This window comes from Foliimonas ilicis, from assembly GCF_039939195.1.
GTDB lineage: Bacteria > Pseudomonadota > Alphaproteobacteria > Rhizobiales > Rhizobiaceae > Foliimonas > Foliimonas ilicis.
Map to the genome: position 1 here is coordinate 994924 of NZ_JBDUUH010000001.1, position 57406 is coordinate 1052329.

Annotated in this window: 55 protein-coding genes (2 of these 55 running past the window's edge); 32 read left to right on the forward strand and 23 right to left on the reverse strand. The window is 58.7% G+C overall.

What is annotated here, in order from left to right; genetic code table 11:
- From ABFT80_RS05015 to copM, 5 genes are all read left to right on the forward strand, one after another.
- Positions 1-614, forward strand: partial view of a TenA family protein gene (locus ABFT80_RS05015; protein WP_347970723.1) — the 3' portion only. It extends 37 nt beyond the left edge of the window; only the last 614 of its 651 coding nucleotides appear in the window; the start codon falls outside the window, past its left edge; it ends in the stop codon at positions 612-614.
- A gap of 3 nt (positions 615-617) precedes the next feature.
- Positions 618-1277: a TenA family protein gene (locus ABFT80_RS05020; RefSeq protein WP_347970724.1), complete on the forward strand. Its 660-nt coding sequence runs from the start codon at positions 618-620 to the stop codon at positions 1275-1277.
- Between the two features lie 129 nt (positions 1278-1406).
- The gene (locus ABFT80_RS05025; RefSeq protein WP_347970725.1) at positions 1407-3908 is read left to right on the forward strand and encodes a heavy metal translocating P-type ATPase; all 2502 of its coding nucleotides are present in this window, start codon (positions 1407-1409) and stop codon (positions 3906-3908) included.
- A gap of 10 nt (positions 3909-3918) precedes the next feature.
- Positions 3919-4338 (forward strand): Cu(I)-responsive transcriptional regulator, encoded by a 420-nt coding sequence (gene cueR / locus ABFT80_RS05030; protein WP_347970726.1) that lies wholly within the window; start codon positions 3919-3921, stop codon positions 4336-4338.
- Complete coding sequence (gene copM / locus ABFT80_RS05035; RefSeq protein WP_455189880.1) at positions 4259-4729, forward strand: CopM family metallochaperone; 471 nt, start codon at positions 4259-4261, stop codon at positions 4727-4729. Before cueR ends, copM begins: the two co-directional genes overlap by 80 nt.
- A 2-nt stretch (positions 4730-4731) precedes the next feature.
- On the opposite strand, the gene ABFT80_RS05040 is transcribed toward copM, so the two are convergent.
- Together ABFT80_RS05040 and ABFT80_RS05045 are read right to left on the reverse strand one after the other, a co-directional pair.
- A complete protein-coding gene (locus tag ABFT80_RS05040; RefSeq protein WP_347970728.1) occupies positions 4732-5898 on the reverse strand; it encodes a diphosphate--fructose-6-phosphate 1-phosphotransferase in 1167 nt (388 codons plus the stop codon).
- Positions 5899-5995: 97 nt separating this feature from the next.
- Positions 5996-6736: a L,D-transpeptidase gene (locus ABFT80_RS05045; RefSeq protein WP_347970729.1), complete on the reverse strand. Its 741-nt coding sequence runs from the start codon at positions 6734-6736 to the stop codon at positions 5996-5998.
- 255 nt (positions 6737-6991) lie between these two features.
- On the opposite strand from ABFT80_RS05045, the gene ABFT80_RS05050 reads away from it, so the two are divergent.
- From ABFT80_RS05050 to ABFT80_RS05080, 7 genes are all read left to right on the forward strand, one after another.
- On the forward strand, positions 6992-7114 hold the full coding sequence (locus ABFT80_RS05050) for a hypothetical protein (protein WP_347970730.1): 123 nt from the start codon (positions 6992-6994) through the stop codon (positions 7112-7114).
- Positions 7115-7195: 81 nt separating this feature from the next.
- A complete protein-coding gene (locus ABFT80_RS05055; protein WP_347970731.1) occupies positions 7196-7819 on the forward strand; it encodes a LysE family translocator in 624 nt (207 codons plus the stop codon).
- A gap of 211 nt (positions 7820-8030) precedes the next feature.
- Entirely contained in the window at positions 8031-9485 is a 1455-nt protein-coding gene (gene xylB, locus ABFT80_RS05060; RefSeq protein WP_347970732.1) for a xylulokinase, read from the forward strand.
- The gene (xylA, locus tag ABFT80_RS05065) at positions 9482-10807 is read left to right on the forward strand and encodes a xylose isomerase (protein WP_347970733.1); all 1326 of its coding nucleotides are present in this window, start codon (positions 9482-9484) and stop codon (positions 10805-10807) included. Before xylB ends, xylA begins: the two co-directional genes overlap by 4 nt.
- A gap of 171 nt (positions 10808-10978) precedes the next feature.
- Positions 10979-11188: a hypothetical protein gene (locus ABFT80_RS05070; RefSeq protein WP_347970734.1), complete on the forward strand. Its 210-nt coding sequence runs from the start codon at positions 10979-10981 to the stop codon at positions 11186-11188.
- Between the two features lie 118 nt (positions 11189-11306).
- Complete coding sequence (locus ABFT80_RS05075) at positions 11307-11780, forward strand: GNAT family N-acetyltransferase (protein WP_347970735.1); 474 nt, start codon at positions 11307-11309, stop codon at positions 11778-11780.
- Between the two features lie 153 nt (positions 11781-11933).
- Positions 11934-12143 (forward strand): hypothetical protein, encoded by a 210-nt coding sequence (locus ABFT80_RS05080; protein ID WP_347970736.1) that lies wholly within the window; start codon positions 11934-11936, stop codon positions 12141-12143.
- A 7-nt stretch (positions 12144-12150) separates the two neighbouring features.
- Here ABFT80_RS05080 and ABFT80_RS05085 read toward each other — a convergent pair whose 3' ends face one another.
- Entirely contained in the window at positions 12151-13131 is a 981-nt protein-coding gene (locus ABFT80_RS05085; RefSeq protein WP_347970737.1) for a GlxA family transcriptional regulator, read from the reverse strand.
- A gap of 115 nt (positions 13132-13246) precedes the next feature.
- Between ABFT80_RS05085 and ABFT80_RS05090 the strand changes: the two genes are divergently transcribed.
- From ABFT80_RS05090 to ABFT80_RS05115, 6 genes are all read left to right on the forward strand, one after another.
- The gene (locus tag ABFT80_RS05090) at positions 13247-14152 is read left to right on the forward strand and encodes a BKACE family enzyme (RefSeq protein WP_347970738.1); all 906 of its coding nucleotides are present in this window, start codon (positions 13247-13249) and stop codon (positions 14150-14152) included.
- A 1-nt stretch (position 14153) separates the two neighbouring features.
- Positions 14154-15164 carry a 3-hydroxyacyl-CoA dehydrogenase NAD-binding domain-containing protein gene (locus ABFT80_RS05095; protein WP_347970848.1) on the forward strand — a complete coding sequence of 337 codons (1011 nt, stop codon included), beginning with the start codon at positions 14154-14156 and terminating at the stop codon, positions 15162-15164.
- A gap of 161 nt (positions 15165-15325) precedes the next feature.
- Positions 15326-16489 (forward strand): acyl-CoA dehydrogenase family protein, encoded by a 1164-nt coding sequence (locus ABFT80_RS05100; protein ID WP_347970739.1) that lies wholly within the window; start codon positions 15326-15328, stop codon positions 16487-16489.
- Between the two features lie 169 nt (positions 16490-16658).
- Positions 16659-18782, forward strand: a complete 2124-nt coding sequence (locus ABFT80_RS05105) for an acetate--CoA ligase family protein (RefSeq protein WP_347970740.1) — start codon at positions 16659-16661, stop codon at positions 18780-18782.
- A complete protein-coding gene (locus ABFT80_RS05110) occupies positions 18783-19565 on the forward strand; it encodes a carnitinyl-CoA dehydratase (protein ID WP_347970741.1) in 783 nt (260 codons plus the stop codon).
- Between the two features lie 9 nt (positions 19566-19574).
- Positions 19575-20516, forward strand: coding sequence for an alpha/beta hydrolase (locus tag ABFT80_RS05115; RefSeq protein WP_347970742.1), 942 nt, complete (start codon positions 19575-19577; stop codon positions 20514-20516).
- Between the two features lie 12 nt (positions 20517-20528).
- Here ABFT80_RS05115 and ABFT80_RS05120 read toward each other — a convergent pair whose 3' ends face one another.
- From ABFT80_RS05120 to puuE, 10 genes are all read right to left on the reverse strand, one after another.
- On the reverse strand, positions 20529-21371 hold the full coding sequence (locus ABFT80_RS05120) for an alkaline phosphatase family protein (protein WP_347970743.1): 843 nt from the start codon (positions 21369-21371) through the stop codon (positions 20529-20531).
- 65 nt (positions 21372-21436) lie between these two features.
- Positions 21437-23029, reverse strand: coding sequence for an ABC transporter substrate-binding protein (locus tag ABFT80_RS05125; protein ID WP_347970744.1), 1593 nt, complete (start codon positions 23027-23029; stop codon positions 21437-21439).
- A gap of 32 nt (positions 23030-23061) precedes the next feature.
- Positions 23062-24726 (reverse strand): ABC transporter ATP-binding protein, encoded by a 1665-nt coding sequence (locus tag ABFT80_RS05130; RefSeq protein WP_347970745.1) that lies wholly within the window; start codon positions 24724-24726, stop codon positions 23062-23064.
- On the reverse strand, positions 24719-25549 hold the full coding sequence (locus tag ABFT80_RS05135) for an ABC transporter permease (RefSeq protein ID WP_347970746.1): 831 nt from the start codon (positions 25547-25549) through the stop codon (positions 24719-24721). The genes ABFT80_RS05130 and ABFT80_RS05135 overlap by 8 nt, the downstream gene beginning before the upstream one ends.
- Positions 25550-25558: 9 nt before the next feature.
- Positions 25559-26515 carry an ABC transporter permease gene (locus ABFT80_RS05140; protein WP_347970747.1) on the reverse strand — a complete coding sequence of 319 codons (957 nt, stop codon included), beginning with the start codon at positions 26513-26515 and terminating at the stop codon, positions 25559-25561.
- Between the two features lie 10 nt (positions 26516-26525).
- Entirely contained in the window at positions 26526-28109 is a 1584-nt protein-coding gene (locus tag ABFT80_RS05145; protein ID WP_347970748.1) for an ABC transporter substrate-binding protein, read from the reverse strand.
- 428 nt (positions 28110-28537) lie between these two features.
- Positions 28538-29131: a nucleoside deaminase gene (locus tag ABFT80_RS05150; RefSeq protein WP_347970749.1), complete on the reverse strand. Its 594-nt coding sequence runs from the start codon at positions 29129-29131 to the stop codon at positions 28538-28540.
- Positions 29128-29637 carry an ureidoglycolate lyase gene (locus ABFT80_RS05155; RefSeq protein WP_347970750.1) on the reverse strand — a complete coding sequence of 170 codons (510 nt, stop codon included), beginning with the start codon at positions 29635-29637 and terminating at the stop codon, positions 29128-29130. Before ABFT80_RS05155 ends, ABFT80_RS05150 begins: the two co-directional genes overlap by 4 nt.
- A gap of 193 nt (positions 29638-29830) precedes the next feature.
- Positions 29831-30661 (reverse strand): bifunctional allantoicase/(S)-ureidoglycine aminohydrolase, encoded by an 831-nt coding sequence (locus tag ABFT80_RS05160; protein ID WP_347970751.1) that lies wholly within the window; start codon positions 30659-30661, stop codon positions 29831-29833.
- A gap of 10 nt (positions 30662-30671) precedes the next feature.
- Positions 30672-32105, reverse strand: a complete 1434-nt coding sequence (puuE, locus tag ABFT80_RS05165) for an allantoinase PuuE (protein ID WP_347970849.1) — start codon at positions 32103-32105, stop codon at positions 30672-30674.
- Between the two features lie 183 nt (positions 32106-32288).
- On the opposite strand from puuE, the gene uraH reads away from it, so the two are divergent.
- The 4 genes from uraH to xdhC all read left to right on the forward strand — a co-directional run bounded on the left by uraH (position 32289) and on the right by xdhC (position 37533).
- Positions 32289-32654 (forward strand): hydroxyisourate hydrolase, encoded by a 366-nt coding sequence (gene uraH / locus ABFT80_RS05170; protein WP_347970752.1) that lies wholly within the window; start codon positions 32289-32291, stop codon positions 32652-32654.
- Entirely contained in the window at positions 32654-34135 is a 1482-nt protein-coding gene (gene xdhA, locus ABFT80_RS05175) for a xanthine dehydrogenase small subunit (RefSeq protein WP_347970753.1), read from the forward strand. Before uraH ends, xdhA begins: the two co-directional genes overlap by 1 nt.
- A gap of 222 nt (positions 34136-34357) precedes the next feature.
- The gene (xdhB, locus tag ABFT80_RS05180) at positions 34358-36706 is read left to right on the forward strand and encodes a xanthine dehydrogenase molybdopterin binding subunit (RefSeq protein WP_347970754.1); all 2349 of its coding nucleotides are present in this window, start codon (positions 34358-34360) and stop codon (positions 36704-36706) included.
- Positions 36703-37533, forward strand: coding sequence for a xanthine dehydrogenase accessory protein XdhC (gene xdhC / locus ABFT80_RS05185; protein ID WP_347970755.1), 831 nt, complete (start codon positions 36703-36705; stop codon positions 37531-37533). The genes xdhB and xdhC overlap by 4 nt, the downstream gene beginning before the upstream one ends.
- 3 nt (positions 37534-37536) lie before the next feature.
- On the opposite strand, the gene dps is transcribed toward xdhC, so the two are convergent.
- Both dps and ABFT80_RS05195 read right to left on the reverse strand, forming a co-directional pair.
- Positions 37537-38025 carry a DNA starvation/stationary phase protection protein Dps gene (dps, locus tag ABFT80_RS05190; RefSeq protein WP_455189869.1) on the reverse strand — a complete coding sequence of 163 codons (489 nt, stop codon included), beginning with the start codon at positions 38023-38025 and terminating at the stop codon, positions 37537-37539.
- 76 nt (positions 38026-38101) lie between these two features.
- Positions 38102-39022, reverse strand: coding sequence for a LysR family transcriptional regulator (locus ABFT80_RS05195; protein WP_347970756.1), 921 nt, complete (start codon positions 39020-39022; stop codon positions 38102-38104).
- A gap of 142 nt (positions 39023-39164) precedes the next feature.
- Here ABFT80_RS05195 and ABFT80_RS05200 point away from each other — a divergent pair, with 142 nt between their 5' ends.
- The 4 genes from ABFT80_RS05200 (at position 39165) to ABFT80_RS05215 (ending at position 43577) form a co-directional block, all read left to right on the forward strand.
- Positions 39165-40382 (forward strand): urate hydroxylase PuuD, encoded by a 1218-nt coding sequence (locus ABFT80_RS05200; protein WP_347970757.1) that lies wholly within the window; start codon positions 39165-39167, stop codon positions 40380-40382.
- A gap of 2 nt (positions 40383-40384) precedes the next feature.
- Complete coding sequence (gene guaD / locus ABFT80_RS05205) at positions 40385-41707, forward strand: guanine deaminase (protein WP_347970758.1); 1323 nt, start codon at positions 40385-40387, stop codon at positions 41705-41707.
- 89 nt (positions 41708-41796) lie between these two features.
- Positions 41797-42306: a heme-degrading domain-containing protein gene (locus ABFT80_RS05210; RefSeq protein WP_347970759.1), complete on the forward strand. Its 510-nt coding sequence runs from the start codon at positions 41797-41799 to the stop codon at positions 42304-42306.
- Positions 42303-43577, forward strand: a complete 1275-nt coding sequence (locus tag ABFT80_RS05215) for a glycerate kinase type-2 family protein (RefSeq protein ID WP_347970760.1) — start codon at positions 42303-42305, stop codon at positions 43575-43577. Before ABFT80_RS05210 ends, ABFT80_RS05215 begins: the two co-directional genes overlap by 4 nt.
- Before the next feature lie 5 nt (positions 43578-43582).
- On the opposite strand, the gene ABFT80_RS05220 is transcribed toward ABFT80_RS05215, so the two are convergent.
- From ABFT80_RS05220 to ABFT80_RS05230, 3 genes are read right to left on the reverse strand one after another with little or no spacing between them, the layout of a single operon-like run.
- Entirely contained in the window at positions 43583-45052 is a 1470-nt protein-coding gene (locus tag ABFT80_RS05220) for a UdgX family uracil-DNA binding protein (protein WP_347970761.1), read from the reverse strand.
- A complete protein-coding gene (locus ABFT80_RS05225) occupies positions 45052-46287 on the reverse strand; it encodes a putative DNA modification/repair radical SAM protein (RefSeq protein ID WP_347970762.1) in 1236 nt (411 codons plus the stop codon). Before ABFT80_RS05225 ends, ABFT80_RS05220 begins: the two co-directional genes overlap by 1 nt.
- A gap of 59 nt (positions 46288-46346) precedes the next feature.
- Entirely contained in the window at positions 46347-47735 is a 1389-nt protein-coding gene (locus ABFT80_RS05230; protein ID WP_347970763.1) for a glutamine synthetase family protein, read from the reverse strand.
- A 120-nt stretch (positions 47736-47855) separates the two neighbouring features.
- Between ABFT80_RS05230 and ABFT80_RS05235 the strand changes: the two genes are divergently transcribed.
- Entirely contained in the window at positions 47856-48308 is a 453-nt protein-coding gene (locus ABFT80_RS05235) for a hypothetical protein (RefSeq protein ID WP_347970764.1), read from the forward strand.
- A 232-nt stretch (positions 48309-48540) separates the two neighbouring features.
- On the opposite strand, the gene ABFT80_RS05240 is transcribed toward ABFT80_RS05235, so the two are convergent.
- Positions 48541-49515 carry a WD40 repeat domain-containing protein gene (locus ABFT80_RS05240; protein ID WP_347970765.1) on the reverse strand — a complete coding sequence of 325 codons (975 nt, stop codon included), beginning with the start codon at positions 49513-49515 and terminating at the stop codon, positions 48541-48543.
- A 124-nt stretch (positions 49516-49639) separates the two neighbouring features.
- Positions 49640-50716 (reverse strand): CobW family GTP-binding protein, encoded by a 1077-nt coding sequence (locus tag ABFT80_RS05245; RefSeq protein WP_347970766.1) that lies wholly within the window; start codon positions 50714-50716, stop codon positions 49640-49642.
- A 286-nt stretch (positions 50717-51002) separates the two neighbouring features.
- Between ABFT80_RS05245 and ABFT80_RS05250 the strand changes: the two genes are divergently transcribed.
- The 4 genes from ABFT80_RS05250 (at position 51003) to ABFT80_RS05265 (ending at position 54124) form a co-directional block, all read left to right on the forward strand.
- Positions 51003-51473: a MarR family winged helix-turn-helix transcriptional regulator gene (locus tag ABFT80_RS05250; RefSeq protein WP_347970767.1), complete on the forward strand. Its 471-nt coding sequence runs from the start codon at positions 51003-51005 to the stop codon at positions 51471-51473.
- A gap of 116 nt (positions 51474-51589) precedes the next feature.
- Complete coding sequence (locus ABFT80_RS05255; RefSeq protein ID WP_347970768.1) at positions 51590-52522, forward strand: DMT family transporter; 933 nt, start codon at positions 51590-51592, stop codon at positions 52520-52522.
- Positions 52523-52590: 68 nt separating this feature from the next.
- Entirely contained in the window at positions 52591-53613 is a 1023-nt protein-coding gene (locus ABFT80_RS05260; RefSeq protein ID WP_347970851.1) for a LacI family DNA-binding transcriptional regulator, read from the forward strand.
- Between the two features lie 112 nt (positions 53614-53725).
- Complete coding sequence (locus ABFT80_RS05265) at positions 53726-54124, forward strand: hypothetical protein (RefSeq protein WP_347970769.1); 399 nt, start codon at positions 53726-53728, stop codon at positions 54122-54124.
- On the opposite strand, the gene ABFT80_RS05270 is transcribed toward ABFT80_RS05265, so the two are convergent.
- Positions 54125-54898, reverse strand: coding sequence for a gamma-glutamyl-gamma-aminobutyrate hydrolase family protein (locus ABFT80_RS05270; RefSeq protein WP_347970770.1), 774 nt, complete (start codon positions 54896-54898; stop codon positions 54125-54127).
- A 267-nt stretch (positions 54899-55165) separates the two neighbouring features.
- Here ABFT80_RS05270 and ABFT80_RS05275 point away from each other — a divergent pair, with 267 nt between their 5' ends.
- Entirely contained in the window at positions 55166-56272 is a 1107-nt protein-coding gene (locus tag ABFT80_RS05275) for a TRAP transporter substrate-binding protein (RefSeq protein ID WP_347970771.1), read from the forward strand.
- Positions 56273-56323: 51 nt separating this feature from the next.
- Here the strand turns inward: ABFT80_RS05275 and ABFT80_RS05280 are convergent, their stop codons facing one another.
- The gene (locus ABFT80_RS05280; protein ID WP_347970772.1) at positions 56324-56938 is read right to left on the reverse strand and encodes a carboxymuconolactone decarboxylase family protein; all 615 of its coding nucleotides are present in this window, start codon (positions 56936-56938) and stop codon (positions 56324-56326) included.
- 105 nt (positions 56939-57043) lie between these two features.
- Positions 57044-57406 carry the end of a TRAP transporter large permease gene (locus ABFT80_RS05285; protein WP_347970852.1) on the reverse strand. It continues 1362 nt past the right edge of the window, so the window shows 363 of its 1725 coding nt (coding positions 1363-1725); its start codon lies beyond the right edge, outside the window; it ends in the stop codon at positions 57044-57046.

Consider the following 57406-nt stretch of genomic DNA (forward strand, 5'->3'; position numbering starts at 1 on the left):
AAAGCGAACCGAGCTGGACGCAAGCCGTCAACCATCGCTTTGTTACCGAGTTGTTTGATGGGATGATCGAAGACCAAGTCATGGCCGCCTATCTGATCCAGGATCACCGTTTCCTGGATAGTTTCCTGACATTGCTGGGTGCAGCGATCGCTACGACCGACAGTTTTGAGGCGAGGATACGGTTTGGACGCTTCATCGGCATGGTGTCTGGCGAAGAAAATACTTATTTTCTGCGCGCTTTCGAGGCTCTCGGTGTAACGGAAAGACAGCGCTCCACGACGCCTGACAGCATTCCCACGGCCGGCTTCAAAGCGCTCATGTATGAGGCCGCGAATACGCGCTCCTATGCTGCTGTGCTTTCCGTGCTCAATGTTGCCGAGTGGCTCTATCTCGATTGGGCCATGAAGGCACCGAAACCTCTGCCGGAGAATTTCGTCCACGCGGAATGGATCACCCTGCACGACAATCTCGATTTCCGGGACTTTGTCTCTTTCTTGCGCGAAGAATTGGACCGTGTCGGGCCGGCCGAGCCGGAGGTCAGTGAGGATTTTTTCCTGCGCGCCGTTGCATTGGAAAAGGCGTTCTTCGATGCCGCCTACGAAATCGGGGGCTGAAGCGTGGATATCTTCGATCGATTGAAGACCGCAGCCGCACCTGATTGGCAAAGCTACGTCAATCATGATTTCGTTCGCCAACTCGGTAAGGGCACATTGCCCGAGAAAGCTTTCCGCACCTATCTGGTTCAGGATTATCTGTTTTTGATCCAGTTTGCGCGCGCATGGGCGCTCGCCGCTTATAAAAGCCGCACGCTTTCCGACATCCGTGCCGCGCAGGCGGGATTGGCCTCCATTCTGGACGAGACGGAGTTGCATGTCCGTTTGTGCGGCCGGTGGGGTCTGTCCCGGAGCGCGATTGAAAAAGCGCCGGAACTGCAAGCGACTGTCGCCTATACACGCTTTGTACTCGATTGCGGCGCAGCAGGAGATCTGCTCGATCTGCATGTCGCGCTGGCACCCTGCGTGATCGGCTATGCCGAGATTGGCCGCAACCTTGCGCCAAACGGCGTCGATGCGCTTGGCAATCATCCATATCGCGAGTGGATCGGTGAATATGCCAGTGAAACTTATCAAGGCGTGGCATCGGCTGCCCGCCTCCATCTCGATGAATTGGCCGCGCGCTCGATGACCGAACAGCGATTCACTGAGCTTGCCGAATTTTTTGCGAAAGCGTCGCGGCTGGAGGCGGATTTCTGGCAGATGGGGCTGAATGGTTCGTAACTGAGCCTATACCGACCATTGATCGTGGCCGCTCCAGTCTTAATTCGTCAATTTCATTCGATGGCGCTTGACCTTCCAGTCACTGGAAGCCCTACCTATCTGTCAGAAATAGTTTTGAACGGATAGATCATGGATAAATCGCATAACCACGCCGGTCACGGACAATGCTGCAGCCGCGGCAGCGATAAGGCGCTGGAGGATGCCGTGACGCGCGATCCGGTCTGCGGCATGCTTGTCGATCCATCGGCAGGAAAGCCGACGATCATCCATGAAGGGCACGAATATTTCTTTTGCTGCAATTCGTGCCGCGACAAGTTTGTAAAATCTCCCGAGAGTTACATCGACGCGGTCGATCCTGTCTGTGGAATGAAGGTCGCGCGTGCGAGTGCCAAGCATTTTCATCGGCATGAGGGCGTCGGGTATTACTTCTGCTCCGAGAGCTGCCTCAAGAAATTCGAGGCGAAGCCGGATCACTATCTGGGCGACCGGCCCGCGCCGGAACCCATGCCGAAAGGCACGCAATATACGTGTCCGATGCACCCTGAAGTTCTTCGCGACAAGCCGGGTTCATGCCCGAAATGCGGAATGGCGTTGGAGCCTATGGGCGTGCCGACGGGCGACGAGGGGCCGAACCCCGAACTGGTCGATTTCACGCGCCGCTTTTGGGTGAGTGCTGCACTGTCCATTCCGCTTCTGGTGATTACCATGGGGCCGATGCTCGGCCTGCCGATCCGCGACTGGATGGGAGAGCGAACGGCGATTTGGGTCGAACTTGTGCTGGCGACGCCTGTGGTGCTTTGGGCCGCTATCCCGTTTTTTCACAGAGGCTGGGAATCAATCGTCAACCGCAGCCCCAATATGTGGACGCTGATCTCGATCGGAGTGGGCGTTGCCTATATCTACAGCGTCGTCGCAACGTTATTCCCCGATATTTTCCCGCATCAGTTCCGCGGGCATGTCGATACGGTTCCGGTCTATTTCGAGGCTGCCGCCGTTATCGTCTCGCTTGTCTTCCTTGGCCAGCTTCTGGAACTGAAAGCGCGCGAACGCACAGGCTCTGCCATCCGCGCGCTGCTTGATCTTGCACCGAAATCCGCCCGGCGGATTGACGCTGACGGTTCGGAAAAAGACGTGCCGCTTGAAGAGGTGAAGAGTGGTGATCGTCTGCGTATCCGCCCCGGCGAGAGCGTGCCGGTGGATGGCGTTGTCGAAGAGGGACGTTCTTCGATCGACGAATCCATGATTACCGGCGAGGCCGTGCCTGTTGAAAAGACCCAAGGTGACACCGTTACCGGCGGAACGCTGAACAAGAACGGTTCGCTGGTCATGCGCGCCGAGAAGGTCGGTGCCGATACTGTGCTGTCGCAGATCGTCGAACTGGTCGCCAAGGCGCAGCGTTCGCGGGCGCCGATTCAGGGGCTTGCCGACCGCGTCGCCTATTATTTCGTGCCGGCCGTGGTGCTGGTCGCGATTGCGGCTTTCATCGTCTGGGCGTTGTACGGCCCTGAGCCGAGCATGATCTTCGCGATTGTTTCGGCCGTGTCCGTTCTAATCATCGCATGCCCCTGTGCGCTTGGTCTTGCAACTCCGATGTCCATTATGACGGCGACCGGACGCGGCGCTCAGGCCGGTGCGCTGATCAAGGACGCGGAGGCTTTGGAGCGCTTTGCGAAGGTCGATACGCTGATCGTGGATAAGACAGGTACGCTGACTGAGGGTAGGCCATCGCTTACCGATGTGATCGCGGCCGGAGGGTTCAGCGAAGACGATGTGCTCTCGTTTGCCGTAGCGCTCGAAAGAGGGTCTGAGCATCCTTTGGCCGAGGCCATTATCGAAGGCGCAAAATCGCGCAATGTTCAGAGCGAAACCGCCACCGATTTCGAGGCTATAACCGGCAAGGGTGTGAAAGGGATCGTCGCGGGTCGCGACGTCGCGCTCGGCAACGCGGCGCTGATGAGCGATCTTCGGGTCGATATGGCTGGGTTTGCGGACCAAGCCGACTTGCTGCGCGGCGATGGCAAGACGGCAATGTTCGTCTCGGTCGATCAAAAGCTGGCAGGCATCGTTGCCGTCGCGGACCCGATCAAAGCAACGACGGCGGAGGCGATAAAAGCGCTTCACGCTACCGGTCTGAAAATCATCATGGCGACGGGCGACAACGAACTTACAGCGCGGGCAGTTGCGTCGAGGCTCGGCATAGACGAGGTCCGCGCCGATATCTTGCCTGAAGGCAAGAAAGCGCTGGTCGATGAGCTTCGCAAAGCGGGCGCGGTCATTGCGATGGCGGGTGACGGTGTGAACGACGCCCCGGCGTTGGCAGCCGCGGATGTCGGCATCGCCATGGGCACCGGTGCCGATGTTGCTGTCGAAAGTGCTGGCATTACCTTGGTGAAGGGCGATCTCAACGGCATCGTTCGTGCACGAACGCTTGCGCAGGCGACCATCCGCAACATCAAGCAGAATTTGTTTTTTGCGTTTGTTTACAATGCGCTGGGTGTGCCGGTCGCGGCTGGCGTCTTGTACCCGGTGTTCGGCATGCTGCTTTCGCCGATGCTGGCCGCCGCTGCGATGAGCCTTTCATCTGTGTCGGTCATCGGCAACGCCTTGCGGCTCCGAACTGTCAAACTCTAAGGAGGCTCGAATGAATATAGGCGATGCATCCAGCCGGTCCGGCCTGCCCGCGAAGACGATCCGGTATTATGAGGATATCGGCCTGTTGAAACCGGGCCGTGCCGAAAACAGCTATCGTGATTATTCGGATGCCGACATTCATCGGCTGAAATTCCTGCAACGATCGCGCAGCCTCGGCTTTTCGGTGGAGGAATGCCGGCAGCTTCTGTCGCTTTACGGCGATACGCATCGCGAGAGTGCCGATGTGAAAGCGATCGCCAGCCTGAAACTGAGCGAGATCGACCGCAAGATTGCCGAACTCATGGAGTTGCGCGGCACGCTGCAGCATTTGATCCACAATTGCCATGGCGATGCGCATCCCGAATGCCCGATCCTCGATCAACTCGCGGGCGAGACCGCGCATTCAACGCAATCAAAAATCAGACATTGAGGAGCTCCGTATGAAAACGCTTATGAAACGCATCATCGCGGCATCGGTATTTGCCATTATCGCAGGCACCGCAATCGCCCAGACGGACCATAGCGGCCACGACATGGGAAGCACCTCAAAGGCAAGCGAAGCGCCTGCCACGCAGGCTTACATGAAGGCGATGGACGACATGCATGAGACCATGGCGAAGATCGAATATACCGGCGATGCGGATATCGATTTCGCGCTCGGCATGATCCCGCACCACCAGGCGGCGATCGATATGGCCAAGGCGCAACTCGAAAGCGGAAAGGATCCCGAAATCCGCAAGCTTTCGGAAGAGATCATCAAGGCGCAGGAAAGCGAAATCGCACAGCTAGAAGCCTGGCTGAAAGCGCACCAGGCGCATTAAGCTCACACAAACGGCTTGCCGACTTCGAACTTTGCCGGAACCAGGCGGTTGAAATAGGCGAGGCCTTTTGCGGATAGCTTGTTTTCGTCCGCCAGCATGAAGTCGTCGGGCATGTGTTGCGTCTTGCCCGCGACGCTCGATAGCTCCACGCGGCGGATGACTGTTTTCCCGCCATCATATTGAAGCGCGACCGAACCGCCGCCTTGCGCGGCGACTTCGACCGCGAAAGCACCTGCATCGAATGCTTCCTGCGCATCGGTGGCGTTGATGGTGCCGATGTTGCCGCGCGGCATGTAGCCCAGCGTATCGACGCGCGCGCGTTTGCCGGGAAGGCCGTCGCGCAGCATGTTTTCAAAAGCGAGGCCGAGATCGCCGCCGGAGAGTTTCACATTGCCGTGGGCGTCGCGCTCGAGCTTTTCTTCCGGCACGATATGCTCGACCAGCGAGCGGCCATCTTCTCCGCTGACGCCTTCGGACACCGCCACGATGCAGCGCTTGTGGCGATCGAGCGTCGCCTTCACGTCATCGATGAAGCGTGGAACCGAAAAGGCGCGTTCAGGCACGTAGATCAGATGCGGGCCGCTGTCCTCATCGATGCGCCATGAGGCGGCGGCGGCGGTCAAAAAGCCTGCGTGACGGCCCATGACGATGCCGACATAGATGCCGGGCAGGGCGCGGAAATCGAGATCGACGCTCAGGAACGCTCCGGCCACAAAATCGGCTGCGGAAATGAAGCCCGGCGTGTGGTCGTTTTCGACCAGATCATTGTCGATCGTCTTTGGCGCATGCACGAAGGCCATTCCGCCGCCTGCGGCTTCCGTCAGGATTTGCTGCGTGCCTGATGTGTCATTGCCGCCAATATAGATGAAGGCGTCTGCGCCGACTTTTTTGAGGCCCGAAAGTACGACTTCGCAATAGGCTACATCGGGCTTGTCGCGCGTGCTGCCCAGTGCTGCGCTCGGCGTGTTTGCGATCCGCATGAGCTGGTCTTCGGGAACGGCGCTGAGGTCAACAAAGTCGCCGTCGCGAATGCCGCGAACGCCGTGCCGTGCACCCAGAACCTTGGCTCCGGGATGATCCTTACGGATTTTGAGAACAGCGCCAGCAAGCGTCTGGTTTATGACGGCTGTCGGTCCGCCACCCTGGGCAATCACAAAGGTTCCAGCCACGCTGCGCTCCTGTCATCAAGCAATCCGCGCATACATTCGCGCGGCTGCCCGACATGTGCAACGGGGTGGCGTGAGACGCAAGCGCCGAGGCGTCAGATTATACGACGACGATGGGAGTCTTGCCGGAAACGCGGCTATAAAGATCAATCACGTCCTGATTGATCATGCGAACGCAGCCTGACGACATGGCTTGGCCGATCGTCCACCATTCGGGCGATCCGTGAACGCGGAACAGCGTGTCGCGGCCATCTTTGAAGATGTAGAGCGCGCGTGCGCCAAGCGGGTTTTCGAGGCCGCCCGGCATGCCGCCGCGAAACTTTTCGAGTTCCGGCTTGCGTACGATCATTTCGGCTGGCGGCGTCCAGACAGGCCACTTCTTGCCGTACTGGATGTTTGCACGGCCATTCCAGACGAATCCGTCCTTGCCGATGCCGACGCCGTAGCGAATTGCATCACCGCCGGGCTGCACCAGATAGAGATGCCGCTCCTGCAAATGCACGACGATCGTGCCGGGTGCCTCGCCTGTCGGATCGACGACGATCTGGCGGCGGAATTTCGGATTGACCTTGGCGAAGGGAATTTCCGGAAGCGTGTTTCCCTCATCGTTGAACGAGGCATACATCAGTTCCGGGTTGGTGACCTGTTTGTCGACGCTGATGCGCGGACGAATCGCGCCGGTCGACATCGTGTCCAGTTGCGGCATCTGGATCTGCAATGCGGACATGTCGACACTGCGCGAGCAGGCCGTTCCCATCAAGGCAGCGGAGCCTATGCCAAGCAATGCGGCGCGGCGTGTGAGCTGGGGGGATGGACGTTCTTCCGACCGGGATTTGGACACAGCACGATTCCACTCATTGAACAAAACGCGCCGACGGGAATGTCCTCCACAATCGGTTCTCCAGCATCTTCAACAATTATGGTTGATAAAGCGTGAATGATTAAAATCGTTTTTTATCAATGATTTGTTTGCCGTGGGAAAACGTCTCATGTCTTCGTCACGACAAATGAAAAGATCGACACAGCATTACCCAGCTTCGGTCACAATCTGGGCATGACGCCCGCTTACCCATGTCGTCACTTGATGAGGGATAAGATGCAGCATTCACTGAAAACCGACTTTGCTCTTTTCACGGCAGCCTTTCTGGCGGTCGCGTTGGTTCTTGGTGCGAATGCCGATTTTGCCGAGATTGTCGGCTTCTTCGTCAATCTGCGTTGATCCCGGCAGGTTGAATTTCAAACTTTACAAGGGCTGAAAGTCAGCGCTTAGCTTGGCGGAATAATCGCTGAGGAAGCTCGCATGTCTTTCGAAACCTGGGCCGCTTTTGCCGCCGCATCCGCCGTGCTGCTCGTCATTCCGGGGCCGACGATCCTGCTCGTTGTTTCCTATGCACTCGGCCAGGGCTGGCGAACCGCCTTGCCGATGGCCGTTGGCGTGGCGCTCGGCGATTTCACGGCAATGACCCTGTCGATGCTCGGCATCGGCGCGCTTCTCGCAACATCGGCGACTGTCTTCACCATCGTCAAATGGGCGGGTGCTGCCTATCTGATCTATCTTGGAATAAAGCTGTTTCGCGCAGGCGGTACGCTGAATGCGGAACCCAGAACCAAGGCCGTCTCGGCAGTAAAGATGGCGGCGCATGCGTGGCTCGTCACGGCGCTCAATCCGAAAAGCATCACCTTCTTCGTGGCCTTCTTGCCGCAATTCATCAACAGGCATGGCGATTTCCTGACCCAGATGATCGTGTTCCAGGCGACGTTCCTTTTCCTCGCCTTCGCCAATGCCTTCGGCTACGCGCTGGTCGCATCGCGGGCACGCAGGCTGGTGAACAGCCCTCGTGCGCTTGGGCTCTTCAACAAGGCAGGCGGAACGCTGCTCGTAGGAGCCGGGATCGCGACTGCGACGGTTCGCTCCGGGAATTGACCTCAAAACACCTCAGGCCGAATGATTTTTTACGAGATTCGAAAAAAATCTGCCTGAAGGTCCGATTCAGGCATTTTCATGTGCGCTTTTTTTGATATGAATCTCGCGGTTCGGGAGGAGGCGCTGTCGAAAACACACGTTTTCGCAGCGTAAAAATGCAATATTTCGGTCGAAACGGGTCAGAATTCCCGCTCTTCCGGGGAGGAATGCGATGTATCTTGGCCTAGATCTCGGCACATCGGGCGTCAAAGCCCTGCTTATCGACCAGTCGCAAACCGTCATCGCGTCGGCAAACGCCTCGCTCGACGTTTCGCGACCGCATCATGGTTGGTCGGAGCAAGACCCGGCGAGCTGGATCAAAGCGACCGAAGACGCGATTGCGGCGCTGAAGCTTTCGCATCCCAAAGAATTGGCAGCCGTGAAAGGCATCGGGCTTTCCGGTCAGATGCATGGCGCGACGCTTCTGGGGCCTTCCGATGAGGTGCTGCGTCCCTGCATTCTCTGGAACGATACGCGCAGCTATGCCGAGGCAGCGAAACTCGATGCCGATCCGCGCTTTCGCAAGATCACTGGCAATATCGTGTTTCCCGGTTTCACCGCGCCAAAGCTCGCATGGGTCAAAAACAACGAACCGAAGATTTTTGCGCAAGTCGAGAAAGTGCTTCTGCCGAAGGACTATCTGCGGCTCTGGCTGACGGGCGAACATTTCTCGGAAATGTCGGATGCAGCCGGAACGGCTTGGCTGGACGTCGAGAAAAGGCGCTGGTCGCCGGAGCTTCTCGAAGCGACCTTTCTCGATGAAAGCCACATGCCTGCACTCGTGGAAGGCAGCGAAAAGGCAGGCACTTTGCGCGGTGCGCTCTCGGCGCGCTGGGGCATGGCCTCGAATGTCGTAATTGCCGGTGGTGCTGGTGATAACGCTGCTTCGGCCTGTGGCATGGGCACGGTGCAGCCGGGTCATGCCTTTGTTTCGCTTGGCACATCGGGCGTTATCTTTGCCGCGAACGGTTCTTATCTTCCGAACCCCGAAAGTGCGGTTCATACATTCTGCCACGCTTTGCCGAACACATGGCATCAGATGGGCGTTATCCTGTCGGCAACGGATTCACTCAACTGGATTGCGTCGATCACTGGCAAGAAGGCGGGCGAACTGACGGCGGCTCTCGGCGATACGCTGAAAGAGCCGACCGCCGTAACCTTCCTGCCCTATCTTTCGGGCGAACGCACACCGCACAACGACGCGGTCATTCGCGGATCGTTTACCGGGCTGGCGCATGAAACGGATCAGGCAGCCCTGACACAAGCCGTGCTGGAAGGCGTGTCCTTCGCCTTCCGCGATTGCCTCGAAGCGCTTCATGCAGCAGGAACCGAGGTTCCGCGCGTGACCGCAATCGGTGGTGGTTCGCGCTCGCGCTACTGGCTGAAATCCATCGCCACGGCGCTCGATTTAGCCGTCGATGTGCCGGCGGAAGGCGATTTCGGCGCCGCATTCGGTGCTGCGCGCCTCGGCCTGATCGCGGCGGAAGGTGCCGACCCGTTCGCCATCTGCACGCCGCCCCAAATTGCAGAAACAATCGAGCCCGAGCGGGCTCTAACCTCGGCCTATGCCGACGCATATGCGCGCTACCGCGCCACCTATCCCGCCATAAAAGGAGTTTCATCGTGAGCACAGGTTTCTTCGGCGATATCAAGAAGATCAAATATGAAGGCCCGGATTCGACCAATCCGCTGGCTTATCGTCATTACAATCCAGACGAAGTGGTTGCGGGCAAGCGGATGGAAGATCATCTGCGCTTTGCGGTCGCCTATTGGCACACCTTCACCTGGCCGGGCGGCGATCCGTTCGGCGGCCAGACGTTCGAGCGTCCATGGTTCGCCAATCCGGGCGAACTGGATACGATGAAGCTCGCCAAGGTGAAGGCGGACGTCGCGTTCGAACTTTTCTCCATTCTCGGCGCACCCTATTTCTGCTTCCACGATGCAGATGTGCGTCCCGAAGGCGCGACTTTCTCCGAAAGTGCGGCAAATCTCGACGAAATCGCGGATTATTTCGCGAAGAAAATGGATGAAACCGGCGTCAAGCTGCTCTGGGGCACGGCAAATCTGTTCTCCAACCGCCGCTTCATGTCGGGCGGCGCGACCAACCCGGATCCGGATGTCTTTGCTTATGCCGCCGCAACGGTGAAGCATTGCATCGACGTGACAAAGCGTCTTGGCGGCGAGAACTACGTTCTTTGGGGTGGCCGCGAAGGCTACGAGACGCTTCTCAACACCGATCTCGGCAGCGAACTCGACCAGCTTGGCCGCTTCCTCAATCTCGTCGTCGAGTACAAGCACAAGATCGGTTACAAGGGCACGATCCTGATCGAGCCGAAGCCGCAGGAGCCGACCAAGCATCAGTATGATTATGATGTTGCGACGGTCTATGGCTTCCTGAAGAAGTACGGCCTCGAAAACGAAGTGAAGCTCAATATCGAGCAGGGCCATGCGATCCTCGCCGGTCACTCCTTCGAGCACGAGCTGGCGCTGGCAAATGCGCTGGGCATTTTCGGTTCGATCGATATGAACCGCAACGACTACCAGTCCGGCTGGGATACCGACCAGTTCCCGAACAATGTGCCGGAAATGGCGCTGGCCTATTATCAGGTTCTGCAGGCCGGTGGCTTCACGACCGGCGGCACCAATTTCGACGCCAAGCTGCGTCGTCAATCGCTCGATGCGGAAGATCTGCTGATCGGCCATGTCGGCGGCATGGATGCCTGCGCGCGTGGCCTGAAGGCGGCTGCGAAAATGGTCGAAGACAAGGCGCTTTCGAAGCCGCTCGCGGACCGCTACGCAGGCTGGAAGTCTGCAGAGGCGCAGGCCATGCTTTCGGGGAAGCGTTCGCTGGAAGAAATCGCGGCGCGCGTGGTCAAGGACAAGATCGAGCCGCAGCCAAAATCCGGCAAGCAGGAACTGCTAGAGAACGTAGTGAACCGCTACGTCTAAAAATGCCGTGTGTCTAAGTCATTGATTTGACGACCACGAAAAAATCACGAATGGCGGCCGCGAAGGCAAAAAATTTCGCGCGCCGCCATTTTTGCGACTCGGCTGTACCTTCAATTTGCCTCCGTCACTCGTGATTATAGGGGCATGAACAGGACAGCGAGGACAACGCCCATGACCAATACGTTGGACCGTGAAGTCGAGATACTTCTGGGGGAAAAATCCTCCGCCTCGATCGTCGATACATTGCTGGGAAATTTTGGTCTTCCGGCTGAAAATGCTCGCGACGATTCCTGGAGCAGGGTCGTAAGCGGAAGGCTGGAATCCATGCTTGCCTCCCAGATGCGGCAGAAAATCGAGTTGGCATCGAAACGCGCTGCCTGAGGCACAGACAGAGAAATAGCCCGCTTTTTCCGAAGCCTGTTAAAGTGCTAGATGGACTTTGCGTCGATTGGGGCGCTTGGCGATCTAGAGACCGCCAAGGCAGAGGCTTTGGGAACGAATGGGCGAAATAGTCGTGCGCCGCGCGAGGCCGGATGATCAGCCGGCTCTCAAAGATTTGTTGCAGAACACATTCGAGAAAACGTGGCTGCCGCAGATAACGCCGGCAGCGGCGCAGCGCTATGTCCAGTCGGACATTGGTGGCCGCTATGTGGATGAGCACGGCCAGGATTTTGTCGTCGCCGAAATAGACGGAAACATTGCCGGGCTTATTCATTGGCGGCAAGATTTCGTCGAAGCCGTGCATGTCTCGACGAAATATCAAGGGTGCGGCATTGGCCGCCGCCTGCTCGACCACGCGGAAACGATGATCCGCGATGCCGGTTTTCGCCAAATGCGGCTGGAGACGGATACGTTCAACGAACAGGCGCAAGCCGTCTACAAATCGCTCGGATATGAAGAGAAAGACCGCTATCCCGACGATGAATGGGACAGCGGTTTTACCACCGTGCTTTTTGTCAAGCGGCTTGCCTGAATCCCGATTCAAAAACGCGCATCTACGACACGGTCAATGCAACAAAGAGTGACCGATTCCGCCTCATCAAGACCTCGTACCGGCCTTCAAGAAGCCGTCACGTGCTTCCTATATATGGCTTCCAGAACAGGTCAGGATAGGAGGACGGACGACATGAACTCCGAGTCCGAGAAGGAAATCGAAGTGCTGCTTTCGCGTCGCGAAGGCGCTTCTTTTGTGGACAGCCTGCTGGCTCTGCCGGGTCAGGTATCGGCGGACAAAAGTTCGAATGAATGGGACCGTGCGATCAGCAGCAGGCTGGAAGCTGCGCTGGCGAAACAATTGCGTTCGCTCATCGACAAGGACGCGCGCAACGCGGCCTGATCACGCTTTAACGGCGGCGCAAATCCGCCGCCGTTTGGCCGAATGCGCGTGAAAACGCTCTGGAAAAAACGCTGCCGCTTGAAAAGCCCGTACGCTCTGCGATGTCTGCCATCGCAAGACGCGTATCCAGAACGAGCCGCCGTGCCGCATTGAGGCGCAGGCGTAGGAAATAAGCTCCCGGCGTCTCCCCTATCGATGTACCGAAAATCGCTTCCAGCGTTCTGGGAGTCACGCCGACATTTTTCGCGATATTTGCAGTCCTCATTGGCCGGTCGATATGGGCCTCCATGAGGCGGATCGCCTGCGCGATGCGCGCATCGTAGCCGTCGAGCCGACCGAGAGAGACGAGCGGCTGCGCGTCCGTTGCCGCTCGCGCCTGATCGTAAATGAAGACGCTGGCGACATCGAGCGCGACCGCCATGCCGAGGCGCGAGCGTACCAGATGCAGCATGAGATCGAAGGTGGGCGATGCGCCGCCCGCCGTGAAGATCGGCCCGTCGATGACGTACCGGTCCGGCCGCACGTCCGCCTCCGGGAATGCCGTGCTGAAATCCTCCATGTCTTCCCAGTGGGTGGTGGCTGCGCGGCCCGACAGCAGGCCCGCGCGACCGAGCAGCCATGTTCCAGCCTCGATGCCGCCGACAGCGCGCGCCTGACGCGCCGTGCGGCGCAAACCGGCGAGCAATGCAGGGGTGGCCTGCGTGCGCGTTCCGAACCCGCCGATGATTGCCAGAACATCGGTTTTCTCGTCGGGATCGAAGCGACTGGCAGCGGCAATCGGCAGGCCGGATGTTGTGGAAATTGATTGCCCGTCTACCGAAACGATCTTCCAGTCGAACAGGACCTCGCCAGCGATGCGGTTTGCCGCGCGAAGCGGGTCGACGGTTGACGCGACGCACATGATCGAGCAGCCGGAATAGACGAGAAGCGTCAGTTTCAGCGGCGTGCGCTCTGGAAAAAAGATTGATGAAGCTTCGCTTTTTGCCATTACTATTTCGTAAAACGCAAAACATATCTTTGCAACTGCGGCATGATCCATCGAAACGGCGTCGCGGCATCGGATTTGTTTCCGGCAGCCGCGCCAAATCACAGGAGGAGTTTCGATGGGTCTCAATCCCAGCCGCGATGTTTTCATCACTTGTGCCGTGACCGGGTCGGGCGACACGGCAGGCCGCTCCGACAAAGTCCCGGTCACGCCGCGTCAGATCGCCGATGCCTCGATCGAGGCCGCACGCGCCGGTGCCGCGATCGCGCATATCCATGTGCGAAACCCGGAAACCGGCAAAGGCTCGCGCGATGTCGCGCTCTATGAGGAGGTGATGAACCTCATCAAGCAATCCGGTGTCGATGTGATCATCAATTTCACCGCAGGCATGGGCGGCGACCTGACGCTCGGCAGCGTCGAGCAGCCGCTGCCGCTTTCCGCGAACGGAACGGACATGGTTGGCGCGACCGAGCGGCTGGCGCATGTCGCCAAGCTGCTGCCGGAAATCTGCACGCTCGATTGCGGCACGATGAATTTCGGCGAGCAGGATTATGTGATGACCAACACGCCGCCGATGCTGCGCGAGATGGCCAAGCAAATCCAGGCGCTGGGCGTGAAGCCTGAGGTCGAGATTTTCGACACTGGCCATCTGCTGCTTGCAAAATGGCTTTATGGACAGGGTCTGCTTGACGATCCGGTGATGGTGCAGCTTTGCATGGGCATTCCATGGGGCGCGCCGGACGATATCGCGACGCTGACCGCGCTGACGGCCAACCTTCCTTCGGACTGGGTTTTCTCGGCCTTTTCGATTGGCCGCAACCAGCTTCCTTATACGGCGGTAGCGCTTGCCGCAGGCGGCAATATCCGCGTCGGTCTGGAAGACAATCTCTGGCTCGAAAAGGGCGTTTTCGCCACCAATGGCCAACTGGTCGAACGGGCGGTGAAGGTGGCTGAGAATATGGGCTCGCGCATCATGAGCCCTGACGAAGTTCGTGCGAAGCTGAAACTTCAGAAGCGTTGGTGAGATCATGACCATCACAAAAGCAGCATGCATCGGCGGCGGCGTCATTGGCGCCGGATGGGTGGCGCGTCTGGTGCTGAACGGCATCGACGTTTCGATTTTCGATCCCGATCCCGAAGCCTCCCGCAAGGTTGGTGAGGTGATGGAGGGCGCTCGGCGCGCATATGAAAAGATGCTGCCGGACGGACTGCCTGCCGAGGGCAAGATTGCCTATGTGAAGACGATCGCAGAGGCGGTCGCGGGCGCCGATTTCATTCAGGAAAGCGTGCCGGAACGGCTCGACCTCAAGCACAAGGTGCTGGCCGAGATCGATGCTCATGCGCCGAAGGATGCGCTGATCGGCTCGTCCACTTCCGGCATCAAGCCGACGGATATGCAGCCTGCGCTGCGAAACCCGGAGCGATTTGTTGTCGGCCATCCTTACAATCCGGTCTATCTTCTGCCGCTGGTCGAAATCGTCGGTGGCGAGAAAACGACCAAGAAATTCATCGACAAGGCGCGCGAACTCTACGCTTCCATCGGCATGAAGCCGGTGGTCATTCGCAAGGAGATCGAAGCGTTTGTCGGCGACCGTCTGCTGGAGGCTGTCTGGCGCGAGGCGCTTTGGCTCATCAAGGACGACATTACGACGGTCGAGGAACTCGACGATATCATGCGCTATTCGTTCGGCATTCGCTGGGCGCAGATGGGTATGTTCCAGGTCTATCGCATCGCTGGCGGCGAAGCAGGCATGCGTCATTTCATTGCGCAGTTCGGGCCATGCCTTTCCTGGCCGTGGACCAAGCTGATGGACGTGCCGGACCTCGACGAGGCGCTTACCAACAAGATTGCCGACCAGTCCGACGAACAGGCCAAGGGGCTTTCAATCCGCGATCTGGAGAAAATCCGCGACGACAATCTCGTGGCGATCATGGCGGCACTCGGCCAGCAGCAGGACGGCAAGGGCTGGGGCGCGGGTGAGCTCTATAATGACTACACGGCAAAGCTCTCTGGGCTGGCGAAGAAAGAGGGCTGATTGGTGTTTGGGTGCGTCCCTCGCTGCGCTCGCACCTCAGGATGAGGGAAGTCGTGCATCGAACCCGCAACGCAGCGGGTTCGAGTAAAAAACCTCCTTCATCCTGAGGTGCGAGTGAAACGAGCCTCGAAGGACGCACGACCAACCTTACAGGTGTAACCATGGATTTCGGTTTGAACGAAGAACAGAGGCTGATCGTCGATACGACGCGGGCTTTTGTTGAAAACGAGCTTTATCCGTATGAGGCCGAGGTCGAGCGCACCGGGCATTTGCGGCTGGAACTCATCAAGGAGTTGCAGGCCAAGGCGATCGCTGCCGGGCTTTATGCCGCCAATATGCCGGAGGATGTCGGTGGTGCGGGGCTCGATACGGTCACGTGGCTGCTCTACGAAAAGGAGCTTGGCCGGGCAAATTATGCGCTGCATTGGACTTGCGTCGCGCGGCCTTCGAACATCCTGCTGGCCGGGACGCCGGAACAGCGCGACAAATACCTTTTCCCCTGCATTCGCGGCGAGAAATGGGATTGCCTTGCGATGACAGAGCCGGGTGCAGGCTCCGACCTGCGCGGTATGAAGGCGACCGTCGTTCAGGACGGCGACGATTGGGTGCTGAATGGTACCAAGCATTTCATCAGCCACGCCGATCTAGCCGATTTCGCCATCGTTTTCATGTCGTCGGGCGAAGAAGAAACGCCGCGCGGCAAAAAGAAGAAGATCACGGCGTTCTTTGTCGATAAGGGTACGCCGGGCTTCACCGTTCGCGACGGCTATCGCAACGTTTCGCATCGCGGCTACACCAATTCGATCCTCGAATTCGACGATTGCCGCCTGCCGAAGGAAGCTGTGCTTGGTGAGGCGCATAAGGGCTTCGAGGTCGCGAATTCATGGCTTGGCGCAACGCGGCTGCAAGTCGGCGCGACCTGTCTTGGGCGGGCCGAGCGCGCGCTTCAGCATGCGATTGAATATTCGGCGGATCGCCAGCAATTCGGTCAGCAGATCGGCAAGTTTCAGGGAGTGTCGTTCAAACTGGCCGATATGGCGACCGAATTGAAGGCTGCCGATTTGATGGTTTTCGAGGCTGGCTGGAAATACGATCAGGGCACCGTTACCGAGCAGGATATGGCGATGGCGAAGCTCAAGGCGACTGAGATGCTGGCATTCGTCGCCGACGAAGCAATCCAGATTCACGGCGGCATGGGACTGATGGAAGATCTGCCGCTGGAGCGTATCTGGCGCGACGCGCGCGTCGAGCGCATCTGGGAAGGCACGTCGGAAATTCAGCGCCACATCATCTCGCGCTCGCTGCTTCGGGCGGTGGGGGGATGATGGCAACGCCGATCTTTCCTTCTCCCCTTGTGGGAGAAGGTGGCCGAGCGGAGCGAGGTCGGATGAGGGGTGTTCCAGTCTTGGGCTCCGTCCAACACCCCTCATCCGTCTTGGCGCTAACGCGCCAATCCACCTTCTCCCGCAAGGGGAGAAGGGAAGGAGCGCGCACATGACCCGCCTTGAACGCCTTTTACGTCCTAAGTCGATTGCGATTGTCGGCGGAGGCTCGTTCGCGCCGAACGTCGTCAAGCAATCACTGAAAATGGGGTTTTCCGGCGCCGTTTGGCCGGTTCATCCAACCAAAGACACAGTCGCGGGCGTAAAGGCTTATCGCTCGATCGCCGATTTGCCGGGCGCGCCGGATGCCGTGTTTATAGGCGTCAATCGTTTTGCAACCGTCGACATCGTGCGCGAGCTTGCCGAACGTGGCGCGGGCGGGGCTATCTGCTTTGCCGCGGGTTTTCTTGAAGCCGGAAATGATGACGCAGACGGCGAACGGCTGCAGCGCGAACTGGTTGAAGCGGCAGGCGCAATGCCGATCATTGGGCCGAATTGCTATGGCCTGATAAATTATGCCGATGGCGCGCTGCTTTGGCCGGATCAGCATGGCGGGCAGCGGCTGGAGGCTGGCGCGCGGGGCGTTGGCATCATCACGCAATCGTCCAACATTGCCTGCAATCTGACCATGCAGAAGCGCGGACTGCCTATCGCTTTTCTGATGACGGCAGGCAATCAGGCGCAGACCGGCCTTTCCGAAATGGCGCTTGGCCTGATCGAGGATGAGCGCGTCTCGGCGCTCGGTCTGCATATCGAAGGTTTCGACAGTGTCGAAGGGTTCGAGCGGTTGGCCGCGCGGGCGCGGGAGCTGAAAAAGCCGATCATTGCGATGAAAGTCGGCCGCTCGGAGCAGGCGCGCGCTGCGACCATATCGCATACGGCCTCATTGGCGGGTTCCGACGCGGCGTCTGACGCTTTCCTCAAGAGGCTCGGCATTGCGCGCGTCAATTCTATCCAGTCTTTTCTGGAGACGCTGAAGCTGCTGCATGCTGTCGGGCCGTTGCGTGGGCGTCGGCTTTCGTCGATGAGTTGTTCGGGCGGTGAGGCCTCCGTGATGGCTGACACGGCTGAAGGCCGCAGCATTAGCTTTCCGGCGTTGGTTGAGGCGCATCGCGCACGGGTGAAATCGACGCTTGGACCGCTGGTCGCGGTCGCGAATCCGCTCGACTACCACACCTTCATCTGGAACAACCAGCCCGCCATGACCGAGACGTTCACGGCCATGGTGTCGGGTGGTTTCGATCTCAACATGCTGGTGCTGGATTTTCCGCGCAACGACCGTTGCTCGGACGAGGATTGGTGGCCGACCGTCAATGCGTTCGAAAGCGCGTTGAAAACGAATGGTGCGATCGGCGCGATTGTCGGGTCGATGGGCGAGAATATCCCAGAAGAACACGCGGAGGCATTGCTTCGGCGCGGCATCGTGCCGTTGCAGGGCATCGAGGAAGCGTTCGATGCGGCGGAGGCGGCGTCGTTTATTGGGGAAGCATGGTCTCGGCCGGTAACACCCCCACTCCGATTTGCTTCGCAAATCACCTCTCCCCCTGAAAAGGGGAGAGGAAAGGCGGTGCATTTTCCAAGCGGATGCAAGGTGGAAAGGGGGCGATCCACCGTTTCCGAATCCACCGCCAAATCCCTGCTGCGCGACGCGGGCTTGCCGGTGCCTTCCGGCATGGAAATATCTTCCGTCGAAGAAGCCGCGCGTGCCGCAAGAACGCTCGGTTTCCCCGTCGTGCTCAAGGCGCTCGGCATGCCGCATAAGAGCGAGCACAACGCTGTGCAGCTCAATCTGCGCAACGAGGCTGAAGTGCTCTCGGCAGCGAACGATCTGATCGGTCTTGGCTCCGCGCTCTATGTCGAGCGCATGGTGCAGGGTGGTGTCGCGGAGCTGATTGTAGGCATCACTGCCGATCCGTTTTTCGGTCCAGTTATGACAATTGGCACCGGCGGCGTACTTGTGGAGCTGCTAAAAGATAGCGCGACGATCCTGCTGCCGACCTCTAAAGACGAGATCGAGGCGGCGTTGCGCGGGCTCAAAATGTTTCCGCTGCTCGACGGTTATCGCGGACGGCCAAAAGCCGATGTCGCTTCCGCGATTGAGGCGATTGCGGGCATCGCGGAATTTGCCGTTTCACGCGGCGATATAATCGAGCTCGACATCAACCCATTGATCGTATGTGCAACCGGGCAGGGTGCCCACATCGCGGATGCGCTGCTCGTCATCGAGGAGAAGTAAATGTCTGACATCGTCAAAACACGCCGCGAGGGTGCCGTCTTCGAAATCACGCTCGACCGCCCAAAGGCCAATGCGATCGACCTGAAAACGTCGCGGCTGCTTGGCGAGACCTTTCAGGCATTCCGCGACGATGATGCGTTGCGCGTGGCGATCGTAAAAACGGCTGGCGACAAGTTTTTTTCTGCTGGGTGGGATTTGAAGGCGGCTGCCGATGGCGATGCTGTGGACGGCGATTACGGCGTCGGCGGCTTTGCGGGCTTGCAGGAACTGCGTGATATGAACAAGCCGGTTATCGCCTGCGTCAACGGCATGGCGGTGGGCGGCGGCTTCGAATTGGCGCTTTCCTGCGATCTTATCTACGCTTCCGACCATTCGTCCTTCGCGCTGCCGGAAATCAAGGCCGGAACGCTGGCAGATGCTGCGACGATCAAGCTGCCGAAGCGCATTCCCTATCATGTCGCGATGGACATGCTTTTGACCGGTCGTTGGATGGACGTTGCGGAGGCGCATCGCTGGGGGCTGGTGAACGAGGTTCTCCCGGCAGACAAGCTCGATGAACGCGTGTGGGAAATCGCGGGACGTCTGGCCGATGGCCCGCCGCTGGTCTTTGCTGCGATCAAGGAAGTGGCGCGCCGCGCCGAAGCGATGGAGTTTCAGGATGCGATGAACTGGATCACCAAGCGCAAGTTCCGCACGGTGGACGAACTCTATGCTTCGGAGGATAATATGGAAGGCTTCAAGGCTTTCGCCGAGAAGCGCGATCCGGTGTGGAAGGGACGCTGAGCGTCTGAAATGACCGATTATCGTAAACTGATAGATGCCGAGACATGGGCCTTCATAGACAGGACCAACTCGTTCTATGCGCCCGATACGATAGATGAAACGATCGAGGACCAGCGCCGGGTCTATGATCGCATGTGCGAAGCCTTCTTTGCTGGCTACCCGGAGAATGTGAGCGCTGAAACGACCTTTGTCGATGCGGGCAATCACCAGATTCCGATCCGGATATACCGCAAGGAAGAAGCAAACCCGGCGGCGATGGTGCTCTATTTTCATGGCGGCGGCTTCGTGCTCGGCGGGCTGGATAGCCATGACGACATCTGCGCGGAAATCTGCTCGCGAACCGGCTATGAGGTCGTTTCCGTCGATTACCGGCTGGCGCCGGAGCATGTGCATCCAGCCGCGTTCGACGATGCGATGGCCGCCTATGAATGGGCAATGAAACGCTATGCGTGCAACATAGTGCTGAGCGGCGACAGTGCGGGCGGCAATCTTGCTGCGGCCGTCGCTCACGCATCGCGCGGTCACGCAAAACGGCCCGCAGGACAGGTTCTGATCTATCCCGGACTTGGCGGTGATCACAGCAAGGGTTCTTATGTGAACCACGCAGAAGCGCCGATGCTTACGGTTCGCGACATAGATTTCGCGATGAAAATGCGCGCGGGAGGTACAAAAATCACCGGCGACATAACTTATGCGCCGCTGGCCGACGCGAATTTCTCGAATTTGCCGCCCACCGTCATCATAACCGCAGAATGTGATCCGCTATCGTCTGATGGCGAGGCCTATTGCAGCCACGTTGCGAATGCCGGTGGCCGCGCATTCTGGCATGAGGAACGTGGCCTCGTTCACGGCTATCTGCGGGCGCGCCACAGCGTTTCGCGCGCACGCTCCAGTTTCACACGCATAGTCGATGCGCTGGAAGCGCTCGGCAAAAACGAGTGGCCTTACTGAGTTTCGAAACCTCTATCGGCTCAGGAACGATTTGGCTTTCATCGTCGCAGGGATTTTCACGCCCAGACGCGTGAGAATGCTCGGCGCGAGCTGTAACTGGTCGAGCAGCGTATCGGTTTTCGGGCCTTTGCCCTTGCCGAAATAATAGAGCGCGAAATCCTGCATCTCGTCGTCATGGCCGCCATGATGGCCGCGGTCGGTCTGGCCATGGTCGGCGGTGACGATGACCTCGTAACCGTCCGCCAGCCATTTCGGCAGGAAGGCGGCGAGTTGCGCGTCGATCGAGAAAAGTGCGTGGTCCATCTCGCCGCAATCATGGCCGAAGCGATGGCCCATCGAATCCAGCGTGCAAGTGTGCAGGATGCCGTAGTCGATGCCGTGGCGGCGCGTCAGCATGGTCAGTGTCGCGAACAGATCGACGTCGCTCGGCGTCGTCTGGTTGATGAGATTGTAGCCGGTCATGGTGTGGAAGCGGCCATGCGTGATCGGGCCGCCGGGGTTGTCATATTCCATGTCTTCCACCAGATCGAACGGATAGCGGTGGAAGAATTCCGACCAGTAGGAATGGGTGACGGCGCCCGTCTTGCCGCCCGCTTTCGACACTTCGGAAAAGATGTCCGGTTGAGAAACGCGGGCGCGAATGTCGTTGGATAGAACGCCATGCACCTGCGGGGATACGCCGGTGTGGATCGAGGCGTAGCAGCAGGCGGAGGTCGATGGAAGTACCGAGCGCATGCGCCACATCTGCGCATCGCCGGATTGCACCCAGCCTTCGAGATTTCCCATGAATTTGCGCCAGTTGCGCCACGGAAGACCGTCGAGAATGATGAGCAGGAGTTTGGTTTTGAGAGCCATGATCGTTCCGGTAGTTAAAAAAGCGACCCGACCGCTGGTGCGACCGGGTCCGTCGATTTTCAACCTCAGGCGTTGAGCCAGCACTCGGCCAGCGCATAGCCGTCCATCTGCTCGCCTATCGGGGTCTTGACGTAGCCGCCAACCTTGTCGGTTGCGACGGCGTCGATATGCTCGTTGAAGAAGGGCACTATCAGGCCGCCTTCGTCGCGCATCATCACTGCCATGTCGCGATAGATCGATTTGCGCTTCGCTTCATCGAGTTCCGAGCGCGCGGTAAGCAGCATCGCGTCGAATTCGGGACGCTTGAAGCGCGTGTCGTTCCAGTCGGCGTTTGAGGCGTAGCCGGTAGAATACATCTGGTCCTGCGTTGCCCGGCCGCCCCAATAGGAAAGCGCGAAGGGCTGCTTGTTCCAGACTTCCGACCAGTAGCCATCGCCGGGCTCGCGCTTGATCTCGATGGTGATACCAGCCTTGGCAGCGCTCTGCTGATAAAGCTGCGCGGCATCGACGGCACCAGGAAAGGCGACATCCGAGGTGCGCAGCAGGATAGACCCGCTGTGACCGGACTTCTTGTAGAATTCGGCGGCTTTTTCGGGATTGTAGACGCGCTGCTCGACATCTTCGGCGAACAATGGGTAGGCCCCATTGATCGGGGAATCATTACCCACCGAGCCGTAGCCGAACAGAACCGTTTGCAACAATTGCTCGCGATCCATGGCGAGTTTCAACGCCATGCGAAGATCATTGTTGTCGAAGGGGGCAGTGTCGCAGAACATGTTGAACGGGTAGAAACCCTTGCCCGCCGCGTTCTCGATGCTGACGCCCGGCACACGCTTTACCAGATCCACCACTTTCGGCTCGACGCGGTTGATCATATGCACCTGCCCGCCCTGCAGCGCGGAAAGGCGCGCAGTCGCGTCGTTGATGACGATTATCTCGACCTGATCGGCATGTCCGGCCTTGTCGCCGCGCCAGTAATTGGCGAAGCGCTCGCCGCCATGGCGCACGCCCGGCTGATTGACGGACACTTTGTAAGGACCGGCGCTGATGCCGGCATTAGGGTCGTCCTTGCCGCCATTCGGCTGGATCGGCAAGTGGTAGTCGGCCATCAGATAGGGGAAGTCTGCATCCGGGTCCTTGAGGGTGAAGATGACTTCCTTGCCCTCGGCCTTGATGCCCGTGATGTTTCCGAGAATGCCATAGGCACCCGATTTCGAATTCTCGTCGGCGTGGCGCTCGATGGTTGCAGCAACGTCTTCGGCGGTGACCGTCTTGCCATTGTGGAACTCGATGCCGTCACGCACTTTCAGCGTCCAGGTCTTGCCATCGCTGGATGGATTGATCTCCTCGGCGATGAGATATTCCAGATCGTTCGTCGGCGTCAGGCGAACAAGGAACTCACCCCAAAGCTTGCCGAAGTTGAACGTGACCTGGCTGAGATTGAGCGCCGGGTCGAGGCTGTTGGTTGATTCGCCACCCTGCAATCCAGCCTTCAAGAAGCCGCCGCGAACCGGCGTCTGTGCTTGTGCAGCACTAGCCAGCAAGCTGTTGGCGAAAGCGGCCGAGACGCCGAGTGCGGCGGCGCGACCGAGAAAATCGCGGCGGGACAAGCGGCCTGCAAGGAGGCGGCCGCTCAGATAGTCGAGTTCTTTGGACATTCAATTTCCATTTTAGTTCTGTTTCACCAAGGTCAGTTTCCGGCACTTGCCATGCGCCGTCCACCGATTGCCTTCTCGAGCCACCCGATTTCCATCTCCGGAACGGAAGACAGGAGAAGATCGGTATAGTCGTCGAAAGGCGGTGAGAGAACCTGTGATTTCGGTCCGTAGCGCACAAGTTCGCCACGATACATGACCGCAATGGAATCCGCGATGGATCTGACCGTCGCAAGATCATGGGTGATGAAGAGATAGGCGACGTCCTCTTCCGCCTGCAGATCGAGCAGAAGGCGCAGAATGCCGTGCGCGACAAGCGGATCGAGCGCGCTCGTCACCTCGTCGCAAATGATGAGGCTCGGTTTGGCGGCAAGTGCGCGCGCGATGCAGACGCGTTGTTTCTGGCCGCCCGAAAGTTCCGCCGGGTAGCGATCGATGAAGCCTTTGCCCATCTCGATCTTTTCGAGAAGCTCGGCAACGCGCGCATCGCGCTCGCGGCCGCGCATTCCGAAATAGAACTCCAGCGGCCTGCCGATGATCGTGCCGACCGTTTGACGAGGGTTCATCGCGACATCGGCCATCTGGTAGATCATCTGCAATTCCCGCAGATCATCCTTCGTGCGTTCCGCAAGGCGCTTCGAAAGCGTGCGTCCCGCAAAGGTGACGCTGCCCTGCTCGGGCGGCAGAAGCCCGGTTATGGCGCGTGCTAGCGTCGATTTTCCGGAGCCGGATTCGCCGACCACCGCCAATGTCTGTCCCGCGAAAATATCGACGGAGACGTCCTTCAGAACCTTCACCTTGCCGCCGCCATAAGAGGCGGTGATGTTCTTGGCAGACAGGACAGGCTTTTCGCCGGGGGCTTTTTCCTGATGCTCGATCTCGTGCACGGAAACCAGCGCGTTGGTGTATTCCTGACGCGGATGCTTGATGATCTGCTGTGTGCCGCCCCATTCGACCAGCTTGCCGTGGCGCAGAACCATGATTTCGTCGGACACCTGCGCAACGACCGCGAGATCGTGCGTGATGTAGAGCGCGGCGACGCCGGTATCGCGGATCGCATCCTTGATGGCAGCGAGCACGTCGATCTGCGTGGTTACGTCGAGAGCGGTTGTCGGCTCGTCGAAGACGATGATGTCCGGTTCCGAGCAGAGCGCCATGGCAGTCATAGCACGTTGCAACTGGCCGCCGGAAACCTGATGGGGGAACCGCTCGCCGAAGTTTTCAGGGTCCGGCAGTCCGAGTTTTTTGAAAAGCGCTATGGCGCGTTTTTCTGCTGCCGCGCGCTTTGACGTGCCATGCAAGAGCGATGCCTCGATCACCTGATCCATCAGCCGGTGAGCAGGATTGAAGGCTGCCGCTGCCGACTGTGCGACATAGCAGACTTCCTTTCCGCGCAATTTGCGAACGCCGCGCGGGCCGCCTTTCAGAATGTCGCGCCCATTGACGATGATCTCGCCGCCGGTGATGCGCACGCCGCCACGGCCATAAGCCATGGAAGCAAGCCCGATGGTCGATTTTCCGGCGCCCGATTCACCGATCAGGCCCAACACCTTGCCGCGCTTCAATTGCAGCGAAACGTCGTGAACAAGCGTGATGTTTCGAGGCGCTTCGCCGGGCGGGTAGACCTTCGCTTCGATACGAAGGTTCTTGATGTCGAGCACCATTTCGGGCTTCTCGACTGGCGTTTTTGCCTTAGCCATTGCCGCGTCCTCCTTTGAGGTCGGTGGTGCGGTTCAAAACCCAATCGGCGACGAGATTGACCGAAATTGCCAATACCGCGATTGCGGCTGCCGGGATGAGTGCTGCCGGAATGCCGAACACGATGCCGTCCTTGTTTTCCTTCACCATGCCGCCCCAGTCAGCCGCCGGTGGCTGAACGCCGAGGCCGAGGAAGGACAGAGCCGAGAGGAACAGCACGGCGTAGATGAAGCGCAGGCCGAGCTCAGACACGAGCGGTGAGAGTGCATTCGGCAGGATTTCGCGGAAGATGATCCACATTCTGCCTTCGCCGCGCAGCTTTGCCGCCTCCACGAAGTCCATCACATTGATGTCGACGGCGACCGCGCGGGTGAGGCGATAGACGCGTGTGGAATCGAGGATGCCCATGACGAGGATCAGAGTGAGGATCGTCGAGGGCAGGACGGAAAGAACGACGAGGCCGAAGATGAGCGTCGGGATCGACATCAACAGGTCGACGAAGCGCGACATGATCGTGTCGAACCAGCCGCCGACCACCGCGGCCGTCAGGCCGAGAATCGCACCGAGCGTGAACGACAGGGCGGTCGCTAGAACCGCGATGAAGATCGTGGTGCGTGCGCCGAAGATCATGCGCGAAAGCAGGTCGCGTCCAAGATTGTCGGTGCCAAGCAGGAACTGGCTGGACATCGGTTCCCAGACGGAGCCGACGATCTGTCCCATGCCGTAAGGCGCGATCAGCGGAGCGAAAATCGCCGTCAGCAGGAACAGGCTTGTGAGTATGAGGCCGATCAAGGCCCCGATCGGGATGGTTTTCAAATCAAGCATGCCGCGCCCTCACTTCGGATGCCTGAGTCGCGGATTGGCGACGATTGCAACGATGTCTGCGATGATGTTCAGGCTGATATAAACGGCCGCGAAAATCAGGCCGACTGCCTGCACAACGGGTACATCTCGTTTGGCAACGTGGTCCACCAGATATTGTCCCATGCCCGGATAGACGAAGATCACCTCGACCACGACCACACCGACGATCAAAAAGGCGAGGTTGAGCATGATGACGTTGACGATGGGTGCAATCGCGTTCGGGAAGGCGTGCTTGCGGATCACATCGAGCGCGCGAAGGCCTTTCAGTTCCGCAGTCTCGACATAGGCCGACTGCATGACATTGAGGATCGCGGCGCGTGTCATGCGCATCATATGTGCGAGAACGACGAGCGTGAGCGCCGTTGCCGGAAGTGCAATCGCCTTCATGCGTTCGAGAAACGGCATGCCCTCGTAAACGGTCGAAATTCCCGGAAACCATTGCAGCTTCACGGCGAAGAAGAAGACCAGAAGATAGCCGATGAAGAATTCAGGCAAAGACGTGGAAGCAAGCGCCAGGCCGGAGATGGTCTTGTCGACGACGCCATTGCGATAGCGCACGGCGATCAGGCCAAGAATGACTGCCAGCGGCACCGAGACGACTGCCGCCCAGAATGCTAGAAACAGCGTGTTCCACAGGCGTCCGCCTATCGATGTCGCAATGTCTTGCCGGCTGGACAGAGCGGTGCCGAGATCACCCGTCAAAATACCGCCAAGCCATTTGAAATAGCGCACGATGGCGGGGTCGTTCAGGCCGAGTTCTTCGCGCAGATTTGCAAGCGCCTGCGGTGTGGCCGATTGACCGAGGATGGATTGTGCGACATCGCCGGGAAGGATTTGAGTGCCGGCGAAGATCAGGACCGAAACGGCCAGAAGTAAGAGTATGCCCAGCGCGATGCGCTGGGCTACCAGTTTCAGGATTGGGGACATATCGCCGGGCTCAGGCCTGAACCCAGCATTTGGACAGCGCGTAGCCGCCCATCATTTCCTGGTTGCCGTCAGGCACCCAGCCGCCGACTTTCGGGCCGGTCGCGTCGATGAAATCGTTGAACATCGGTGTGATGACGCCGCCTTCGTCGCGCACCATTTCGCCCATCGATTTGTAGATGGCGGTGCGCTTTTCCTGGTCGAGTTCTGAGCGGGCCTGCACCAGCAACTTGTCGAAATCCTCGCGCTGGAAGCGAGTGTCGTTCCAGTCGGCCTTCGAATAATAGGCGGTCTGGTACATCTGATCCTGCGTCGGACGCCCGCCCCAATAGGATGAGGAGAAGGGCTGCTTGTTCCAGACTTCGGACCAGTAGCCATCGCCCGGTTCGCGCTTGACCTCGATGGTGATGCCAGCCTTGGCAGCGCTCTGCTGGTAAAGCTGTGCGGCATCGACAGCGCCGGGGAAGGCAACATCCGACGTGCGTAGCAGAACCGTGCCCGAATGGCCGGATTTTTTGTAATGGAACGCGGCCTTTTCCGGATCGAACGGGCGCTGCTCGATTTCGGTGAACAGCGGGTAGGCCTTGTTGATCGGCGTATCATTGCCGACCGAACCGAAGCCCATCAGGATTTTCTGCAGCATCTCTTCACGGTCGAGCGCGAATTTCAGTGCGAGGCGCAAATCGTTGTTGTCGAAAGGCGCGGTGTTGCAATGTGCGATGAAGACGTAGTGTCCCTTGCCCGCGACGTTCTGGATGGTGACGCCCGGAACACGCTTGATGAGTTCGACGATCTTCGGCTCGACGCGGTTGACCATATCGACCTGACCACCCTGAAGCGCGGAGGTGCGGGCCGTTGCGTCGTTGATGACGATAATTTCGATCGAATCCGCAAATCCGCGATCGTCACGCCAGTAATTGGCGAATTTCTCGCCGACATGACGCACGCCGGGCTCGTTCACGGCGACCTTGTAGGGGCCAGTGCCGATGCCTGCGGTCGGGTCGTCCTTGCCGCCATTCGGCTGGATCATCAAATGGTAGTCGTCGAGCAGATAGGGAAGGTCGGCATTGGCCTCTTTCAAGTTGAAGACGACGCTGTCGCCGTCGACCTTGATCGTGTCGATGCCACCCATGATGCCGAGCGCGCCGGATTTTGAGGATTCGTCGGAATGGCGTTCCATCGTCGCCAGAACGTCATCCGGCGTCATTTCCTTACCATTGTGGAATTCGACGCCTTTGCGGATCTTGAAAGTCCAGACCTTGGCATCGTCGGACGCGCCCCACTCTTCGGCGAGAGCCGGCATCACTTCGCCTTCCGGCGACATCTGGACGAGCTGCTCGCCCCATTGGCGACCGAATTTGTAAGGAACCTGGCTCTGCCATGAGGCAGGGTCGAGGCTGTTGGTGGATTCACCACCCTGCATGCCTGCCTTCAGCGTGCCGCCCTTTTGCGGACCCTGCGCCAAGGCGGCGCTCGAAAGGAGAGAATTTGCGAAGGTGGCCGAGACGCCAATGGCGGCTGCGCGACCAAGAAAATCCCGGCGGTTCATCTTACCGAGTACAACGCGGTGGCTAAGAAAATCGAGTTCATCTGACATGAAATTTGCTCCTGCCTCTGTTGGTCATGGCCAAGACCATGCTTGTTGTTTCTTGTTGGGAGAATATTGACGCCAACGAGGATCGTGGCGCAAGGCCGATTGCGACATGACATGGCGTAAATGAATGTCGCTTTTAAGCCAACCCCTCGAAACCCGATTTTTAAAATAGGGCAAAAACTTTCCGTTGGAATGCGTTTGAGAGATTAAAACGCGGAGTTTTTCAAAAGGGCGACATTCTGTGAGAAGATATTTGCAAAAAATGGAGTGATTTTTACCCGGCTTGCTTCTGCTGAAACCATTCCATTCGCGACATTACGATTTTAGCCGGTGGTCGATAGTTGTGCAGCCGCAGCGTGCGCGCGCAGTTGCGCACACGTTTAAAGCCGGGCTTTTGTGGCGAAGGAGGTCGGCTCTTTAAGCCTGACTCATCAATTAAGCGGAATGTCGTTGTCCGACTTGCTGTCTTGATAAGTCTCCGACAAACGGTCGTAGCGCGTGGAGATTTCCGCAGCGCGCTTTTCCAGTCTGCGTTTTTCGGTTTCGGGCAAAGTGCCGGCGAGTTTCCGAAGGGAATGGCTTTTCCAATAATCGTTTTCGGCATTGTAGCCGCCGGGATCGAGCGTGAAGACTTGCTTCAGGATTTTCAGATCATGCGGGATTTCGAAGCTGTCGCGCGAATCCTCATGGCTGAACAAATAGTAGAAATTGTCGAAGCCGGTCCATGTGATCGCCGAGAGACACAGCGAGCAAGGCTCATGAGTGGCGAGGAAAATGCAATCCTTCGTGTCGGGACGGTCAGCCTTGGGCAGTTCATAGAACCGTTTCAACGCATGCATTTCGCCGTGCCAGAGCGGATTTTCCATCTCGTTATTGGTCTCGGAAATCACCACCGACATGTCGGATTTGCGCAGGATCGCAGCGCCAAAAAGCTTGTTGCCTTTCGCCACGCCCTCTTCGGTCTTCGGCACGATGTCGTATTCGATGACGTCGAAAAGGCGTTCGATGATTTCCTTGGTCGTCATATGCCGAACCCTTCGGGAAGGCGGATTTCATATGGCGTCTCGAAGAAAAATTCCTCGAGATTGACGCCGTCACCGGCGCGGTCGACCACGAGGAAATCCTGCGGTTCGCCGATCGGCGTCAGCACGCCATGCCATAGATTGCGCTTGTAATTCACGCCCTGTCCCGGTGCCGTGAGGAAAGCTTTCGGTGTGCCGGGGCGGCCATTTTGATCGGGGCAGACCACGACGAGAAACGGCCTTGGCGACAAGGGCACGAATGCCTGGCTGCCGAACGGGTGGCGCTCGACCATGGTGAGCTTCAGCGGGAAATCGTAAGGCGTGGCCTTGAACAGATTGAGCACGACGCGGGAGTTGTCGCCTGTCGCCTCGGCTGTCGCCAGCGCGTGATGGCGCACGCATTTGCCGCCGTTGATTTCGAAATGCTCGCTGCCATCAGTATCGATGACATCGCCGAAGGGTGCGAAGGCTGCGCGGGTGAGGGGCTGTGGGGTAATTATTTTGTTCATAGGGTAAGAGCCTTTGTGTGGCAGTGCCTTACGTTGCCCCCCTCTGTCCTGCCGGACATCTCCCCCACAGGTGGGGAGATCAGCAGTTGTTGTTTTGGGAGCCAACATTGAGACAGCCAATCTCCCCCCTTGTGGGGGAGATGTCCGGCAGGACAGAGGGGGGCGTGAAGGAGCAAATTCATCAAATATCTTCCTAAACGCGTCCGCCCAATTTCATATGCCGGTTCACATCCTTGTAAAGCAGATACCGGAAATTTCCCGGTCCGCCCGCATAACAGGCCTGCGGACAGAAGGCACGGAGCCACATGTAGTCGCCGGCCTCGACTTCCACCCAATCCTGATTGAGCCGGTAGACCGCTTTGCCCTCGAGCACATAAAGCCCGTGCTCCATCACATGGGTTTCGGCAAAGGGGATGACAGCGCCCGGCTCCAGCGTGACGATCGTCACATGCATGTCGTGGCGAATATCGGCTGGATCGACGAAGCGCGTCGTGGCCCATTTGCCATCCGTGTGGGCCATGGGTGAGGGCGCGATATCGGCTTCGTCTGCAAAGAAAGCTTCAGGCGCTTCGATGCCGTCGACGAATTCATAGGCTTTGCGAATCCAATGAAAGCGCGCATGCGAACCCGCTTCGTTGCGCAGGCTCCATTTTGCGCCGGGCGGAATGAAGGCAAAGCCGCCGGGCTTCATCGTCTGCTTTTTGCCGTTCAGCGTGACGCTGATCTCGCCTTCAACCACAAAGAGAACGCCTTCGGCATTCGGGTCGAGTTCGGGCCGGTCGCTGCCACCGCCGGGCGCCACTTCCATGATGTATTGCGAGAAGGTCTCGGCAAAGCCCGACAGAGGGCGCGACAGGACCCAGACGCGCGTGCCTTCCCAGAAAGGCAGAAAGCTGGTCACGATGTCCTGCATCACGCCTTTCGGAATGACCGCATAGGCATTGGTGAAGACCGCACGATCGGTCAGAAGCTGCGTCTGCTGCGGCAGACCGCCATGGGGTGCGTAGTAGGTCCGGCCTGTCATCGTCTTCCCATCAAAGTGGTAAAATTTCCTTCAGGCGCAGCAAAGCGATCCGCTCCACCTGCCTGCATGCGGTTTCGAATTCAACAGCGCGCGTATTGCCGATACGTTTTTCGAAGGCGGCCAGTATCTCGTCTTTCGTCAATCCCTTCACGGCGATGATGAATGGGAAGCCGAAATTGGTCACATAGGCGGCGTTCAGCTTGGTGAAGAGCTCGCGCTCCTTGTCTGTCAGGGCGTCGAGACCGGCAGATGCCTGTTCCCTGGTGGATTCGGCCGTCAGCCTTTTCGCGGCGGCAAGTTTTCCGGCAAGGTCGGGGTGGGCGTTGAGCACGCCGAGCCGTTCCTTGTCGCTGGCCGCGCGGAACGCCCTGCACAATGCGTTGTGCAGTCCGCCTGCGCTGTCATGAGCGGCCCCAAGTTCCAACTCATAGGCGCGCTCGGCGATCCATGGTGAATGCTCGAATATGCCGCCGAAACTTTGCACGAAGCCGTCGCGATCCATACGTGAAGGGCGCAATGCCGCCGGTGCGTATGGATGATGTTCGCGCCAGTGATCCGCGATGTCGATGCGGCGCGGCAGCCATACATCGTCATAGCTTTTCACATAGTCGATGAACCGTTTGAGCGCTGCAGCGCGTCCGGGCCTTCCTATCAGACGGCAATGAAGGCCGATCGACATCATGCCGCCGCGACCGGCCTTGCCTTCCGCATAGAGCGTGTCGAAACTGTCCTTCAGATAGGCATAGAACTGGTCACCGGAATTGAAGCCCTGCGGCGTCGCGAACCGCATATCGTTCGCGTCGAGCGTGTAGGGAATGACCAATTGCGGCGATATCGCATTGCCGTGGCCGTCATGGTCGAGCCAATACGGCAGATCGTCGTCATAAGTGTCCGAAATATAGTCGAAACCGCCTTCCTCGCAGGCAAGCCGCACCGAGTTGATCGAAGTGCGGCCGAGATAGAGGCCCTTCGGGCGCTCGCCGGTAACTTCTTCATGGAGACGAACCGCCGCTGCCAGATCGCCGCGCTCGTCTTCGGCATCATAGGCGCGGTAGTCGATCCATTTCAGGCCATGCGAGGCGATTTCCCAGCCTGCATCCTGCATGGCCGCGACCTGATCGGGCGAACGCGCCAGCGCGGATGCCACGCCATAGACGGTGACCGGAACATCGGCCTCGGTGAACATGCGGTGCAGCCGCCAGAAACCGGCCCGCGCGCCATACTCATAGATGGATTCCATGTTCCAGTGGCGCATGCCCTCCCAAGGCTGCGCACCGACGATCTCGGACAGGAACGCTTCCGAGGCTCGGTCGCCATGCAGAATGCAATTTTCCCCGCCTTCCTCGTAATTGACGACGAACTGGATGGCGACACGAGCGCCGCCCGGCCATTTCGGATCGGGCGGGTTGGCCCCATATCCACGCATGTCTCTTTGGTAGCGCATCATCCCTCATAGCCGGATTGCCGGTCATTGTTCGATCAAGATTATCAAAGGAGTTGACGGACATTCCCCTCAAAATTTTTGAAAGTCTTTTTGTCGCCTTCTCCTTCCCTGGGCCTTATGCATGTCCTTTAATTGCTGCACAATTGTCCGATTGCGTTCGAACGTACCGGTAAGGGAGGCCGAATGTCGAAATCATCTGGTGGACGTCTGACGACCCATGTGCTCGATACAGCATCCGGGCTTCCGGCATCCGGGCTTTCCATTTCGCTTTATCATATCGAGGGCGAAGCCCGCACCCTTCTCAAAACCGTGACGACGAATGACGACGGCCGCTGCGATGCGCCGCTGCTGGATGGCGATGCATTTCGCACCGGCGAGTATGAGCTGGTTTTCTCCGCTGGCGATTATCTGCGCAAGCATGGTGCGAAGCTGCCCGATCCGGCATTTCTCGATCTTGTACCGATCCGTTTCGGCATGGCGGAAGACCGCCACTATCATGTGCCGCTGCTGATCTCGCCGTACGGCTACTCGACCTACAGGGGAAGCTGATGGGTGCGCTGACGATCCGCAACGAAATCCGTTTTCTGCTCAACGGCCAGACGGTCGCGCTGAAAGACATCGCGCCCGACGATACGTTGCTCGACTGGCTGCGCCTCGAGCGCGCCCTGCGCGGCACCAAGGAAGGCTGCGCCGAGGGCGATTGCGGGGCCTGTACGGTGCTGGTCGGCAGACTTCTGCATGGCGAGCTCGTTTATGAAAGCGTGAATGCCTGCATCCGTTTTGTCGGTTCGCTCGATGGATGCCATGTCGTTACCGTGGAGCATTTGCGTGGTGCGTCCGGCGGGCTGCATCCGGTGCAGCAGGCAATGGTCGATTTTCACGGCTCGCAATGCGGCTTCTGCACGCCGGGCTTCGTCATGTCGCTCTATGGGTTGTGGATGCGCAGCGCCGACCCCTCGATGGCGGAAATCGAGAAAGCTCTACAGGGCAATCTATGCCGCTGCACCGGCTATGAAGCGATCGTTCGGGCAGCGCGTGCGATTTCGACCTACGGTCAGTCGGCCAAGGACCCGCTGCTGGTCGAACGCAAGGAAACCATCAAAAAACTCTGCGCATTGAACGATGGCGCGCGCGTCGAGATCGAAAAGGGCGGCAAGCGGCTGGTCGTTCCGGCAAATGTCGATGATTTCGCTGCCGTTCTGGAGAGCGAGCCGAAGGCAACGATCATTGCGGGCTCGACGGATGTCGGCCTGTGGGTGACGAAGTTCATGCGCGAGATTTCGCCGGTGGTTTTCATCGGAAATCTCGTCGGTTTGCAGGAAATCTCGGAAGAAAGCGGCACGATCAACATCGGCGCTGGCGTGACCTACACGCAGGCAATGAAGACGCTGTCGCAGCGCATTCCGGTGCTTGGACCGCTGTTCGATCGCATCGGCGGCGAGCAGGTCCGCAATATGGGCACGATCGGCGGCAACATCGCCAACGGTTCGCCCATCGGCGATACGCCCCCGCCATTGATCGCGCTGGGTGCCAGTCTGACGCTGCGCAAAGGCGATGTGCGCCGCACGATCCTGCTGGAAAAATTCTTCATCGATTACGGCAAACAGGACCGCGTGGCCGGTGAGTTCGTCGAGGCCGTGCATGTGCCGGTGCCCGCATCGGATGCGCATTTCGCCGTCCACAAAATCACCAAGCGGCGCGACGAGGACATTACCGCTGCGCTCGGCGCTTTTTATGTGGAGCTTGGCGCGGACAATTCGGTTTCGGTTGTGCGCATCGCCTATGGCGGCATGGCTGCAACGCCGAAGCGGGCGGCTTCTGTCGAGGCGGCATTGCTCGGCAAACCGTGGACGGAAGAGACGATCGATGCCGCTTTGCCTGCCTATGAAGCCGATTTCAAACCGCTGACCGATATGCGCGCAAGTGCCGAATATCGCATGATGGTGGCGAAGAACTTGCTGAAGCGGTTTTATCTTGAGACGACGGGTGCCGAGGCGTTGGTTCAGGTTAACCGGCATGAGGCGGCGTGAGATGAATATGCCGTCAAATGTCGAGTTTTCTCGCGCCCCCCTCTGTCCTGCCGGACATCTCCCCCACAGGTGGGGAGATCAGATTTCAATTCTGCTTTCGCCAATCTCGAGCGTAGCAAGCTTTGCGGAGACGTCTAAACTGCCAATCTCCCCACCTGTGGGGGAGATGTCCGGCAGGACAGAGGGGGGCAACGTAGAGCTCTGCCTCCCAGGAGTTCAGCAATGAACAAGCACTCCATCCCCGACCTCAAAGCCGCGAAAATCCAGGGCGGCGTTGCGACTGACCAGCGTCATGATTCCGCGCATAAGCATGTGTCGGGGCAGGCGATCTATATCGATGATATGCCCGAACCCGCTGGCACGCTGCATGGCTGTCTTGGCCTTTCGAGCGTCGCGCATGGCAATATTCGCTCTGTCGATCTCTCAGAAGTGCGAAAAGCCGCTGGTGTCGTGGCTGTGCTGACCGCCGAAGACGTGCCCGGCGAGAACGATATTTCACCGACCGGGCGTCATGATGAGCCGGTGCTTGCCGAGGGCAAGGTCGAGTTTCATGGGCAGCCGATTTTCGCGGTGATTGCCGAGACCCGCGAGCAGGCGCGGCGCGCGTGTCGCCTGGCGAAGATCGACTATGAGGAATTGCCTGCGATCATCGACATCGGCGGGCTCGATTCCGTCAATGACAAGCTCGTAACGCCGCCGCTGACGTTGAAACGGGGCGATGCGGCCGCTGCCATCAGCAATGCACCGCGCAAGCTCTCCGGGCAGATGCGCATCGGCGGGCAGGACCATTTCTACCTCGAAGGCCATATCGCGATGGCGGTGCCGGGCGAGGATCAGGACGTAACCGTCTATTCCTCGACGCAGCATCCGAGCGAAGTGCAGCACATGGTCAGCCATGCGCTCGGCGTGCCATCCCATGCGGTGACTGTCGAAATCCGGCGTATGGGCGGTGGTTTCGGCGGCAAGGAAACGCAGTCGAACCAGTTTGCGGCCATTGCCGCAATCGCCGCCAAGAAACTCGGTCGTGCGGTGAAAATCCGGCCCGACCGCGACGACGACATGACCGCCACCGGCAAGCGGCACGATTTCCTCGTCGATTACGAAGTCGGCTTCGACGATGAAGGCAATATTCTAGGCGTCGATTACACCTACGCTGCGCGCTGCGGTTTCTCGTCCGATCTTTCGGGTCCGGTCACGGACCGTGCGCTGTTCCATTGCGACAACGCCTATTTCTGGCCGTCCGTTCTGGCAAAATCTGCGCCGCTTTATACGAATACCGTCTCGAACACAGCGTTTCGCGGCTTTGGCGGGCCGCAGGGCGTGGTCGGTGCAGAGCGCGTGATCGAGGAGGTGGCGTTCGCGGTTGGCAAAGACCCGCTCGAAATCCGCAAGCAGAATTTCTATGGCACGAGCGACCGAAACGTCACGCCCTATCACCAGACCGTCGAAGACAATATCATCCACCGGATCATCTCCGAACTTGAAGCAAGTTCGGATTATGAGCGGCGTCGGCGCGAGATCGCGGCCTTCAACCAGAACAGCCGGATCATCAAGCGCGGGTTGGCGCTGACACCGGTGAAATTTGGAATCTCCTTCACCGCGACGCACTACAATCAGGCCGGCGCGCTGGTGCATGTCTATACGGATGGTTCGGTTCATCTGAATCATGGCGGCACCGAGATGGGGCAGGGCCTTTATGTGAAGGTCGCGCAAGTTGTGGCCGAGGAATTCCAGATTGACCTCGATCAGGTGAAGATCACCGCGACGACCACCGGAAAAGTGCCGAACACTTCTGCCACTGCGGCCTCGTCAGGCACCGATCTGAACGGTATGGCCGCGCAGAATGCGGCGCGCATTATCCGCAATCGGCTGAGCGATTTCGCGTCGGAAAAATACGGCATTCCGCACGATCAGATATTGTTTTTGCCGAACCGTGTGCGCATCGGCAATCAGGAAGTGGCGTTCGGCGATCTCGTGAAGCAGGCCTATATGGCGCGCATCCAGCTTTCTGCAGCGGGCTTTTACAAGACGCCGAAAATCCATTGGAACCGCGACAAGGGCGAGGGCCATCCCTTCTATTATTTTGCCTATGGCGCGTCCTGTTCGGAAGTCTCGATCGATACGCTGACCGGCGAATATATGGTCGAGCGAACCGACATTCTGCACGATGCAGGGCGATCGCTGAACCGGGCAATCGATCTCGGTCAGGTCGAGGGCGGGTTCATTCAGGGCATGGGCTGGCTGACGACCGAGGAATTGTGGTGGGATGCGAAGGGCAGGCTGCGCACGCATGCGCCGTCCACCTACAAAATCCCGCTCGCCTCCGACCGGCCGAAAATCTTCAACGTGAAGCTGGCCGAATGGCCGGAGAATAACGAGCCGAGCATTCATCGCTCCAAGGCGGTCGGCGAGCCACCATTCATGCTGGCGATTTCCGTTCTTCATGCACTTTCGGATGCGGTGGCCAGTGTGGCCGACCACAAGATCTGCCCGCGTCTCGACGCGCCCGCAACGCCTGAACGCGTGTTGATGGCGGTCGAGCGGCTGAAGGCCGAATCGCTAAGAAAATGACCGCCACTGCGCCACGCCTCCGCGCGTTTCTGGATTCCGCTGGCCCGGCCGCGCTGGTCGAGGTGGCGGACGCCAAAGGATCGACACCGCGCGAGCGCGGCGCGCAGATGCTCGTCTCGGCAGAAGGAATTTTCGGCACGATCGGCGGCGGCACGCTCGAATTCATGGCGATCGATCGAGCGAGAGAGATGTTGCGCGAAGATGGGCAAGCGGACGCTAAAAGCGTGTTTCTGGATGTTCCGCTCGGACCCGAAATCGGCCAATGCTGCGGCGGGCGCGTGTCCGTTCAAATCCGGCCGATAGATCCGGTGCTCAGGCAAAACCTTGTCGAAACCGCCGAAGCCGAAGACGCCAGGCGACCGCATGTTTACGTTTTTGGCGGCGGGCATGTCGGACATGCGCTGTCGTCGGCTTTCGCGCTTTTGCCTCTGCATGTCACGGTCATCGAAACGCGGGCGGATGCGCTCGAAGGCATGCCCGAAACGGTGGCGACCCGTCTGACGCCGGTGCCAGAACAAGTTGTTCGAAGCGCTCCGTCAGGCTCTGCCTTCGTGATCCTGACGCACGATCACGCGCTGGATTTTCTCATCGTTTCGGAAGCGCTGGTGCGAACTGATGCTGCCTATGTCGGCATGATCGGCTCAAAAACGAAAAAAGCGACTTTCAGAAGCTGGTTTGAAAAAAACGGCGGCAACGCCGCCGATTTTTCGCGTTTGATCTGCCCGATCGGCGGCGAAACCGTCAAAGACAAACGCCCTGCGGTTATTGCCGCGCTCGCCGCCGCCGAGATCATGACGGCGCTGTTCAGCGCCGTCAGAAAAGCCTGAAGACTATTCTTTTTCCTGCGTGTGGGCTTCGAGGAACCAAAGGGATTTGTCGAGCGTGCGTGAGAAGGCGGTGAAAATGTCCGCCGTGTCGGCGTCGCCCGCCTCATCCGCCTCGTCGATTGCCGCGCGCGTCAGATTGGCGGTCTTACCGTAGCGCTCGATCAGCGCTGCCAGATGATCCTTGGTCTTGTAAATATCGGTCGGGTAAGGAGCGAGATTGCTCTTATCCGCAACATTCTGCGTCGTGCCGTAGGCCGTTCCGCCAAGCTGCACCGCGCGTTCGGCAATCGTATCGACATGCGCGTCGATGTCCTTGCGGAAGCCATCCAGCATCTCGTGAACCGCGATAAAATGCGGGCCTTTGATGTTCCAATGCGCCTGCTTGGTGATGAGCGCCAGATCGATTGCGTCGGCCAGGCGCGCGTTCAAAATTTCTATGGAAACCTTTTTGGTGTTTGACTTCAAATCATTGAGTGTCTTGTGCATGTTCATTTCAAATGCTCCGAAAACGTGTCTCAGCACGAGTCTAAATGGAGCCCCGGGATGATTTTCCAACCACCTGCACCGACTATTTTCCGGCCATGATTTCCTTGATCAGCCGCTGGCAGCGTTCCGCCATGAAGTCGAGCAGCAGGCGGACTTTCGGGTCCTGAAATTTCTTGTGCGGGTAGAGCGCTGCGAGCTGTACCGGGGTCGGTGGTGTATCCGGCATGATGATTTTCAGACGCCAGTCGCGAATAAAGGGCTCGACCTCGAAACGCGGCTTGTTGATGATGCCGCGCCCGGCCAATGCCCAGCCGGTAAGCACGTCGCCATCGTCGGAATCGAACGGGCCGTGCACTTCGAATTTCTGCGGACCTTCCGGCGTCATCAGCGTCCAATAATGCTCGATCATGCCGGGATAACGCAGCATCAGGCAGTCGTGCTTCTTCGAAATCAGATCCTGCGGCGTCTGCGGTTCGCCATGTGTTTCCAGATATTTCGGGGCAGCGACAAGCACGCGCTCGCATTCCATGACGCCGCGCATGCGCAGGCTGGAATCCTCCAGAAGCCCAAGCCTGAAGGCGACATCTATGCCTTCCTTCATCAGATCGACATTGTGATCCGACAGGCGCAGACGCACTTCTATGTCGGGATATTTGTCTCGAAAATCGGGAATGCCCGAAGCGATCAGGCGGCGGCCAAGGCCAAGCGGGGCAGTCACCTTTATCGTGCCGCGCGGCTGGCCCGAAAGCGCGCTGACGGCAGCCTCCGCTTCCGTTACCGCTTCAAGAACTTGCTTCGCACCGGTGTAGAATACGTTGCCTTGCTCGGTCGGCATCAATTGGCGCGTCGTGCGGTTGAAAAGCCGCACGCCAAGATGCTTTTCAAGCTCCTTGATGCGGTTGGACGCGACCGCCGGTGAAATGCGCATGTCGCGGCCTGCTGCCGACAGATTGCCGAGTTCGACCACGCGTACAAAAACCGAGATGTTATCCAGATAAGCCATTCGTACTTTCTGTTTCCGTAGGCAATGTTGAGGTAACTCTTACTATTTTCCATTTTTTTTTGAAAGTCATCGTGTGCTCCCCCTCTTTCGGTTTGCGGTACAGGCCGTAAAGTCCGAATATAAAGAGGGTGAGACCAGGCGTATGATGGACTTAGCGATTTTCTGGGATTGGCTGGCTTTCGGCGTGCGCTGGGTGCATGTCATCACGGCAATCGCATGGATCGGCTCGTCTTTCTATTTCGTTGCGCTCGACCTTGGGCTTCGCCAACGGCCAGACCTGCCGCAGGGCGCCTTTGGCGAAGAGTGGCAGGTGCATGGCGGCGGTTTTTACCACATCCAGAAATATCTGGTCGCGCCGGCGGAAATGCCGGAGCATCTCACCTGGTTCAAATGGGAATCCTATGCGACGTGGCTTTCAGGCTTCGCGCTGCTTGCCATCGTCTATTATGCGGGCGCCGATCTTTTTCTGATCGACCGCAATGTGCTGGATGTTTCCGTGCCGGTCGGCATCCTGATTTCGCTGGCCTGTCTGGCGGGCGGTTGGCTCGTTTACGATCTTCTGTGCCGCTGGCTGATCGGCAAGGCCGACACCGCGCTGATGCTTCTGCTTTATGTGATCCTCGTCTTCATGGCGTGGGGCCTGACGCATCTGTTCACCGGGCGCGCTGCATTCCTGCACCTTGGCGCAATCACCGCGACGATCATGTCGGCGAATGTCTTCATGGTCATCATCCCGAACCAGAAGATCGTCGTTGCCGATTTGATCGCCGGTCGCAAGCCCGATCCGAAATACGGCAAGATCGCCAAGCAGCGCTCGCTTCACAACAATTACCTGACGCTTCCAGTGCTGTTCCTTATGCTGTCGAACCATTATCCGCTGGCGTTCGGCACGCAGTTCAACTGGGTCATCGCCTCGCTGGTGTTCATCATCGGCGTGCTGATCCGGCATTATTTCAACTCTCTGCATGCACGTAAGGGCAATCCGACATGGACATGGCTTGCCGCGGGCATTCTGTTCATCATCATCATGTGGCTGTCGACCGTGCCGAAGATTCTGGTTGGCGAAGATAAGGTCGCGGCGAGCACGCAGACGCTGATTGCCTCGACGCATTTCCCTGCTGTGCGCGACACGGTTCTCGGCCGTTGCGCGATGTGCCATTCGGCGACGCCCGGATATGAGGGCATGTATCACACGCCCAAGGGCGTGGTGCTGGAGACGGACGAAACCATCGCGGAGCATGCCCGCGAGATCTACCTTCAGGCGGGCCGGAGCCATGCAATGCCGCCCGGCAATGTGACCCAGATGACGACGCAGGAGCGCGCGCTTCTGGTCGCTTGGTTCGAAGATTCACGGAAATGAGCATGACGAATATCATCCTTCGCGGGCGCACCTTGTCGTTCGTTCGCTGGCCGGATAGCGGCGACGATGCCGCATCTTATGTGTATGAAGAAGACGGTGCGCTGCTTGTCGGCGGGGGCAAGATCATTGCCGCCGGGACGTTCGCAGATGTCTCGTCGAAGGCCGGGCCGGACGTAAAAATCATCGACCATCGCCCGCATCTCATTCTGCCGGGGTTCATCGATTGCCATGTTCACATGCCGCAGATGCAGATCATTGCATCCTACGGCGCCGAGTTGCTGGACTGGCTGAACACCTACACTTTCCCCGAAGAGGCCAAGTTCCGTGATGCCCAGCATGGCAGGCGCATTGCGCGGCTCTTTCTGGAAGAAATGATACGAAACGGCACGACCAGCGTCGTCGCCTATTGCTCGGTGCACAAGCAGTCGGTCGAGGCTTTCTTCGAAGAAAGTCATGGCCGCAACATGCTGAACATCGCCGGTAAGGTGATGATGGATCGCAACGCGCTGGAGGCCGTGCTCGACACGCCGCAATCCAGCTATGACGACAGCAAGGCGCTGATCGGCGAATGGCACGGCAAGGGCCGTCAGCATTATGCGGTGACGCCGCGTTTCGCCATCACCTCCAGCCCGGAGCAGATGGAGATGGCAGGCGCGCTGATGCGCGAGCATCCTGATCTTCATATGCAGACGCATCTTTCCGAAAACCATGCGGAAATCGCGTTCACGCAGGAGCTTTATCCGTGGTCGAAGGACTATACGGATGTCTATGAGCATTACGGCCTGCTCGGTCGCAAAAGCCTGTTCGGGCATAGCATTCATTTGAGCGAGCGCGAGGCGGATGCGCTTTCCGACAGCGGTTCGGTGGCGGTTTTCTGCCCGACCTCCAATCTGTTTCTTGGTTCCGGGCTGTTCGATTATCAGCGCTACCGGCAGCGCGAAAAGCCTATCCGCATTGCGGTTGCGACCGATGTCGGCGGCGGCACGAGTTACTCGATGCTGCGCACGATGGACGAGGGCTATAAGGTGATCGCGCTGAATGGCGAAAAGCTCAATCCGCTGGCGTCTTTCTGGCAAATCACGCTGGGCAACGCGCAGACGCTTTCGCTGGAAGATAAGATCGGCACGCTGGAACCCGGAACCGATGCCGATGTCGTGGTGATTGACAGCGGTGCGACGCCCGGAATGCGCCTTCGCATGGAGACGATCAAATCGCTGACTGAAGAGCTTTTCATGCTGCAGACGCTCGGTGACGATCGGGCAATCGCTGAAGTCTACGTCGCCGGAAAACCCTCGAAAACCACGCTGGAATCGCTCCTTCCCTGATCCGGGCCCTGATCCGGACTTGACCCATGGTCATCATGCCATAAAACCACGGCATCGATTATGGGCTTTGCTGAATCGTGGAGGAAGAATTGGGCGTTGCTGACGAAATCCAGATCATCATCCGGCAGGAGGGGGAACTGGTGTTTCCAGCCTTCGACGAGGCTGCAGCCTTCGCCATCGGCTCAAGGATCCGCGACCGGGCGCTGAAGGACGGTCTCGGCATCATCGTGGATATCCGCACCTGGGACCGGCCGCTGTTTTACGCTGCGATGCCGGGCTCGAACGCGTCCAACCCGGACTGGGCACGCCGGAAGATCAATGTCGTAAAGCGCTTCCTGAAAAGCACTTACCGCATGGTGCTAGAGCAGGAACGGCCCGACCGCACGTTCAAGCCCGGAGAGGGGCTGGACATAGCCGACTATGTGCTGGCTGGAGGCGGCTTTCCCATTACGGTCAGGGGTGCGGGGGTTATCGGTTGCATTGCCGTCTCAGGCCTGCCTGAAAGGCAGGATCACGAAGTGGTGGTTCGGGCTCTGTCCGAGCATCTGGGAGTGGACCATGCGGCATTGGCTTTGCCAGCCGAGGCATCCAAGTCATGAGCGGTACACGCGAACTCGATCCCAAAACCTTCCTCGTCTCCATTTTTGAAGCGGCGGTTGCTGCTGCCGACCCTGAAAAAACCATCCGGGACCATCTGCCCGAAAAGCCGAAAGGCCGCACGATCGTCGTCGGCGCGGGCAAGGGGGCTGCGCAAATGGCGGCTGCATTGGAGAAAGCCTGGGACGGACCGCTCGAAGGCGTGGTCGTGACCCGTTACGGATATTCGGCCCCTTGCGAGCGCATCCGGGTCATCGAGGCGGCGCATCCGGTGCCGGACGAGGCGGGCCTCAAGGCTTCGAAACTGCTGCTCGATCAGGTTGCCGGTCTTAGCAAAGATGATCTGGTGATCGCGCTTATCTGCGGCGGTGGTTCGGCACTGTTGCCTGCGCCGCCGGAAGGCTTGACGCTTCAGGACGAAATCGCAGTCAATGAGGCGCTGCTGGCGTCCGGTGCGCCGATCTCGGCGATGAATGCTGTGCGCAAGCACATTTCGCGGATCAAGGGCGGCAGGCTTGCCGCGGCTGCGCATCCGGCCCGCGTGGTCTCGCTCGTCGTTTCCGATATTCCCGGCGACAATCCCGCACTCGTTGCTTCCGGCCCGACGGTGCCCGATCATGCAACGCGGGCGGATGCGCTGAAGATCATCGAGACTTACGGCATGAAACTGCCGGAGGCGGTGATGGCGCATTTCAAATCCGCCAAGGCAGATGCACCGAAACCCGACGATACGGTTTTTGCAAATCACGAAGTGCGGCTGATTGCGTCGGCTGCCGTCTCGCTGGAAGCAGCGGCAGCGCTTGCAAAAGCGCAGGGCATCGAGACTGTCATCCTTTCGGATTCGATCGAAGGCGAGGCGCGCGAAGTCGGGTCGGTTCACGCGGCAATCGCGCGTGAAGTCGCGCTTCGCGACCGGCCCTTCAAAAAACCGGTGCTCATCCTGTCAGGTGGCGAGACGACCGTGACGCTGAAAGCCAAAGGCAAGGGCGGCCGCAACAGCGAGTTCCTGCTGGCGTTTGCTATCGGGATAGATGGCGTTTCCGGGATCGATGCATTGGCCGCGGATACGGATGGCATCGACGGTTCGGAAGACAATGCCGGCGCTTTCGCAGATGGCAGTACTGCCGTTCGCATGCGCAAAGCGGGTGCCGACGCCAAGGCACTTCTTGCCGCAAACAATGCTTGGACGGCCTTCGATACAGTCGATGATCTTTTCGTTCCGGGACCAACGGGGACGAATGTGAATGATCTTCGGGCTATTTTGATCAGGTAGGTTGCCTAATTGGCCGCCATTAACCGCTTCACCGCTTTCATATCGGCCAGAAACCGTTGGCGCTCAGCCTGTGCATCGGAAGGGTCGGGGATGCGGAGTATGAAAGACGGGTGGATGGTCAGGAACACAGCCAAGCCGTCGTCACGGGTCACGACTTCGCCGCGCATTTTTGTGACCGGAATAGCCCTGCCTAACAGCGATTGGGCGGCGGTCGCGCCGAGCGCTACGACAAGGTCAGGTTTGAGGATTTCGAGTTCCTTGTCGATCCACCAGCGGCAGGCCTGAACCTCTCCGGCGTTCGGCTTCTTGTGCAGACGGTGCTTGCCGCGTGGCTCGAATTTGAAATGTTTTACCGCATTGGTCACATATACGATCGTGCGGTCGAGTGCGGCCAGTTCAAGCGTTTCATCGAAAACCTTGCCCGCCGGGCCGACGAATGGCTTGCCCGCAATGTCCTCCTGATCGCCCGGTTGCTCGCCGACGAAAACCACGCGTGCATCGTCGGGGCCTTCGCCGAACACGGTCTGCGTCGCTTCGCGCCAAAGCGGGCAACGTTTGCAGCCGCTTGCAGCCTTTCGTAGTTCGGAAATTGATGTCGCATCAGCTCCGTCGTCCTTTTCTTCGGGACCATCGGATTTCGGCCAGTGTTTCGCCTGAATTTTCGCATGATGCGGCGCGGGCTGGGTGGGCATTTTGGCAACCATTTCCTTCGCGGCCTCCTCCGCTCCGGCTATCATGCCGGGAATGAGCGAGGCCTCGGGAAGGTTCCGCCAATATTTCTTCGGCATCTCAGCCTGCATCGCCTTCACCTTGAGGCGGGCGGGATTGAAGATATTCTGGAAATAGGTGCGCCAGAGCTCTTCCGCGGCATCCTCTGTCGGCGCGTCCTTCTTCGATGCGGCGGGGCCGATCGTCAGCGTTTCGCCGTCCCAACTGGCGGATGCCTGCGGGGTGAGGATCGTCCAGTTCATACCGGTGAAGCGGCGTACGAAAAATGGCGCGTTGCGCTCGACGATAAAATGCGCCGGCTCGAACCATGCCACGTATTTTTCCGGCGTGGCGTCGCCGATTTTTCTGAACCGCACGAAAGCGCGCATCTTGTGAATGTCGCGCCGAACGGCTTTGTCCATAGTTTCGAAACGGCGAATGTCCGGGTCAGAAGCGATCCTGACGAGATCCGGCTCGGTACGCATGCGCCAGAGCAGCCGATAGAGAAACGAAAAGCGCTCGGAGTCGGAATTGCAGATTACGGCTTCGGCGCGCGCGATGAACTCCTGGCGGACATTGAGCGCGGCGCCTTCGGGGATTTCAGGAAGGCCGGAGGCCACGCCCGGCGCAATTTCCCATGAAATATCGTGCGGCGTGATGTCGTTGAGCACCAATCGGCGGGCCGCATCGCGCCAGCCTGCAAAATCGGTTTCGCTCTGCAGATTGACAGTGTAGCGGGCAAAGCCGAGTTCGCGGGCGGTGTTCATCAAAACAGCGAGAGTTGCTGGGCGGGCGGTGTGAGCCGCTGGCGAAGATGCGCCTCATCGGTCTGCGTGCCGGGCGACCAGCCTTCAGCAACGATGAAGGGTCGGACTTTGGTGACGGATGCGCAAAGACGGCCAACGTCCTCAAGCCGCAGGCGGCGATAGCGGCGGCTTTCGAGAATGCGCTTGACCGCTTTCGTGCCGAGACCTGGCACGCGCAGCAGCATTTCGCGGTCTGCGCGGTTCACGTCCAGCGGAAAAATCGCGCGGTTGCGCAAAGCCCAGGCGAGTTTTGGGTCGATTTCGAGATCGAGCATGCCATCTGCGCTGCCATGCAGAATTTCCCCTTCGGCAAAGCCGTAAAAACGCATCAGCCAATCGGCTTGATAAAGCCTGTGTTCGCGCATCAAGGGCGGTTTGCGCAAAGGCAGGGCGGAGGACGAATCGGGGATCGGGCTGAAGGCGGAATAATAGACGCGGCGCAGGTGGTAGCTGCCGTAAAGCCGCGCGCTGGCCTTCAATATGCCTGCATCCGCGGTGGCATCCGCGCCAATAATCATTTGAGTGGACTGGCCACCCGGCGCGAAACGCTGCTTCTTTTTGCTGAAAGGCGCGGGCTCTGCCTTTTCCTCGATTTTAGCGCGCAGATTGGCCATGGAAAGGCGGATCGTTTCCGGCTTCTTTTCCGGCGCGAGGCGTTTTACGCCCTCATCGGTCGGCAGTTCGACATTGATCGACAATCGGTCTGCGTAGCGCCCAGCTTGTTCGGTAAGCTCCGGCGCGCATTCGGGAATGGTCTTGAGATGGATGTAACCGGCGTAATTATGCTCCTCGCGCAAACGCCGTGCGATTTCCACCATTTCGCCCATCGTCTCGTCAGGCGAACGGATGACGCCGGAGGATAGGAACAGCCCCTCGATATAGTTGCGCTTGTAAAATTCCAGCGTGAGACTGACCACCTCATCTATCGTGAAGCGCGCGCGGGCGACGTTCGAGGACGAACGGTTGATGCAATAGCTGCAATCATAGATGCAGAAATTAGTAAGAAGGATTTTCAGTAGCGAGATGCATCGTCCGTCCGGTGCATAGGAATGGCAGATGCCCATGCCTTCGGTTGAGCCAATACCGCCGGATTTCAGAGAGTTGCGACCGCCAGCACCTGACGACGCGCAAGACGCATCGTATTTCGCTGCATCGGAGAGAATCGCAAGTTTTTGACGTGTCGAAAGAACGGCCATTTGTTCATGGTATGTTCTTTCGTGTGTGGAGGCTATAACAATTGTTATGCCTCTGCCGTTTAAACCTCGTGGAGGTAAAGGTGGTAGTCGAGTTCGCTGACCGTGCGGGCGACGCGCAGATATTCGGCGTGTTTTATCTCGGTGAAGGTGCGGTGCAAATCTTCGCCCAGCGCGTGCTTCAGGAAGGTTGAAGCGCGGGCGGCTTCGATTGCGGTGCGCCAGTCGGATGGCATGGCGTTTTCGGCGGAAGCGGGTGCCTCGTAGCCATTTCCGGTTGTTTCCGGGCCGGGATCGAGCTTTTCGTCCAATCCCTTCGCTATGCCTGCAAGAACAGTCGCGGCGACGAGATAAGGGTTTGCATCGACGCCTGAAGGGCGATGTTCAAGGCGGCGGTTCGCTGTGTTTCCGGCCGGAACGCGCAGAGCGACCGACCGGTTGTTTACGCCCCATGTGGGTGCGACCGGCGCGTAAGATTGCGCGACGAAGCGGCGCCATGAATTGGCGTGCGGGGCAAAAACCAGCATGGATTCGGCCATAGTGGAGGCAAGCCCGCCGAGCGAATGGAGCAGCGCAGGTGCCCATTCCCCTTCTTTGACTTCGGCAAAAACGTTCTTGCCTTCGTCATTTTGCATCGACACGTGAAGATGCATGCCGGAGCCTGCATATTTCTCGATGGGCTTTGCCATAAAACAGGCAGTTACGCCGTGACGACGCGCAGCAGCGCGCACGATACGCTTCAACAAAACCAGATCATCGGCGGCTTGCAGGATGCTCTTGCGGTAATGCAGGGTCAGTTCGTACTGCCCCGGCGCATATTCCGAAATGACGGTTTCGGCCGGAATGCCTTGCGCTTTCGCAGCGGCGTAAATGTCGGAGAAAAGCGGCTCCATGCCGTGAAGATGATCGACCGAATAGACCTCGGTCTTGCCACTAATGCGACCGTCGAGCACGGCGGATGCGGGCTGGACGCGGCCATCGGCATCGCGCTCATTGGCCAGCAGGAAGAATTCGAGTTCGAACGCGCCTGCGGGGTGCAGGCCCTTTGCTTCAAGCGCTGCGATCTGGCGAACAAGCGCATGGCGCGGGTCCGATGTCATCGGCGCGCCGTCGAGGTGATACATCGACATCAGCACCTGCCCGCGTGGCGGGTTGGTGCCGAAAAGTGGCTTCAACGTGCCGGGTATCGGCCATGCGCGCAGGTCGCCATCGCCCGAATCCCAGATCAGGCCGGTTTCGTGAACGTCCTCGCCGGTGATGTCGAGGCCGAGGATCGAGATCGGCATATGCCGCCCGCCCTCGTAAATGCCCGGCAGTTCGTGGCGGCGGATGATCTTGCCGCGCCCGACGCCGTTCGCGTCGGTCAGCACGATGTCGAAGGCTTCTATTTCGGGGTGCGCTTCGAGGAAGGAATTTGCCTCGGCGATGGTCGAACCGGTCGGTGAAGTCATGATTTCGCTCTGTTGCATAACGCTTGTCTCATGCCGAAAGCGCTCCTGCAATATCAAGACGTGTGCCACGATGCCGAAACAATTGGTATTCAGACAAGGGTTATGAAGCGGAGGTTTCGAATGCGTCGTGTTTTATTGGCCGGGATCGGTTTGATGTTTGCAGCACCGGCAATGGCGTCCGGCGGGATTTCATGCAGCGTCGATGACGGCAAGGCCAGGCTCGAACTGAATGGTGCCACAAGCCGGGGCATGGGCGGGGCTTTCTTCAGCTTTGGCGCGGAACTGACGCTTGCCGACCCGCAAATCAACGCGGATTTGCGCAAGATTGCATTCGAACGCGCGCATCTCGCCCAGAACTGGCACGACGAAAAGGAATTGAAGCTGCGCCTTTACCGAGAGCGGGAGGGTGACAAGCCGCATGGCTATGTCGAACTTCTGATCGAGACCGAACTGTCGGAAGAAGGGATTTTCAAAGGGCGCTATGTCGCCGAGGTCTACGACATGACCGACGCGAAGGACAGCATGGCAAAGACTGTGAAGATCGAGGGCGCGGTGGAGTGTATGGCGGAGTAAATGGAGCGGTTCCTGTTTTGATGGAATCACGAGGCGCCCCTCTCTGTCCTGCCGGACATTTCCCCCACAGGTGGGGAGATTGGCTGACACAACTCTCGGTATTCATTCTGCGACGTCAGCAATTGGTGCCGCGCTTTAATGTTAGCGTAATCTCCCCACCTGTGGGGGAGATGTCCGGCAGGACAGAGGGGGGCGCTGTCCCGCCAGCGGTTCTATCTAAAAATGAAGGGCTCTACCCCGAAATATCGATCACACCGCAATCGCCTGCATCCGAGCCGAATGCGACGCGCTGGCCCTGGCGGTCCCAATCCATGGCGATGATTGCGCCTTTGCCGGCGCGGCGGAACAGGACTTCCTTGGCATCGGCGAAGCGGGCGGCGATGATCATGCCGTCATTGTAGCCGATGGCGACGATGTCTTCGCCGGGGTGACAGGCGACGGCTGTGACCATCGCATTGCCGCGTGTGCCGAGTTCCAGCGGGGCTTTTCCCATCGGGCCATCCTTGCCGGAAAACGGCCAGACAATTGCCGCCGGTGCACCGGAACTTGCCAGCCAGCGGCCCTTGGCGCTCCAGGACAGGCTTTTGACCTTGGCGGGATAGCCGGTCATGCGCATGTGCTTGCCGTCGGCCAGCTTCCATCCGTGAAGGGCATTTTCCTGCATGGAGGTGATGACGAAATTGCCGTCCGGCGAAAACATGATGGCCGTGTGAGCGCCAGCCCATTCGAGTTCGGTCGGCTTGCCCTCGGTGGCCGGGAAATGCAGCGTCGCGCCATTGTAGCGGGCGACGCCGAAACGCACGCCCTTTGGCGAAAAGGCAAGGCCCTCGACCGAGCGCGGATGTGTGAATTCCTTGATCTTGCCGTCTGCAAAACGGACATAGGCGTTTTTGCCTGTTGCATAGGCGATAATGCCTTGTGGACCGGCAGCAACGCTGGTGATCCATTTCTTGCCGGCTTCTGCCAGTATCTGGATCGATCCGTCCGCCGAAAGCGCAGCGATTTTGCCATCCTCGCCGCCGGTGATCAGCCGCTTGGCCGAAGCGTCGAGCACGACGCTGGCCAGCCCGTCATGGGCTTCGATGTGCTTATGGCCGTGATCGAGGCGGTGAACCACGCCGTCAGCCATTGCGAAGAATGGAATGTCGCCCAGAAAGGCCGTTGCGATGCAGTGACCTTCAAGGTCGAAAGGGGCGACTGTGGGCATGGGCGAATTATTCCATTCGAGATTTCGGCTGTCCCTCACCCTTACCCTCTCCCCGTAAGGACGGGGAAGAGGGTGCCGGCAGGCGGATGAGGGGCAGTAAATAAGCGGCAGATTGGCGCTGGTTTCAAGCCGCCTGACAGGCTTCGAAGCTGCGCTTCAGGCGTTCGGCGTCGAGATCGCGGCCGATGAAGACGAGGCGGCTGTCGTGGCGCTCGTCTTCTTTCCAGGCGCGCTGGTGGTCGCCTTCGATGATCATGTGAACGCCCTGAATGACATAGCGCTCGGGATCGTTCTTGAAGGCGATGATGCCTTTGAGGCGAAGGATGTTCGGGCCTTCCATCTGGGTGATCTTCTGGATCCAGGGGAAGAACTTCTTGTCGTCCATCTCGCCGCCGCGCAGCGATACGGACTGCACCGTCACATCATGGATGGCGGACGCCTCGCCATGGTGATGATGGTCATGCCCATGGTCGTGGCCGTGATGGTGGTGATGATCGTGATCGCAGTTCGGGCCGCATTCATGATCGTGGTCATGGTCGTGATCATGTGCTTCGAGGAAGTGCGGATCGTTTTCCAGCGCGCGCTTCAGATCGAAGGCGCCACGGTCCAGAACGGTTTCCAACGGCACGCCTGCACGCGTCGTGCGATGGATCGTGGCTGCGGGGTTGATCGCGCGGACCGTCGCCTCGACGTTGCGCAATTCCTCTTCCGTAACGAGGTCGGTCTTGTTCAGGATAATGACGTCGGCGAAGGCGATCTGGTCTTCCGCCTCACGGCTGTCTTTCAGGCGCAACGGAAGATGTTTTGCATCGACCAGCGCGACGACCGCGTCGAGCTTGGTCTTGGAGCGCACGTCGTCGTCCATGAAGAAGGTCTGCGCGACCGGCACAGGGTCGGCGAGGCCGGTCGTTTCGACGATGATTGCATCGAAGCGACCCGGGCGGCGCATCAGGCCCTCGACGACGCGAATAAGGTCGCCGCGCACCGTGCAGCACACGCAGCCATTGTTCATTTCGTAGATTTCCTCGTCGGATTCCACGATCAGATCGTTGTCGATGCCGATCTCGCCGAATTCGTTGACGATCACCGCATAACGCTTGCCGTGGTTCTCCGACAGGATGCGGTTGAGAAGCGTGGTTTTTCCCGATCCGAGATAGCCCGTCAAAACGGTTACCGGTATCTGGCTCTGTGTCTCGCTCATGGTCTTCCTCGAAGGGGTTGGTTGCCCACCATATAGGACGGGCAAAACGGTTTTGCACGTTTGAATCTAGGCTCAAGGACAAGAGCAGGGCATGAAATGTGGTGCCTGCTGCCCCTGCAAATTTATTTTGTCATCTAACTGTTATGTATGCATGCAATGAGCGTGGCATGGATTTCCGCGCAGCCGGCTCATAGTGTGGGTGACGGCGGGCGGAAACGGATTGCCAACAGCGCGACCGGGATTATTCTTCGTCGCTCCAAATCGGACCCGACAGCAGGAAAACGAAATGGCCAAGGCTGACAGAACTGCCACGATGAGCCGGTTGCATTCGGCTGCACGGCTTTCCCGCACCGCATTGGCGGCGCGCCTTCTAGGGCACGGTTTTTACGCCGGGCAGGACCAGATCATGCTGGCGCTCGACAAGCAGGACGGGCAGACGCCCGGAACGCTGGCAGGCAAGCTCGGCGTTCGTCCGCCGACCATCACCAAGACCATTAACCGGCTTCAGGCGCAGGGCTTTCTCGAAAAGCGTGCTTCCAATGGCGATGCGCGGCAGGCCCATATTTTCCTCACCGATCTTGGCCGCGAAGCGATGCGCGCCATCGAAAAATCGGTGAAGAAAACAGAAAAGCAGGCGTTTCAGGGGCTCGACAAGAAAGAGCAGAAGACGCTGAGCAAGCTGCTTTCGCGTGTAGAGGCTAATCTTTCGGGTTCTGTGGTCGAGAGTGAAGACGACGAGCCAGACACCGACGAATAGAAATCGCGAGGGCTTGCCTTCCTGGTACAAACACCTAATTGCCGCCAGACAGCTTTTTGTCTTGCCGCATCCGACTATCCGGCCGAAAAAGACATTTCATACCCGGCCAGAGATTCGTGAACGCTCCCGTAAAACAAACAGAACAAGCCACGCCACTTAACGCGATTTTCCTCGTATTCGCTGCGGGGGTGTTGTTCACCTTCCTCGATGCGAGCGCCAAGACGCTTGTGCTTGCGGGCATGTCGCCCGTCTTCGTGTCGTGGATGCGCTTTGCGGTTCACCTCCTCATGGTCATCCTGCTGTTTAGAAGCTGGCGCATGTTTCGTGCACAAAGCCTGCCGCGCCAGCTACTGCGCGGAACGTTCATGTTCACCACGACAGCCTTGAACTTTGCGGCGCTCAATACGCTGCAACTGGCGCAGACCATGTCGATCATGTTCCTCAGCCCGCTTATCATCACCGCACTGGCCGGGCCGCTTTTGGCCGAATGGGCCGGCTGGCGGCGCTGGCTGGCGATTTGTGTAGGGCTTGTCGGCGTGCTGGTCATCGTGCGGCCGGGTTTCGAATCTTTCGGCATTGGCCATGTCTACGCATTCGGGGCGACTCTGATGAACAGCCTCTATGTCATCATGACGCGCCATATGTCGGCGCGCGAGACGCCGGAAAGCCTGATCCTCTACTCCGCGTTGATACCGGTTCTGATGCTGCTTCCGGTCGTGCCGTTCGAATATTCGCTGCCGCAGGAACCGTTGCATTGGGTGCTGCTTTTCTCGCTCGGCTTTTTTGGCGGGTTCGGCCATTGGCTGCTTATCAAGGCCTACAAGCAGGCGACCACCACGGCACTCGCGCCCTATCCCTATCTCCAGATGCTCTGGATGATCGCTATCGGTTGGCTGGTCTTCCATCAATTGCCGGATCGCTGGACGCTTGTCGGCTCGGCGATCATCGTCGCCAGCGGCCTCTATATCGTGCATCGCGAACACAGGCTGCGGGTGCTGAACCGTGCTGCGCCGAATGCCGATGTCGAGCAATTGGCAAAAAAGCTCTGATTTCAGAACAGTTGCGCAATCCCGTTTAAATAGTTTAATTAAACTGTTGAATCGGGGAGGACACGCGGCTGGCACAGAAGATCAAGCTATCCACCATCGCAGATGCGCTTGGTGTATCGACAGCAACCGTTTCGCTTGCGTTGCGCGACAGTGCGCTTGTGGCCGATGCGACGCGCGAGCGTATCAAGGAACATGCGCGCGCGATCGGTTACATTTACAACCGTCGTGCAGCCAGCCTGAGAACCTCGCGTTCCGGCATCGTCGGTGTCGTGGTGCACGACATCATGAACCCGTTCTTTGCGGAAATCCTGCGTTCGATCGAGACCGAGCTCGACCGCAGCCGCCAGACATTCATTCTTTCCAACCATTACGACCAGCTTGAAAAGCAGCGCATGTTCATCGACACGCTGCTGCAACTTGGTGCGGATGGTGTGATCATGTCGCCGGCAATCGGTACGCCGCCGGAAGACATCAGAATGGCCGAAGAGAACGGCCTGCCCGCAGTGCTGATTGCCAGAAGCGTCGAGGGCGCGGAAGTGCCGGTGTTTCGCGGCGACGACGCCTATGGCACCGGGCTTGCCACAAACCATCTGATCTCACTTGGGCACAAGCGCATAGCCATGATCGGCGGCACGGATCAGACATCGACCGGCCGGGATCGCTATCAAGGCTATCTTTCGGCGATGGAGGCTGCGGGGCTGGAAGTACGTCCTTCGTGGCGTCTGCCTGGACCGCGCACGAAGCAGGCCGGTTTCGAGATTACCGGGCAGTTCCTGGCCTTGCAGGACAAGCCGACCGCGGTCGTGTGCTGGAACGATCTGATCGCCATCGGCCTGATGAACGGCATTGCGCGCGCAGGGCTGGTGCCCGGCGTCGATATTTCCGTGACCGGCTATGACGACCTCGAAGAAGCTGCAATCGCCACGCCCGCGCTGACGACCGTCTGGAACGGCCAGCGCGAAGTCGGGCGGCGTGCGGCCAGCGCTCTGCTCGATAAGCTCAACGGTCAGAAGGTTCGCCCTTCGCAGGAGCTTATCAAGCCGGAGCTTCATGTACGGCAGTCCACCACGCAGCCCGTCGAACGCAAATAATAGGACATTCAAGGAACCGTTTTTCGCTTTTCCGATTAACCATGCCTTAAGAAGCCCCAATTCATGCTTAATGGATAGTGAATCAGGGGCTTCCCATTCAAAGGTTGGTATATTGAAGGCGCTCACTCTTCTATTGTCGGCAGGGATCGCTGCAGGTGCGTTCGCTGTTTTTGGGCCGGTGCAAGAAAAGCCGACCGCAATCGTGCCGAAGACGACGCTCGAATATCCATCGACCGTCTATCGGATAGAGACGGCGGAAAGTGCAGATAGCTGCCACATCGAAAAGGGCGCGGTCGTTGCCGATGGCAAATCGTTCCTGCATGTCGATGATGACTGCAAGAGCATCTATCCCGGCATCAGCGATGCGAAATTCTGGGTGGAAGACGAAGATGGCGCGGTTTCGTTCACCGAAAACGGCGTCGATCCGATCGTGACATTCTCGGTCGCGGACGGTGCGGCCTACGAATCGTTCAAGCCGCACGCACCGATGCTGTCTTTGATGGTCGAATAGCTATTCGGCGGCGTTTCTAACGGCGATCTTTCCGGCGGCATGAAGCCGTACGGCATCGCCGAAGGCCTTGAATATGCGCGCTGATGCGCTGTCGGATTTGAACCAGTATTCCGGGTGCCACTGAACGCCGACGGCAAAGGCCGGAGAGCCGATGACCGACACGGCTTCGACCATTCCGTCTTCTGCAGCCGCTTCCACCTGCAGTTTCGAGCCGAGACGGCCGACTCCCTGACGGTGCACGGAATTGACTTTTATGTCGCCTGCGCCAAAAATCCCTGCAAGGCAGGTGCCCGGCTTGATCGAAATCGACTGGTGGATCGCGAAACGCTCATCCTGATTGTCGCTGACGGGCGCGCGGTGATCGAGTGCGCCTTCGCGCTCCTGAATTTCCGTGGCGAGCGTGCCGCCCAGCGCGACGTTCATTTCCTGAATGCCACGGCAGATCGCCAGAAGCGGAACGCCCTTTTCGATGGCCTTGCGGATCAGCGGCAGCGTGGTCGCATCGCGATCCGGATCGTAGGGGCCGTTGGCCTCGGTTGCTTCCTCGCCATAAAGCGAAGGGTGCACATTGCTTTTCGAGCCGGTGATCATCACGCCATCGACGCGCTCCAGCAGGCTGTCGAGGTCCAGCTTGTCGCCGAAGGACGGCACGAGCACTGGAAACACGCCCGCACCGATGAGTGCTGCTTCCAGATATTGCTTGGGCGCGGCATGCCAGGTGTAGTTCTCGAACTGGCGAACATCGGTCGAAATGGCGACGAGCGGCTGGGACATTTGAGAGGCTTTCACGCAAATACGAATTGGCTGACCTGAAAATAGGCGATTCCGGATGGTTTTTCCAACCCGGATTTCGATTGGCACATCAGCTTGCGCGCGCTGCCTTAGACTATAGTCCAACTGCAGGCGCTGACAGGCTTTCAAGGCTTGCCAAGTGCTGGACTTGGGGTGTTCGACGTGTATTGTCTCCAAGGCGCCGGCACCGGATTTATCCATATTTACAATCGGCTGCTCTTATATCTGGTCCATAATAGGGAGGAACTCATGGATCGCCGATCGTTTATCACCAAGGCAGGTTTTGCCGGGGCGGGTGCTGCTGCTGCAACAGCGCTGGCAACCCCCGCAATCGCCCAATCCAATCCAAAAGTGACGTGGCGGCTTGCCTCCTCGTTCCCCAAATCGCTCGACACGATCTATGGCGGTGCCGATACGCTCGCCAAATATCTGTCGGAAGCGACCGACGGCAATTTCACCATTCAGCCTTTCGCTGCAGGCGAACTCGTTCCGGGCCTTCAGGCTGCCGATGCAGCGTCGAACGGAACTGTGGAAGTGGCCCACACCGTCGCCTATTATTATGTCGGCAAGGACCCGACATGGGCGCTGGGCGCTGCGGTTCCATTCGCGCTCAATGCGCGCGGTATGAACGCCTGGCAGTATCATGGCGGCGGTATCGACCTGTTCAACGAGTTCCTCGGCACGCAGAATTTGTTCGGTCTGCCCGGTGGCAATACCGGTGTTCAGATGGGCGGCTGGTTCCGCAAGGAAATCAAGACCGTTGCCGATCTGCAGGGCCTGAAGATGCGCGTCGGCGGTTTTGCCGGCAAGGTTCTGGAAAAGCTGGGCGTCGTGCCGCAGCAGCTTGCAGGCGGCGACATCTATCCGTCGCTTGAAAAAGGTACGATCGACGCTGCCGAATGGGTCGGTCCTTACGATGACGAGAAGCTCGGCTTCGAAAAAGTCGCGCCTTATTACTACTATCCGGGTTGGTGGGAAGGCGGTCCGACCGTCCACTTCCTGTTCAACAAGGAGAAGTACGAAGGGCTTCCCAACAACTACAAATCGCTCCTGCACACGGCAGCGCAGGCGACCGACGCCGACATGCTCCAGAAATACGATTATGTGAATCCGGGTGCCGTGAAACGGCTGGTCGCGAATGGCGCGCAATTGCGTCCTTTCAGCCCGGAAATCCTCGAGGCCTGCTACGAGGCGGCAAACGAGGTCTATGCGGAACTCGACAAGACGAACCCGGCCTTCAAGAAGATCTGGGACTCGATCGTCGCATTCCGCAAGGAGCATTATCTCTGGGCTCAGATCGCGGAATACAATTACGACACGTTCATGATGATCCAGCAGCGCAACGGCAAGCTGTAAGCCGATTTCGCAGTGATCGGACAAACCCGGGGCCTCGGCTCCGGGTTTTTTTTATGAAGCGCCCACCTCGAAATGCGGAACGGAAACCGGCTTTCCGACCGTCATGGCGCTGCGGAATTTTTCGTCCGCATCCAGAAAGACGCTTTCGGTTCCCGCGCCGGTCGCGTCGAAGAAGCGGCTGACGAAACAGCGGAACGATGCGCAAAGCGCTATGTCGCAAATTTGCGGGTCGCTGAAGCCGGCTGCATGCAGCGTGTCGATGTCGCTTTTGGAAATATTGGATGCGTCGACGACGACTTTCTCCGCATAGTCCAGCATCTTCACGTCTTTGCCGGGAAGACCCGCATTGCGGAAATCTCTTTGCACGGCAAGGACAGCCTCCTTCGATCCGAGATCGCCGATCAGTTGTTTGCCGTAGACATGCGAACAATAGGTGGATGGGATTAGCTTTGCGGCAATCAGCGTGATCAGCCGCCACTCACGCATGCCGAGCGAGAAGCCCGCGCGGATGCCGTCGGAGAAATCGGTATAGAGCGGCAAGAGATCGCCGCGCGACGTAAAGCAGCGCGCGGCGTCCATGACGAAGCCGCTCTGCGCATTCTGTTTCTCATAAATTTCGGCGACCCTGCCGGTCGCATTTTCGGGGCTTATCGTTTTCAGAAACATTGGACCTCCAAAGGAAAGTCCCGCCGAAAGCGAGCTTACCAGAAATCCGGCCGGGCAGGAATTGCGGCCAATAAAAAGCCCGGTTCGAGACCGGGCTTTTCAGGATCAGAATTTCGGCGGTTGAGAGAGGTCATTCGCCGGTGGCTGTGTGCCTGCCGGTGGTGCGGCTTCTCCACCTTCTTGTGCGGGCGGCATTCCAAAGGGCGATAGTCCGCCCAGCCCTGGCATTTCCGGCAGTTCCATATTGATCGTCGATGGATCGACCGGCTTGCCCTTGTAGTGCATGACCATTTGCGGGAACGCGATGGTCAGGCCCACCATGATGAGCTGGATGAAGACGAACGGCACTGCACCCCAGTAAATCTGCCCGGATGTCACCGGCATGATCTTCTTGCCGGTAATGCGATCCAGATAGGGCACGCGTGCGGCCACCGAACGCAGATAGAACAACGCAAAGCCGAATGGCGG

What these genes read in the sequence shown, in the direction of transcription:
- ABFT80_RS05160 (WP_347970751.1), bottom strand. Translation starts at nt 30,661, where the DNA reads ATGACAGGCCGGACCTACTACGCACCCCATGGCGGTCTGCCGCAGCAG.
- dps (WP_455189869.1), bottom strand. Translation starts at nt 38,025, where the DNA reads ATGAACATGCACAAGACACTCAATGATTTGAAGTCAAACACCAAAAAG.
- ABFT80_RS05225 (WP_347970762.1), bottom strand. Translation starts at nt 46,287, where the DNA reads ATGGCCGTTCTTTCGACACGTCAAAAACTTGCGATTCTCTCCGATGCA.
- ABFT80_RS05275 (WP_347970771.1), top strand. Translation starts at nt 55,166, where the DNA reads ATGGATCGCCGATCGTTTATCACCAAGGCAGGTTTTGCCGGGGCGGGT.
- xdhB (WP_347970754.1), top strand. Translation starts at nt 34,358, where the DNA reads ATGAACAAGCACTCCATCCCCGACCTCAAAGCCGCGAAAATCCAGGGC.
- ABFT80_RS05100 (WP_347970739.1), top strand. Translation starts at nt 15,326, where the DNA reads ATGGATTTCGGTTTGAACGAAGAACAGAGGCTGATCGTCGATACGACG.
- ABFT80_RS05270 (WP_347970770.1), bottom strand. Translation starts at nt 54,898, where the DNA reads ATGTCCCAGCCGCTCGTCGCCATTTCGACCGATGTTCGCCAGTTCGAG.
- ABFT80_RS05080 (WP_347970736.1), top strand. Translation starts at nt 11,934, where the DNA reads ATGAACTCCGAGTCCGAGAAGGAAATCGAAGTGCTGCTTTCGCGTCGC.
- ABFT80_RS05195 (WP_347970756.1), bottom strand. Translation starts at nt 39,022, where the DNA reads ATGGCTTATCTGGATAACATCTCGGTTTTTGTACGCGTGGTCGAACTC.
- ABFT80_RS05025 (WP_347970725.1), top strand. Translation starts at nt 1,407, where the DNA reads ATGGATAAATCGCATAACCACGCCGGTCACGGACAATGCTGCAGCCGC.
- ABFT80_RS05150 (WP_347970749.1), bottom strand. Translation starts at nt 29,131, where the DNA reads ATGACGACCAAGGAAATCATCGAACGCCTTTTCGACGTCATCGAATAC.
- guaD (WP_347970758.1), top strand. Translation starts at nt 40,385, where the DNA reads ATGACGAATATCATCCTTCGCGGGCGCACCTTGTCGTTCGTTCGCTGG.
- ABFT80_RS05070 (WP_347970734.1), top strand. Translation starts at nt 10,979, where the DNA reads ATGACCAATACGTTGGACCGTGAAGTCGAGATACTTCTGGGGGAAAAA.
- ABFT80_RS05140 (WP_347970747.1), bottom strand. Translation starts at nt 26,515, where the DNA reads ATGTCCCCAATCCTGAAACTGGTAGCCCAGCGCATCGCGCTGGGCATA.
- ABFT80_RS05105 (WP_347970740.1), top strand. Translation starts at nt 16,659, where the DNA reads ATGACCCGCCTTGAACGCCTTTTACGTCCTAAGTCGATTGCGATTGTC.
- ABFT80_RS05120 (WP_347970743.1), bottom strand. Translation starts at nt 21,371, where the DNA reads ATGGCTCTCAAAACCAAACTCCTGCTCATCATTCTCGACGGTCTTCCG.
- ABFT80_RS05280 (WP_347970772.1), bottom strand. Translation starts at nt 56,938, where the DNA reads ATGTTTCTGAAAACGATAAGCCCCGAAAATGCGACCGGCAGGGTCGCC.
- uraH (WP_347970752.1), top strand. Translation starts at nt 32,289, where the DNA reads ATGTCGAAATCATCTGGTGGACGTCTGACGACCCATGTGCTCGATACA.
- ABFT80_RS05230 (WP_347970763.1), bottom strand. Translation starts at nt 47,735, where the DNA reads ATGACTTCACCGACCGGTTCGACCATCGCCGAGGCAAATTCCTTCCTC.
- ABFT80_RS05200 (WP_347970757.1), top strand. Translation starts at nt 39,165, where the DNA reads ATGATGGACTTAGCGATTTTCTGGGATTGGCTGGCTTTCGGCGTGCGC.
- copM (WP_455189880.1), top strand. Translation starts at nt 4,259, where the DNA reads ATGCGCATCCCGAATGCCCGATCCTCGATCAACTCGCGGGCGAGACCG.
- puuE (WP_347970849.1), bottom strand. Translation starts at nt 32,105, where the DNA reads ATGCGCTACCAAAGAGACATGCGTGGATATGGGGCCAACCCGCCCGAT.
- ABFT80_RS05115 (WP_347970742.1), top strand. Translation starts at nt 19,575, where the DNA reads ATGACCGATTATCGTAAACTGATAGATGCCGAGACATGGGCCTTCATA.
- ABFT80_RS05245 (WP_347970766.1), bottom strand. Translation starts at nt 50,716, where the DNA reads ATGAGCGAGACACAGAGCCAGATACCGGTAACCGTTTTGACGGGCTAT.
- ABFT80_RS05055 (WP_347970731.1), top strand. Translation starts at nt 7,196, where the DNA reads ATGTCTTTCGAAACCTGGGCCGCTTTTGCCGCCGCATCCGCCGTGCTG.
- ABFT80_RS05215 (WP_347970760.1), top strand. Translation starts at nt 42,303, where the DNA reads ATGAGCGGTACACGCGAACTCGATCCCAAAACCTTCCTCGTCTCCATT.
- ABFT80_RS05110 (WP_347970741.1), top strand. Translation starts at nt 18,783, where the DNA reads ATGTCTGACATCGTCAAAACACGCCGCGAGGGTGCCGTCTTCGAAATC.
- cueR (WP_347970726.1), top strand. Translation starts at nt 3,919, where the DNA reads ATGAATATAGGCGATGCATCCAGCCGGTCCGGCCTGCCCGCGAAGACG.
- ABFT80_RS05085 (WP_347970737.1), bottom strand. Translation starts at nt 13,131, where the DNA reads ATGGCAAAAAGCGAAGCTTCATCAATCTTTTTTCCAGAGCGCACGCCG.
- xdhA (WP_347970753.1), top strand. Translation starts at nt 32,654, where the DNA reads ATGGGTGCGCTGACGATCCGCAACGAAATCCGTTTTCTGCTCAACGGC.
- ABFT80_RS05250 (WP_347970767.1), top strand. Translation starts at nt 51,003, where the DNA reads ATGGCCAAGGCTGACAGAACTGCCACGATGAGCCGGTTGCATTCGGCT.
- ABFT80_RS05075 (WP_347970735.1), top strand. Translation starts at nt 11,307, where the DNA reads ATGGGCGAAATAGTCGTGCGCCGCGCGAGGCCGGATGATCAGCCGGCT.
- ABFT80_RS05135 (WP_347970746.1), bottom strand. Translation starts at nt 25,549, where the DNA reads ATGCTTGATTTGAAAACCATCCCGATCGGGGCCTTGATCGGCCTCATA.
- ABFT80_RS05050 (WP_347970730.1), top strand. Translation starts at nt 6,992, where the DNA reads ATGCAGCATTCACTGAAAACCGACTTTGCTCTTTTCACGGCAGCCTTT.
- ABFT80_RS05090 (WP_347970738.1), top strand. Translation starts at nt 13,247, where the DNA reads ATGGGTCTCAATCCCAGCCGCGATGTTTTCATCACTTGTGCCGTGACC.
- ABFT80_RS05130 (WP_347970745.1), bottom strand. Translation starts at nt 24,726, where the DNA reads ATGGCTAAGGCAAAAACGCCAGTCGAGAAGCCCGAAATGGTGCTCGAC.
- ABFT80_RS05125 (WP_347970744.1), bottom strand. Translation starts at nt 23,029, where the DNA reads ATGTCCAAAGAACTCGACTATCTGAGCGGCCGCCTCCTTGCAGGCCGC.
- xdhC (WP_347970755.1), top strand. Translation starts at nt 36,703, where the DNA reads ATGACCGCCACTGCGCCACGCCTCCGCGCGTTTCTGGATTCCGCTGGC.
- ABFT80_RS05240 (WP_347970765.1), bottom strand. Translation starts at nt 49,515, where the DNA reads ATGCCCACAGTCGCCCCTTTCGACCTTGAAGGTCACTGCATCGCAACG.
- ABFT80_RS05155 (WP_347970750.1), bottom strand. Translation starts at nt 29,637, where the DNA reads ATGAACAAAATAATTACCCCACAGCCCCTCACCCGCGCAGCCTTCGCA.
- ABFT80_RS05220 (WP_347970761.1), bottom strand. Translation starts at nt 45,052, where the DNA reads ATGAACACCGCCCGCGAACTCGGCTTTGCCCGCTACACTGTCAATCTG.
- ABFT80_RS05145 (WP_347970748.1), bottom strand. Translation starts at nt 28,109, where the DNA reads ATGTCAGATGAACTCGATTTTCTTAGCCACCGCGTTGTACTCGGTAAG.
- ABFT80_RS05235 (WP_347970764.1), top strand. Translation starts at nt 47,856, where the DNA reads ATGCGTCGTGTTTTATTGGCCGGGATCGGTTTGATGTTTGCAGCACCG.
- xylB (WP_347970732.1), top strand. Translation starts at nt 8,031, where the DNA reads ATGTATCTTGGCCTAGATCTCGGCACATCGGGCGTCAAAGCCCTGCTT.